Source organism: Corynebacterium sp. TUM25015, assembly GCF_056393505.1.
Genome location: NZ_CM150783.1, coordinates 1,326,443 through 1,384,113, shown reverse-complemented (window position 1 = coordinate 1,384,113; position 57,671 = coordinate 1,326,443). Strand labels below are relative to the sequence as shown.

48 protein-coding genes, 2 tRNA genes, 1 pseudogene and 1 CRISPR repeat array (2 of these 52 running past the window's edge) are annotated in these 57,671 nt (G+C 60.2%); of the genes and pseudogenes, 21 read left to right on the top strand and 30 right to left on the bottom strand.

Translation table 11 applies throughout. The features are described from left to right. The 7 genes in view from casA to cas2e are tightly spaced (at most 36 nt apart) and all read left to right on the top strand, a layout consistent with a single transcriptional unit that may run on beyond the window. Positions 1–381: the end of a type I-E CRISPR-associated protein Cse1/CasA gene (gene casA, locus AC06DS_RS06295; RefSeq protein WP_477100249.1), read on the top strand. It extends 1,290 nt beyond the left edge of the window; 381 of the gene's 1,671 nt are visible here — the last part of the coding sequence; its start codon lies beyond the left edge, outside the window; it ends in the stop codon at positions 379–381. A 9-nt stretch (positions 382–390) separates the two neighbouring features. Then, on the top strand, positions 391–1,026 hold the full coding sequence (gene casB, locus AC06DS_RS06290; RefSeq protein ID WP_477100248.1) for a type I-E CRISPR-associated protein Cse2/CasB: 636 nt from the start codon (positions 391–393) through the stop codon (positions 1,024–1,026). Positions 1,027–1,062: 36 nt separating this feature from the next. Further along, positions 1,063–2,193, top strand: a complete 1,131-nt coding sequence (gene cas7e / locus AC06DS_RS06285) for a type I-E CRISPR-associated protein Cas7/Cse4/CasC (protein WP_477100247.1) — start codon at positions 1,063–1,065, stop codon at positions 2,191–2,193. Next, on the top strand, positions 2,193–2,900 hold the full coding sequence (gene cas5e, locus AC06DS_RS06280) for a type I-E CRISPR-associated protein Cas5/CasD (RefSeq protein WP_477100246.1): 708 nt from the start codon (positions 2,193–2,195) through the stop codon (positions 2,898–2,900). The genes cas7e and cas5e overlap by 1 nt, the downstream gene beginning before the upstream one ends. After that, positions 2,897–3,571 carry a type I-E CRISPR-associated protein Cas6/Cse3/CasE gene (gene cas6e / locus AC06DS_RS06275; RefSeq protein WP_477100245.1) on the top strand — a complete coding sequence of 225 codons (675 nt, stop codon included), beginning with the start codon at positions 2,897–2,899 and terminating at the stop codon, positions 3,569–3,571. Before cas5e ends, cas6e begins: the two co-directional genes overlap by 4 nt. A gap of 15 nt (positions 3,572–3,586) precedes the next feature. Continuing rightward, positions 3,587–4,528, top strand: coding sequence for a type I-E CRISPR-associated endonuclease Cas1e (gene cas1e / locus AC06DS_RS06270; RefSeq protein ID WP_477100244.1), 942 nt, complete (start codon positions 3,587–3,589; stop codon positions 4,526–4,528). Continuing rightward, a complete protein-coding gene (cas2e, locus tag AC06DS_RS06265) occupies positions 4,525–4,848 on the top strand; it encodes a type I-E CRISPR-associated endoribonuclease Cas2e (RefSeq protein WP_477100243.1) in 324 nt (107 codons plus the stop codon). Before cas1e ends, cas2e begins: the two co-directional genes overlap by 4 nt. A gap of 111 nt (positions 4,849–4,959) precedes the next feature. Continuing rightward, a CRISPR array of direct repeats spans positions 4,960–8,100; the repeat unit is 28 nt; unit sequence GTGCTCCCCGCGCCAGCGGGGATGAGCC. A 190-nt stretch (positions 8,101–8,290) separates the two neighbouring features. Here the strand turns inward: cas2e and AC06DS_RS06260 are convergent. Next, positions 8,291–8,364, bottom strand: a tRNA-Ile gene (locus tag AC06DS_RS06260). A gap of 235 nt (positions 8,365–8,599) precedes the next feature. On the opposite strand from AC06DS_RS06260, the gene AC06DS_RS06255 reads away from it, so the two are divergent. After that, positions 8,600–8,675 (top strand) — tRNA-Asn (locus AC06DS_RS06255). Positions 8,676–9,052: 377 nt separating this feature from the next. Here the strand turns inward: AC06DS_RS06255 and AC06DS_RS06250 are convergent. Further along, the gene (locus tag AC06DS_RS06250; RefSeq protein ID WP_477100242.1) at positions 9,053–9,664 is read right to left on the bottom strand and encodes a TetR/AcrR family transcriptional regulator; all 612 of its coding nucleotides are present in this window, start codon (positions 9,662–9,664) and stop codon (positions 9,053–9,055) included. Positions 9,665–9,813: 149 nt separating this feature from the next. Here AC06DS_RS06250 and AC06DS_RS06245 point away from each other — a divergent pair, with 149 nt between their 5' ends. Together AC06DS_RS06245 and AC06DS_RS06240 are read left to right on the top strand one after the other, a co-directional pair. Further along, on the top strand, positions 9,814–10,551 hold the full coding sequence (locus AC06DS_RS06245; RefSeq protein ID WP_477100241.1) for a GAP family protein: 738 nt from the start codon (positions 9,814–9,816) through the stop codon (positions 10,549–10,551). Between the two features lie 136 nt (positions 10,552–10,687). Continuing rightward, a protein-coding gene (locus AC06DS_RS06240) for an IS3 family transposase (protein ID WP_477100240.1) occupies positions 10,688–12,030 on the top strand; the annotation gives its coding sequence in 2 pieces (ribosomal slippage) (positions 10,688–11,129 and positions 11,129–12,030; 1,344 coding nt in all). Positions 12,031–12,111: 81 nt separating this feature from the next. Here AC06DS_RS06240 and AC06DS_RS06235 read toward each other — a convergent pair. Continuing rightward, positions 12,112–12,381: a hypothetical protein gene (locus AC06DS_RS06235; protein ID WP_477100239.1), complete on the bottom strand. Its 270-nt coding sequence runs from the start codon at positions 12,379–12,381 to the stop codon at positions 12,112–12,114. Positions 12,382–12,595: 214 nt separating this feature from the next. Between AC06DS_RS06235 and AC06DS_RS06230 the strand changes: the two genes are divergently transcribed. Next, entirely contained in the window at positions 12,596–13,270 is a 675-nt protein-coding gene (locus tag AC06DS_RS06230) for an Ltp family lipoprotein (RefSeq protein ID WP_477100238.1), read from the top strand. A gap of 47 nt (positions 13,271–13,317) precedes the next feature. Here the strand turns inward: AC06DS_RS06230 and AC06DS_RS06225 are convergent, their stop codons facing one another. The 4 genes from AC06DS_RS06225 to AC06DS_RS06210 are packed head-to-tail and all read right to left on the bottom strand — an operon-like array spanning position 13,318 to position 17,549. Beyond that, positions 13,318–13,596, bottom strand: coding sequence for a metal-sensitive transcriptional regulator (locus AC06DS_RS06225; RefSeq protein WP_034967151.1), 279 nt, complete (start codon positions 13,594–13,596; stop codon positions 13,318–13,320). Beyond that, the gene (locus tag AC06DS_RS06220; RefSeq protein WP_477100237.1) at positions 13,596–15,740 is read right to left on the bottom strand and encodes a heavy metal translocating P-type ATPase; all 2,145 of its coding nucleotides are present in this window, start codon (positions 15,738–15,740) and stop codon (positions 13,596–13,598) included. The genes AC06DS_RS06225 and AC06DS_RS06220 overlap by 1 nt, the downstream gene beginning before the upstream one ends. Positions 15,741–15,765: 25 nt before the next feature. After that, positions 15,766–16,407, bottom strand: coding sequence for an MBL fold metallo-hydrolase (locus AC06DS_RS06215; protein WP_477100236.1), 642 nt, complete (start codon positions 16,405–16,407; stop codon positions 15,766–15,768). A gap of 41 nt (positions 16,408–16,448) precedes the next feature. Next, entirely contained in the window at positions 16,449–17,549 is a 1,101-nt protein-coding gene (locus AC06DS_RS06210; protein ID WP_434814922.1) for an S-(hydroxymethyl)mycothiol dehydrogenase, read from the bottom strand. 94 nt (positions 17,550–17,643) lie between these two features. Between AC06DS_RS06210 and AC06DS_RS06205 the strand changes: the two genes are divergently transcribed. After that, on the top strand, positions 17,644–17,958 hold the full coding sequence (locus tag AC06DS_RS06205; protein ID WP_035011882.1) for a hypothetical protein: 315 nt from the start codon (positions 17,644–17,646) through the stop codon (positions 17,956–17,958). Between the two features lie 124 nt (positions 17,959–18,082). Next, positions 18,083–19,987 (top strand): hypothetical protein, encoded by a 1,905-nt coding sequence (locus tag AC06DS_RS06200; protein ID WP_477100235.1) that lies wholly within the window; start codon positions 18,083–18,085, stop codon positions 19,985–19,987. Positions 19,988–20,267: 280 nt separating this feature from the next. On the opposite strand, the gene dnaG is transcribed toward AC06DS_RS06200, so the two are convergent. Beyond that, positions 20,268–22,241, bottom strand: coding sequence for a DNA primase (gene dnaG, locus AC06DS_RS06195; RefSeq protein ID WP_477100234.1), 1,974 nt, complete (start codon positions 22,239–22,241; stop codon positions 20,268–20,270). A 158-nt stretch (positions 22,242–22,399) separates the two neighbouring features. Here dnaG and AC06DS_RS06190 point away from each other — a divergent pair, with 158 nt between their 5' ends. Then, positions 22,400–24,217 carry a GMC oxidoreductase gene (locus AC06DS_RS06190; protein ID WP_477100233.1) on the top strand — a complete coding sequence of 606 codons (1,818 nt, stop codon included), beginning with the start codon at positions 22,400–22,402 and terminating at the stop codon, positions 24,215–24,217. A gap of 10 nt (positions 24,218–24,227) precedes the next feature. Next, on the top strand, positions 24,228–24,695 hold the full coding sequence (locus tag AC06DS_RS06185) for a guanyl-specific ribonuclease (protein ID WP_477100232.1): 468 nt from the start codon (positions 24,228–24,230) through the stop codon (positions 24,693–24,695). A gap of 33 nt (positions 24,696–24,728) precedes the next feature. On the opposite strand, the gene AC06DS_RS06180 is transcribed toward AC06DS_RS06185, so the two are convergent. Continuing rightward, entirely contained in the window at positions 24,729–26,027 is a 1,299-nt protein-coding gene (locus AC06DS_RS06180) for a deoxyguanosinetriphosphate triphosphohydrolase (RefSeq protein ID WP_477100231.1), read from the bottom strand. 10 nt (positions 26,028–26,037) lie between these two features. Then, on the bottom strand, positions 26,038–26,661 hold the full coding sequence (locus AC06DS_RS06175) for a YdcF family protein (protein ID WP_477100230.1): 624 nt from the start codon (positions 26,659–26,661) through the stop codon (positions 26,038–26,040). Between the two features lie 50 nt (positions 26,662–26,711). Between AC06DS_RS06175 and AC06DS_RS06170 the strand changes: the two genes are divergently transcribed. Further along, complete coding sequence (locus AC06DS_RS06170; protein ID WP_477100229.1) at positions 26,712–28,709, top strand: TPM domain-containing protein; 1,998 nt, start codon at positions 26,712–26,714, stop codon at positions 28,707–28,709. A 426-nt stretch (positions 28,710–29,135) separates the two neighbouring features. Here AC06DS_RS06170 and AC06DS_RS06165 read toward each other — a convergent pair. The 3 genes and pseudogenes from AC06DS_RS06165 to AC06DS_RS06155 form a co-directional block, all read right to left on the bottom strand. Further along, positions 29,136–30,311, bottom strand: a pseudogene (locus tag AC06DS_RS06165) (inorganic phosphate transporter). A gap of 191 nt (positions 30,312–30,502) precedes the next feature. Beyond that, complete coding sequence (locus tag AC06DS_RS06160) at positions 30,503–31,159, bottom strand: hypothetical protein (protein ID WP_476728038.1); 657 nt, start codon at positions 31,157–31,159, stop codon at positions 30,503–30,505. Between the two features lie 2 nt (positions 31,160–31,161). Continuing rightward, on the bottom strand, positions 31,162–32,541 hold the full coding sequence (locus AC06DS_RS06155; protein WP_448307271.1) for a glycine--tRNA ligase: 1,380 nt from the start codon (positions 32,539–32,541) through the stop codon (positions 31,162–31,164). 509 nt (positions 32,542–33,050) lie between these two features. Here AC06DS_RS06155 and AC06DS_RS06150 point away from each other — a divergent pair. Beyond that, on the top strand, positions 33,051–33,488 hold the full coding sequence (locus AC06DS_RS06150; protein ID WP_293791376.1) for a Fur family transcriptional regulator: 438 nt from the start codon (positions 33,051–33,053) through the stop codon (positions 33,486–33,488). Here AC06DS_RS06150 and AC06DS_RS06145 read toward each other — a convergent pair. The 15 genes from AC06DS_RS06145 to AC06DS_RS06075 all read right to left on the bottom strand — a co-directional run bounded on the left by AC06DS_RS06145 (position 33,485) and on the right by AC06DS_RS06075 (position 48,587). Beyond that, on the bottom strand, positions 33,485–34,627 hold the full coding sequence (locus AC06DS_RS06145; RefSeq protein ID WP_477100228.1) for a VIT1/CCC1 transporter family protein: 1,143 nt from the start codon (positions 34,625–34,627) through the stop codon (positions 33,485–33,487). The genes AC06DS_RS06150 and AC06DS_RS06145 overlap by 4 nt on opposite strands. Positions 34,628–34,632: 5 nt before the next feature. Next, positions 34,633–35,391, bottom strand: a complete 759-nt coding sequence (locus AC06DS_RS06140) for an isoprenyl transferase (protein WP_477100227.1) — start codon at positions 35,389–35,391, stop codon at positions 34,633–34,635. Between the two features lie 82 nt (positions 35,392–35,473). Next, positions 35,474–36,223 (bottom strand): DNA repair protein RecO, encoded by a 750-nt coding sequence (gene recO, locus AC06DS_RS06135; RefSeq protein WP_477100226.1) that lies wholly within the window; start codon positions 36,221–36,223, stop codon positions 35,474–35,476. A 17-nt stretch (positions 36,224–36,240) separates the two neighbouring features. Further along, a complete protein-coding gene (locus AC06DS_RS06130) occupies positions 36,241–36,630 on the bottom strand; it encodes a DUF4282 domain-containing protein (protein WP_477100225.1) in 390 nt (129 codons plus the stop codon). Positions 36,631–36,633: 3 nt separating this feature from the next. Continuing rightward, the gene (locus tag AC06DS_RS06125; RefSeq protein WP_477100224.1) at positions 36,634–37,260 is read right to left on the bottom strand and encodes a DUF4282 domain-containing protein; all 627 of its coding nucleotides are present in this window, start codon (positions 37,258–37,260) and stop codon (positions 36,634–36,636) included. A 172-nt stretch (positions 37,261–37,432) separates the two neighbouring features. Continuing rightward, positions 37,433–38,389 (bottom strand): GTPase Era, encoded by a 957-nt coding sequence (gene era, locus AC06DS_RS06120; protein WP_477101189.1) that lies wholly within the window; start codon positions 38,387–38,389, stop codon positions 37,433–37,435. Between the two features lie 64 nt (positions 38,390–38,453). After that, the gene (locus AC06DS_RS06115; RefSeq protein ID WP_477100223.1) at positions 38,454–39,845 is read right to left on the bottom strand and encodes a hemolysin family protein; all 1,392 of its coding nucleotides are present in this window, start codon (positions 39,843–39,845) and stop codon (positions 38,454–38,456) included. 22 nt (positions 39,846–39,867) lie between these two features. Further along, positions 39,868–40,416: an rRNA maturation RNase YbeY gene (gene ybeY, locus AC06DS_RS06110; RefSeq protein WP_293791383.1), complete on the bottom strand. Its 549-nt coding sequence runs from the start codon at positions 40,414–40,416 to the stop codon at positions 39,868–39,870. Between the two features lie 35 nt (positions 40,417–40,451). Beyond that, positions 40,452–41,447 carry a PhoH family protein gene (locus tag AC06DS_RS06105; RefSeq protein ID WP_448307284.1) on the bottom strand — a complete coding sequence of 332 codons (996 nt, stop codon included), beginning with the start codon at positions 41,445–41,447 and terminating at the stop codon, positions 40,452–40,454. 11 nt (positions 41,448–41,458) lie between these two features. Then, positions 41,459–42,271 carry a 16S rRNA (uracil(1498)-N(3))-methyltransferase gene (locus AC06DS_RS06100; protein ID WP_477100222.1) on the bottom strand — a complete coding sequence of 271 codons (813 nt, stop codon included), beginning with the start codon at positions 42,269–42,271 and terminating at the stop codon, positions 41,459–41,461. A 3-nt stretch (positions 42,272–42,274) separates the two neighbouring features. Continuing rightward, complete coding sequence (gene dnaJ, locus AC06DS_RS06095; protein WP_293791386.1) at positions 42,275–43,417, bottom strand: molecular chaperone DnaJ; 1,143 nt, start codon at positions 43,415–43,417, stop codon at positions 42,275–42,277. Positions 43,418–43,486: 69 nt separating this feature from the next. Further along, complete coding sequence (gene hrcA, locus AC06DS_RS06090) at positions 43,487–44,512, bottom strand: heat-inducible transcriptional repressor HrcA (protein WP_476728370.1); 1,026 nt, start codon at positions 44,510–44,512, stop codon at positions 43,487–43,489. Positions 44,513–44,545: 33 nt separating this feature from the next. Next, a complete protein-coding gene (gene hemW / locus AC06DS_RS06085; protein ID WP_476728369.1) occupies positions 44,546–45,769 on the bottom strand; it encodes a radical SAM family heme chaperone HemW in 1,224 nt (407 codons plus the stop codon). A 50-nt stretch (positions 45,770–45,819) separates the two neighbouring features. After that, complete coding sequence (locus AC06DS_RS06080) at positions 45,820–46,626, bottom strand: hypothetical protein (protein ID WP_477100221.1); 807 nt, start codon at positions 46,624–46,626, stop codon at positions 45,820–45,822. A gap of 122 nt (positions 46,627–46,748) precedes the next feature. Continuing rightward, complete coding sequence (locus tag AC06DS_RS06075; protein WP_293791390.1) at positions 46,749–48,587, bottom strand: AMP-dependent synthetase/ligase; 1,839 nt, start codon at positions 48,585–48,587, stop codon at positions 46,749–46,751. 323 nt (positions 48,588–48,910) lie between these two features. Here AC06DS_RS06075 and AC06DS_RS06070 point away from each other — a divergent pair, with 323 nt between their 5' ends. After that, entirely contained in the window at positions 48,911–51,079 is a 2,169-nt protein-coding gene (locus AC06DS_RS06070; protein WP_477100220.1) for a 4-alpha-glucanotransferase, read from the top strand. Positions 51,080–51,168: 89 nt separating this feature from the next. On the opposite strand, the gene AC06DS_RS06065 is transcribed toward AC06DS_RS06070, so the two are convergent. Together AC06DS_RS06065 and AC06DS_RS06060 are read right to left on the bottom strand one after the other, a co-directional pair. Further along, complete coding sequence (locus AC06DS_RS06065) at positions 51,169–51,426, bottom strand: hypothetical protein (RefSeq protein ID WP_477100219.1); 258 nt, start codon at positions 51,424–51,426, stop codon at positions 51,169–51,171. Positions 51,427–51,435: 9 nt separating this feature from the next. Further along, positions 51,436–53,625, bottom strand: a complete 2,190-nt coding sequence (locus tag AC06DS_RS06060; protein ID WP_477100218.1) for a M3 family metallopeptidase — start codon at positions 53,623–53,625, stop codon at positions 51,436–51,438. On the opposite strand from AC06DS_RS06060, the gene AC06DS_RS06055 reads away from it, so the two are divergent. The 3 genes from AC06DS_RS06055 to AC06DS_RS06045 all read left to right on the top strand — a co-directional run. Then, complete coding sequence (locus tag AC06DS_RS06055; RefSeq protein ID WP_476728366.1) at positions 53,624–55,051, top strand: carboxylesterase family protein; 1,428 nt, start codon at positions 53,624–53,626, stop codon at positions 55,049–55,051. The genes AC06DS_RS06060 and AC06DS_RS06055 overlap by 2 nt on opposite strands. A 168-nt stretch (positions 55,052–55,219) precedes the next feature. Next, on the top strand, positions 55,220–56,386 hold the full coding sequence (locus AC06DS_RS06050) for a MalY/PatB family protein (RefSeq protein ID WP_476728377.1): 1,167 nt from the start codon (positions 55,220–55,222) through the stop codon (positions 56,384–56,386). Between the two features lie 11 nt (positions 56,387–56,397). After that, positions 56,398–57,671, top strand: partial view of an ABC transporter ATP-binding protein gene (locus AC06DS_RS06045; RefSeq protein ID WP_477100217.1) — the 5' portion only. 634 nt of this gene lie beyond the right edge of the window; the window shows 1,274 of its 1,908 coding nt (coding positions 1–1,274); its start codon is at positions 56,398–56,400; its stop codon lies beyond the right edge, outside the window.

The following is a 57,671-nucleotide window of genomic DNA, read 5'->3' as shown; positions in this document are numbered from 1 at the left end:
CTAGGCAGCTTTGCCGGTCAGCTTTTCCAAGCTGCAGGCGGCGACTACGAGTTCCAGCCCTCTGCCACCGACACTCTGCTGGCCGAGCTCGAGCCGAAGTTTAGCGAATGGATGGAAACCGTCCACGAGGCAGATCTGGAAACGCGACTTACAGCTTGGGAGTTGATAGTTCGCGACGCTGTACTGCGGCACGCGGATGTACTCCTTGTCGGAGCTGGTCCCAAGGCACTTGTCGGCAGGATTCTTGACCCCAATGGCGACGAGCGCTTTGTATCCGCAGGAACGGTTATGAGCTGGTTAAAGAAGAAACTGCGCGAGATTCTTCCTCGTACCGTTCGGCACGAGGATCGTCCAAAACCCAGTAATACTCACCAAGAATAGGAATTAACCATGGACCAACTCACTGAAGAGCAGCCACGGCTGAGTTCATCAGTCGCTGCAACATGTAGCCAATTGCAGGCCGATTATCTGGGTCGTACGGGCTACCCCAACCAGGCTCAGGCTCGTGGAACACTCGCCGAGCTGCGGAAGTCTGCTGGTCAACCGGCACTTCAGAACCCACTCGTTTTCGAGCGCGTTCTCTCATCGCTAGTCCCGCCGCTGTCCGCACAAGAACTAGGTCGTGGAGACGCTCCCTCACCATCCGAGGAAGCCGCATTCCACGCACTTGCCTTCTTCGCCCTCCACATGCAAGGCGCCACACACGAGGTACACGACAGCTCTCGTTCCTTTGCCACTGCCTGTGGCCAACTCGCGCATGCCAGCGAATCGAAGTCCATCAAGGGCCGCTTCGATGCCCTAGTGCTGGCTCGTACAGCACAGTCCCGACTGATTCAGACGCGCTCGTTGATCTCCCTACTCCGCTCGAAGGGACTTCGGTTCAACTACGGATGGTTCGCAGCGGACCTGCGCAAGCTTTCTAACCCACGCACCCGGAACGGCGTATTGCTGCGATGGGGACGTGACTTCGCCTTTGCCATGTACGCACGCGACGCCGACCGTTCCTCCGCCTCCGAAGAAAACTAAACAGAAAACTAACCCCCACTTTGAAAGGATTTTCCCATGTCCATCACTATTGATTTCCACGCCCTTCAGACCCTTCCTCCGAGCCTCATCAACCGTGATGACACCGGTGCTCCGAAGACCGCAATCTTCGGTGGCGCACCCCGTCAGCGCGTGTCCTCTCAGGCATGGAAGCGAGCCATCCGCAAGGATTTCGGCGAGAAGTTCCCTACCGGCTTCGTGGGATACCGCACTCGCCGCGCAATCGAACTGCTCGCGGACCGTATCCAGGAGCTGGATGGATCCATCGAGGAAGCCGAAGCTACCACGCTGGCAGAAAATATCTTCACCGCTGCTGGCTTCAAGCTGACTAAGCGGAAGTCTGCCAAGTCCGATGCTGAAAATGAAGAGCAGAAGAATGAACTTGGCTACCTGCTCTTCCTGAGCGTCCGCCAGGTCAACAACCTCGCCGAATACGCAATCACACACCGTGAGGAGAAAAAGTTCACCAAGAAGGACGTAAGCGCGCTCTTCGACCAGGAACACGGCGTGGACATCAGCATGTTCGGTCGCATGGTTGCCGATGCTCCTGACTTTAACGTCGACGCATCCGTCCAGGTCGCACACGCTATTGGCGTGCATGAATCCGAGCCGGAGTTCGACTTCTACACCGCGGTCGACGACATGGTGGAGGCTGACGAAGAGGTCGGCGCAGCCATGATGGGCACGGTGCAGATGATGTCCTCCACGCTGTACCGATTCGCCACGATCGATGTCGACTCTCTGACAGAGAATCTTGGCGACACGGCAGTTACGGCCGAGGCTATCAAGACTTTCACCGAAAGCTTCATTACGTCTCTGCCCACGGGTAAGCAAAACACCTTTGCCCACAACAGCGTGCCGGAGCTCGTTTACGTCACCGTACGCGATGATCGCTCCATCTCCCTGGTCAATGCCTTTGAGGAACCTGTCGTGTCCGAAAACAACCAGGGTCGTCGCAAGTCCGCAGCCGACCGCCTAGCGCGTGAAGCGGAGCAGATCCAGAACACCTACGGCTTCTACCCGAAAGCTGCTTTCGTAATGTCTCTCGGCGACCTGGCCGATGCTTTCGTTGAGCAGAACCTGGCCCAAAAGACAACGCTGCCCGAGCTGATCGACGCGGTCGTAGAAGCTGCCACCCAGGAGCACTAATGCCTTCCACCCTTCTACTTAGGCTTTCTGGCCCCATGCAATCGTGGGGCGCCAGCAGCCGATTCAAGCAACGCGCAACCGAGCAAGTGCCCACCAAGTCCGGTGTGCTGGGTCTCCTCGCCGCCGCGCAGGGACGTCAACGCACAGACGATCTACAAGACCTTGCGGCGCTAATGTTCGCCGTTCGCGTGGACCAGCGTGGTTCCCTACTGCGGGATTACCAGACGGCTCAGCCGTGGCAGACAAGGCCGAAGGATAACGCGAGCCTGGTCACGCGCTACTACCTGGAAGATGCCATCTTCGTCGCTGCCGTTGAGTCAAACGATGACTCATTCATCGACGAACTGGCGAAGGCTGTACGGCGACCACGATTCCCGCTTTTCCTCGGACGTCGGTCTTGCCCTGCTCCCCCGAACCTTTTCCTCGGAACGTTTGATGGTTCAGCCCTCGAAGCACTACGTGCAACCGAATGGCAGGCTACCCGCGCACACAGGAAGACAAGAGCGCCGAAGCTCTCGCTGCCCATTTTTCGTGACGCCACCAGGGGTGAAACCGGCATTGCCACACGAGACGTGCCGATTTCCTTTTCTCAAGAACGTCGAGAGTACGGATGGCGAGAAGTCGTCCAAGACAAGGCCGGGGTGCCCGTTGAAAACGACCTCGGTTCAACCAACGATCCATTCATGGAGGCGGTGATGCAGGCATGACGACGTTTACTCGTCTTCACCTAGGTCCCAAAGGCCGACAAGCTCGAAAGCTTTTGGGAAATCCGCAGGCCATGCACGCCGCGGTTCTAAGTTGCTTTCCCAAAGAGGTCGGCGACAAGGAACGCATTCTCTGGCGCCATGATGGAAAGCTTCGGGGGTCTGACGAACATGCTGTGTACATCGTCGGTCCTGATAGCTGTGACCCCAGCAAGATCGCAGAGCAGACTGGTTCCGAGAACGTACCGCAGAAGGCGAGCTACGATCGCCTACTCGATGCACTGGCGAACGGGCAGCAATGGCATTTCGAGGTAGTTCTTAACCCCGTCGCGGCCAAGAAGACCCCCGGAGCGCCGCGGGGAACTCGCGGTAAGCTCACGGCGCTGGTGGGTGAGGAAGCTCAGTTGGAATGGTTTAGTACCAAGGCCAAGAGCTGCGGTTTCACACCACTGGAAACACTGATCGTCGAGCGTAAGACACTGCGTTTCTCTAAATTGGCGACCAACCCCAAGGGACGACAGGTGGTCATTGGAACCGTGCGTTACCGTGGCACTTTGCAGATCGACGATGTTGAGGTGTTCAAGAAAGCCCTCGTTGAGGGCATTGGCCGTGGCAAGGCCTACGGTTGTGGCCTGCTAACACTGGCCAAGCCCAAAGCCAGCACGTCGGCCTAAGTAGGGGATTGAGCCATGGCACAACATCCTTCGAAGTCTCCCATGGATCGTCCCATTCTGCCTCGGGTACAGGACAGAATCTCTTTCCTGTACGCCGAGCGCTGCGTTGTAAACCGCGATAACAATGCAGTCACACTGGCGGACGAGCGCGGAATCACCCACGTACCGGCGACTGGGATCGCAGCTTTGCTCCTTGGTCCGGGTACGAAGGTAACTTATGCCGCCATGGCACTGTTGGGGGATTCCGGGGTCTCCGTTGTGTGGGTTGGGGAGAAAGGAGTGCGCTATTACGCATCCGGCCGTTCGCTATCGAATTCTTCGGCAGCGGCGGAAGCGCAGGCGTCAATAGTAAGTAACCAGCGCCGCCGGCTATTCTGCGCGCGACAGATGTACGCCATGCGCTTCCCCGGCGAAGATGTATCGAATGCGACGATGGCGCAGCTGCGCGGACGCGAGGGATCCAGGATGAAGAAGGTCTACTTGGCGGAGGCCGAACGGACCGGAGTCGAGTGGAAGAAGCGGATGTACGATCCGCAGAATTTTTCGAGTGGCGACCCCATCAACCGAACGCTAACTGCAGCTAATGCAGCGCTGTACGGCGTGGCACATGCGGTCATCGCGTCGCTGGGGTTCATTCCTTCCTTAGGCGTAATTCACCAAGGCACGGAACGCGCTTTTGTCTACGACCTTGCGGATCTGTACAAGGCAGAAGTTTCGATTCCAGCGGCGTTTGACGCAGTGGCGGAAAACGAACTGACCGCTGACGTGAATATTCGGCGGGTGATCCGCGATTACGTGGTCAAGAAGAACCTAATCCCGACCATGATCCGGGACGTAATGTTCCTGATGGAGATGAGTTCGGAGGCACAGAACATTGACTCTGAACTGGTGCTGTGGTCGAATCTGGACGTCGTTTCCTCAGGACGAAACTGGGCAGACGAAAGGCCATTCGAATGATGGTTTTGGTTGTTTCTGCTTGTCCAGCTGGTCTGCGGGGTGACCTCACGCGCTGGTTGTTGGAGATCTCCCCTGGGGTGTTTGTAGGACGGCCCAGCGCCAGGGTGCGTGAGCAGGTGTGGGAGCGCACGTGCGACCTGGTGAAGGATGGCCGCGCGATTATGGTCTTCCAAGCTGCCAACGAGCAGGGATTTGATTTCAAGACCCACCGGCACAACTGGGTTCCAACTGATTTTGACGGCGTGAACTTAATTACGCGGCCAAATAATAGGGCGGCTTCGCCACGGCGACGTGGTTGGAGCAAGGCACGACGACGATAAAAGGTCTTCCGGTTGCTCGGTTCCGATGGCTCCGATGGCTCCGATGATCTAGAGGAAAACAAGTTGAACTAGAATCGGCTTTACGGCTCAAAGAACCACAGCTCAGCGAGTGTGCTCCCCGCGCCAGCGGGGATGAGCCGTGCCGTGGCGTCAAGCGTGCCAAATTTAGTTTGTGCTCCCCGCGCCAGCGGGGATGAGCCTGCACCGCATTGAGACCATGCCCCGCCTTGTAAGTGCTCCCCGCGCCAGCGGGGATGAGCCTGAGCTGTGCATTGAGCTCACCAATAGCACGCCGTGCTCCCCGCGCCAGCGGGGATGAGCCCAGTGGGCCGAGGCAACGCCGTGGCATGAGGTGGTGCTCCCCGCGCCAGCGGGGATGAGCCGCCGGTGGCCATACGTGCCAGCGTGTCAAAGACGTGCTCCCCGCGCCAGCGGGGATGAGCCCGACAGCGTAGGAGGATACAGCCCGATGGGATAGTGCTCCCCGCGCCAGCGGGGATGAGCCCAGACCAAGTCCTAGCGCCCGGCGTGACATCACGTGCTCCCCGCGCCAGCGGGGATGAGCCCAACATCGTCAACCGTGATTTCGAACATTACGCGTGCTCCCCGCGCCAGCGGGGATGAGCCCTCGACCCGCATTCCCGTCCAGTCCATCACTCCGTGCTCCCCGCGCCAGCGGGGATGAGCCTTCCTGCCCGCGAGACACGACGGCTGGCAGCACGTGCTCCCCGCGCCAGCGGGGATGAGCCCGGATCACCCAAAGTAATCCTCATCTGCGAATCGTGCTCCCCGCGCCAGCGGGGATGAGCCCTTCGAGAAATCAGCTTCGATGGTAACTTTTGCGTGCTCCCCGCGCCAGCGGGGATGAGCCGCACAGTGTAGGCATGGTGATCCGGAGCAGTTCGTGCTCCCCGCGCCAGCGGGGATGAGCCGGCGTGGCGGGCTCATATCGGGTTGGCGGTGGACGTGCTCCCCGCGCCAGCGGGGATGAGCCCCGAGCTAGGTATGCGCCGTATTGCCGCCTTGAGTGCTCCCCGCGCCAGCGGGGATGAGCCCGGTCATACCATCGGGCAACTTAAACCACCAATGTGCTCCCCGCGCCAGCGGGGATGAGCCGTGTCTTGAGGCGGCCGGTTTTGAGGTGGTTGAGTGCTCCCCGCGCCAGCGGGGATGAGCCCCACCCAAGTGCAATTCCTGGGCAGGGCACAAGGTGCTCCCCGCGCCAGCGGGGATGAGCCCGTTGGGAATTGCTGACTCTCTCGATTGAAACGGTGCTCCGCGCGCCAGCGGGGATGAGCCACGGTCGCTAGGCACACCTGCGCCCAAGCCGCTAGTGCTCCCCGCGCCAGCGGGGATGAGCCCCCCAGGCGCAGAAGATCGATCTCCAAATCCTCGTGCTCCCCGCGCCAGCGGGGATGAGCCCCGTTGGCTGCTGTTGTCGGCACTCTGGCTGCCGTGCTCCCCGCGCCAGCGGGGATGAGCCTGATTCGATTAAGGCGTTGGCGAATATTTCCGCGTGCTCCCCGCGCCAGCGGGGATGAGCCCCAGCCTTAAACATCGCCGCCGGACCAGCAATCGTGCTCCCCGCGCCAGCGGGGATGAGCCCGCGGTAACAGCCCTGACAGGTGTGCTGAAGGGGTGCTCCCCGCGCCAGCGGGGATGAGCCCATGGCGCAGAACAGCGGTACCCGGGATCAGGTGTGCTCCCCGCGCCAGCGGGGATGAGCCCGCGGTGAAGGTGGCCGCTGCGTGGTTGGTGGCGTGCTCCCCGCGCCAGCGGGGATGAGCCCTCATCCCCCACATCCTTCACAGACTTCTTCGCGTGCTCCCCGCGCCAGCGGGGATGAGCCCATAATATCCGCCTTCTGCAACGTCACCAGCCGGTGCTCCCCGCGCCAGCGGGGATGAGCCCCTTGGTGAGGTAGCCCGAGACCTTGGCCAACTGTGCTCCCCGCGCCAGCGGGGATGAGCCCATGTGCAGGTTGTCGCCCTCGGATTGGCTGGAGTGCTCCCCGCGCCAGCGGGGATGAGCCGAATCCCCACCGCGTGAACTTTCACCTGCGACGGTGCTCCCCGCGCCAGCGGGGATGAGCCCTGTCATGGGTAACAGCGCTCGCGTCATACCCAGTGCTCCCCGCGCCAGCGGGGATGAGCCGCACAAAATGGCCGACATTACAGACCTGCCAGAGTGCTCCCCGCGCCAGCGGGGATGAGCCCTAGAAAAGTTCGCTAAGGCTTCCGAGGCTGCTGTGCTCCCCGCGCCAGCGGGGATGAGCCGCGCGTCAGAGGCGCTTGCACCGCCAAGCGCACGTGCTCCCCGCGCCAGCGGGGATGAGCCTTCGAGGTACCGCGCGGGCTATGGACGCACAGGGTGCTCCCCGCGCCAGCGGGGATGAGCCTGACGGAGTGGCACAACGAAATTGACGCCAACGGTGCTCCCCGCGCCAGCGGGGATGAGCCTCTGCAGCCCATGATCTAGCCAATACCATCGGCGTGCTCCCCGCGCCAGCGGGGATGAGCCGCGGCGAGATGAGGCTGCTAAACGCGCGCGCATGTGCTCCCCGCGCCAGCGGGGATGAGCCCTGGACACCCGGATAAGTGCCCACGCCCTGTGGGTGCTCCCCGCGCCAGCGGGGATGAGCCCACCCTTGCCAGATGCCGCACAGCCTTAAACGAGTGCTCCCCGCGCCAGCGGGGATGAGCCGGTGGGGTGTTGTGGCCTGTGCTGCACGGTCTGGTGCTCCCCGCGCCAGCGGGGATGAGCCCAGCTAACGCACCCAACTAGAGCGCCCAGCGTAGTGCTCCCCGCGCCAGCGGGGATGAGCCCGGCACCCTGTTCGCTTCGATCATGGGCGTGTGGTGCTCCCCGCGCCAGCGGGGATGAGCCTGCTGCTAAGGCTTCTGCTGACGCTGCAAAGGTGTGCTCCCCGCGCCAGCGGGGATGAGCCCTCGATCCATGCCCCCGGCGAATCATCCAGAACGTGCTCCCCGCGCCAGCGGGGATGAGCCCACGACGGGGTGGCTATTCCCAGGGGCCATCGAGTGCTCCCCGCGCCAGCGGGGATGAGCCTCCTCGCCGAGGACGCGGGTGGCCTCCGGGCGGGTGCTCCCCGCGCCAGCGGGGATGAGCCCGACGATGGTGTGTGGGTGGCGCAGTCTGTTCCGTGCTCCCCGCGCCAGTGGGGATGAGCCGAACGGCCAGGCGGGTTTCGTGATCCGCAGGCTGTGCTCCCCGCGCCAGCGGGGATGAGTCGCACCGTGAACGTTGCCGCCCTCGCAAATATGAACCGTTGCGCGCCGAACCTTGCCAGCTACTTTGAGGGCGACATCTGTTGGAGTGACGGCGTTATTAGCCATCCCCTGGAAAAGCGCCAGACTGGAAGCATTCCTGTCAGGCGGCGAACAGAGCACCCCTTTCGGCATGCCCTTTTTATGCGATCTTGTGGGGCCAGCGGGGCTCGAACCCGCGACCAGCGGATTATGAGTCCGCGGCTCTAACCGACTGAGCTATAGCCCCTAGCAAAGCCAAACCACTCTAACCGAGTGGCTTGCTCACAAACGATTCAACCACACCGCCTGGCGCGGGCACTCATATACCCCGCTTTCGACACATCGAATCCCTACCGCACCCCTATCTATCCCCCAGAAATGCTCCTTTGAACTGCCGATTTGTCTGTTTGCACCACTGGCATATAGAGTATGTTCTCGTTGCACAGGGCAAGGGCTTTCGCCCCGAAGCTCACACAACTTAATCCCCTATAGCTCAGTTGGCAGAGCATTCGACTGTTAATCGAAAGGTCACTGGTTCGAGCCCAGTTGGGGGAGCCACTTATGAGCCCCGATCGGCTGCACTATGCAGACGGTCGGGACTTGTCGCATTGACGCTACACCCACAGCCCCTCAAGCACGTCCACTACCCCGTTGGCCCCGCGGTGGCGGAAGCGCGCCAACACCTTCGTTCCTTACTTTTCTCCTGGCTTGAGCAGTACGGCACCGGCAATCGTTCCCGCACGAAGACCATGCGCAACAAGGCGAAGGCGACGACTGATTCCGAGCGAATCCGCCAGCTAGAAAGTGGACACGCAAAGCTGCGCGAAGAACGCGACATCCTGCGCAAGGCTGCGGAATATTTTGCCGAAGAGACACGCTGGTTATCCGCTTCCAGTTTGTCTATGACCACCGAATCTTCCAGCCCAAGTACCGTCCTAGTCTTTAGGAGAACCGGGTTCTACAATCAGCGCGAGTCCCGAAGCAAGGTCGGCCAGCAACTGCTTCGCCGAGTCCACAGGAGCATTGAGGTAGTCGATCGTCAGCCCGTTGACCAGTGCAGTGACAAGACGAGCACCTTGCTCAGGCGACAGCCCTCGGGCCAACTTTCCGAAACGTTGCGCTACTTCGAGACCTTCAGACACGCGCGCCCGAAACTTCGTGACCTCGGCGTCGTATAAGCCAGCCAGCCATTCGCGCGTCGAGGCTGCAGCTCCCACAATGACCCACACAGCGGAATCCTCGCGCTGGACAGGGCCAATTGGCAAAAGTTCAGCCAGGCGACCGTGTAAGACCGTGTGAAAATCCGTCGCATCGGTCTGAGTAAGGGCCCGCGACTCCTGGCGCTGCAACGACCTGACAAAAGCTTTCGCGATGATGTCGTCCCGTTTACCCATCTGGTACTGGACAGTCCCAGGTGCGACGCCTGCCTCAGTGGCGACATTGCGCACGCTCAGGGCATCGAGGCCCTGACTGACCATTACCCGAATGGCAGCATCAGCGATCACTGCGGCGGTGCCCGTGATAGGTGTGTTGCGATCAACAGACATGGAACTCCAATCTTCCGTAGCTCAGACGCGATGAGCCATTCATGAGTGCAGTTGCACTCGCATAATGCGTCTCATACAATCGTATCAACCGCGCGATTAATACGAACGTATGACGCGGGATTGAGGCCTTTTGTGAAGCTGAGGCCCCGATGAACACCCGACTACCGGAGAATTCCATGTCAGACTTCCTCCCCCTTGCCGGCCTTGCACTCGTAGATAGTTTGAGTGCAGGAACCCTTGTCATTCCTATTGCTCTGATTGTTATCTGGCGACGAGTGCATTTAGGCCTGTTGGGCACCTATCTCGCTACGATCGCCACGGCCTACTGCGCCCTCGGTATTGCGCTTCTATTAGGGTTCGATACGGCAGTATCGAGGCTTTCTGGTGTAAGCGAGACTGATTGGTTCCGGTGGGTGACGCTTGTTCTAGGCGCGGGGCTTTTCATCTTCGGTGTGTTCTCGCCAAACCCCAAAAAGCCCGCGGCCACGCAGACCGCCGGCGCCGAAGTACCGAAGAGTCGGGCTTCTCGCCTTGCACGGGGCGCGTCACTGAGCGCGACTGGCATGGTGGGGCTTGCGCTAGGTGCTGCTGTTGTCGAGGCTGCGACGATGTTGCCCTACCTAGGCGCAATGGGAATTATCCAGTCTATGTCTTTCGGGTTTAGCGGCAAGGCCGCGCTTATTGCGGGGTACTGCATCATCATGGTCCTACCGGCAACTCTTATGGCTGTCATTGCAGGCGCAGCGGGGCCGGCTATTTTTCATCGTTTGGAGCGCGCCATCCGCCGACTGGAGTACGAAGCGAAAGTGACGTTGCTGTGGATCGCGGCAATTGTGGGAGGCTACATGGCGGCATCGAGTGCAGTAAGGCTCGGATTGATCGGTTGAGTGCCAGGTTGAACCTTGAGCGATGGCGTCGATTGAAAAGCCCCCTTCCTACAGAGCTAACCCCGGCCCGTCATTGAGCTGCTCCCCATTAGTTGGACTGAGAAATCAGTTACCGACTAGTGGGGAGTAGTTTTCATTGAGAGCACGAAGTTCGCTAAGTGAGCATCAGCGCGAGCAGTTGGTTGAACTATTTGAGCAAGGCATGGGTTATACAGCCGCTGCCAATGCCCTTGGTGTCTCCAAGTATGCCGCCCGTATGCTCTGTCGTCGGTTTAAGCTGCATGGCAGGCTATGTCTTGTGGAGAAACCGATTAAGCAGCAGTACTCGTTCGAGGTCAAGAAGGAAGTTGTCCAACGCTATCTTGCCGGCGAGACAAAGATGGATCTTGCGCGTGAGTTTGGCCTGTCGTCAGATCAGCTGGTCAGTTATTGGTCGCGGCAATGGCGTAACGGTGGCGATGAGGCGTTAAAACCGAAGCCGAAGGGCAGACCCAAAGGCTCGGCTGTGCCAAAGCCGCTGACCGAAGAGGAGAAGCTACGGCGCCGGATCGCGCGATTGGAAGCGGAAAACGCTTATCTAAAAAAATTGCGGGACTTGAGGAATCAGGGACGCGCCTGAAAGTCCAGGCGATTGTCATCCTCAAGTCGCACCACCGCTTGGAGTACCTCCTAGAGGCAGCAGGTATCCCACGGTCGACGTTCTTCTACCACCAGAAACGCCTCGGCCAGCCAGATAAGCACGCCGAGCTCAAAGACGCGATCCGGGCAAGTTTTGAACGTAACAAGCATCGCTACGGCTATCGACGAGTGCTACTTGACCTGCGTAACCAGGGGTGGGTGGTCAACCACAAACTCGTCTACAAACTCATGCGTGAGATGGGCATTCGAGCCAAGATCCGCCAACGTAGACCTTATGTTTCCTACACCGGGACGATCAGCCACATCGCTGACAACAAACTTGACCGCAAGTTCACCCCGGATCAGCCAAACACCGTCTTTGTCAGCGACGTCACCGAGTTCAGGGTCCAAGGCCGCAAAGTGTATTTGTCGCCGGTGATGGACCTGTTCGACCGCTCAATCGTCGCCCACACCGTGGCTACATCACCGTCGACAGCGTTGACCACCGATTCTTTGTCCAAGGCGATCGCGGCGAGTGCGCCTGAACCCGGGTGGATGATGCACACTGACCAAGGCTTCCAGTACCAGCACGCCTCCTGGCGCGATCTGATCGGTGACAACGGCGGTGTTCAGTCGATGTCGCGTAAAGCCAACTGTTACGACAACGCGGTCATGGAGAACTTCTTCGGGCACTTGAAAACCGAGATGTACCACGGTGAAGTCTTCGACACGGTCGCAGAGTTCAACCAAGCGATCGACGAGTACATCGGGTGGTACAACACCGAACGCGTCCAACAACGACTCAAGGGCCTGACCCCGATGCAATATCGGAATCAGACCCTTGAAGCCCTAACCGCCTAGAATTAAACCAGTCCAACTTTCGGGGGCCAGTTCACATAACGGCGGCTGAGGGCTAAGTCTTCTTTATCCCCTAGCCTATACCTACCAAGGCGGCAACAGTTGGGATGCGCCGAAGGTAGCGGCCATCGCCGGGATGACGGGGTCTAATCTCGCAGCCATGGCGAGTGGAACAACAATCGACATAGTGACAGCCGCTGCCGCGGTATTACTTGTGCTCTCAGAGGTGAGGATGGCCAGCAGCACCGCCATGGCAGTGATGACCAGGGCACTAGATACCCCCAACATATTGTTGAGTCCGGAACCGATGGTTTCCGCTAGACCGGGGCTGCCCAGCATGGCACCGAAGATCATGTCGCAACCAAACAAGGAGAGTCGGATAGCTAACAGTCAACCACCAAACAGCTGCCAGTTGTTGATGAAAAGCCCGCCCACGGAAACAAAATATCTCCCCGCCGCATCTACTACTACGACCGGGCTTTGTGCCTCGCCTTCCACACAGGCGCCGTGCAAGTCACCCGCAAGTACCCAACACGCACCCAGCAACGAGTACCAGGACTTTAGTTAGATGCCTTCCTCCGCCAGCACGCCGCAGAGAGACTCCCACGCAGATCCTCAGAAAGACGCCCTCCAAGCCCCCATCAACGGCCGCCTCGCGCTGATCTTCATCGGCGCCATCGTCCTGGTCGGCATCCTCGTCGCAGCGATTTGGTACGTTGCCAACAACAAGGACTACGGTCGCGGAATCAACCCACAGCCCGCCGCAGCCTCCGCGCACCAGCGCCCAGCCAGCTCTTCGACTACGCCGCCGGCCACGGAGCCAGCCAACGCCCCCGCGAAGGCATCCAACGCTCCTCAAAGTGAGCTCAACCAATACCCCACGGACGAAGGCGCGGTCATCGGCAGCACCGCCATGGATGCCGCAGAGAGCACGGCCATCGCGCAGCCAACCGACGCTCCCAAGACCCAGCGGCAAGCTAACGATGCCGCCATGACCGCCCTCAAATTCAATCTCTCCGAGAAGGGTCTGCACGAGAACCTGCAGCTGCAGGGCTACTCCGACAATCAGATCACCACGGCCATCAACAAGCTTGATCCTGACTGGAACCAGCAGGCCCTCAACTGCGCGCGCAAGCTCAACGAAACAGGCTCTCCCCTGCCCGAGGAAGAGCTGCTCGAGATGCTAAAGACTAACTCCGGTTTCACTGAGGAGCAGGCCCAGTACGCCATCGACCACCTGTAACGCAGCCCTGCTCCCCTGCCCCTGCTAACCCCTACCTACCCAGCAACCTAACGAACCAACCGCTTCACAGCCTGGGATACCTCCGCCAACTTCTCCTCGGCCTCTTCTCCCCCAGCCTCCGCGGCGTGCCGCACACAGTGGTTCATGTGGTCGTCCAGCAACCCCAGCGCCACGCCCTTCAACGCAGACTGCAAGGCGCTGACCTGCGTGAGGATGTCGATGCAATACTGCTCCTCATCCACCATCCGCTGCAGCCCGCGCACCTGACCTTCGATCCGCTTCAGCCGCGCCAGGTAGCGCTCCTTGTCGCTCAAGTACCCGTGCATTATTTGAATCCTTTCAACCGCAGACTGTTGCTCACCACAAACACACTAGATAGCGCCATCGCCGCCCCGGCCAGCATCGGGTTCAGCAACCCGAATGCGGCCAGCGGGATCGCCGCCACGTTGTAGGCAAACGCCCAGAACAGGTTCATCTTGATCGTCCGCAGCGTCTTGCGTGCCAGTCGCAGCGCAGCAGCCACAGCCAGCAGATCGTCGCGCATCACCGTAATGTCCGCCGCCTCAATCGCCGCATCCGTCCCCGAGCCCATCGCGATGCCCAGGTCGGCAGTTGCCAATGCCGCAGCGTCGTTCACACCATCGCCCACCATCGCCACATTCTCCAGCGAACGGATGTGCGCCACCTTGTCCTCCGGCATCACCCCGGCGATCACCTCGTCAATGCCCACCTCGCGCGCCACGGCGTCCGCCACCTGCTGATTATCACCGGTCAGCAGCACAGTCTTCAGCCCCATCTGGTGCATCTTCCGTACCGCTTCGGCACTGGTGGGGCGCACCGTATCTGCCACGCTGATGGTGCCGATCGCTCGCCCATCCGCGCTCACGCTGACTGTGGTCGCCTTATGTGTGGACGCCCCCTCGTCTCCACGGCCCACCCGTATCACCTGGCCGTCGACGATTCCCTCTACGCCATGCCCAGGCAGATTCCTAAAGCCGGTGACCTCCGGCAGGCCACCAAATTCTTCCCGGCCGGCTTCTGCAATGGCACGGCCGATGGGGTGCTCGGAGTACGCCTCCACCGCCGCCGCGGCGCGCAGAACCTCCTCGCGATTGCCGCCTGCCGGCTCCACGTCGACTACCCGCATTGTGCCCGTCGTCACCGTGCCGGTCTTATCCATTACAACGGTGGTGATGGCATGCGCGCCCTCCAAAACCTCGGGTCCGCGAATCAGAATGCCCTGCTCGGCCCCGCGGCCTGTGCCAACCAGCAAGGCTGTGGGCGTCGCTAAACCAAGGGCGCAAGGGCACGCGATAATCAGCACCGCGACCGCATTGCTGAAGCCCGCGAACAGCAGCGTTAACAGCGCAATCACGATGACGACCGGAACGAAAATGCCGGAGACCTTATCGGCCAGGCGCTGCACGTCGGCCTTACCAGACTGGGCTTCGTCGATCAGCTTGGCCATCTGCGCGAGTTTCGTCTGCTCGCCCACATGGGTGGCCTCCACAACTAGGCGACCGGAGGTGTTGATGGTGGCACCCGTGACCTCATCGCCGGGGCCAACGTCAACTGGTACGGACTCGCCGGTGAGCATGGACTCGTCCACTGCAGAGAGGCCGTCGAGGATACGCCCATCCGTGGCGATCTTCTCCCCCGGGCAAGCCAGGAAGTGGTCGCCGACCTGCAGCTGCTCGATGGGAATCAGCTGCTCCTGCGCACCGGCACCACCAGCGCCATCCGCACCATCCCGCAGCACGGTGACCTGCTTGGCGCCCATGTCCGTCAGCGCGCGGATGGCATCCCCGGCGCGCTGTTTAGCACGTTTCTCAAAGTACCGGCCTGCCAGCACGAAGGTCACCACACCTGCAGCGACCTCGAAGTAGATGTCCCCCAGCGGGTCGCCCGCGTGGTTCAGAATGGACCAGCCGTGGCGCATGCCGGGATCGCCCGCATGGCCGAAGAACAGCGCATACAGCGACCACAGGTAAGCCGCCGAGGTGCCGACGGTGATGAGCGTATCCATCGTCGCCGCACCGTGCTTCAGGTTCACCCACGTGGCCTTGTGGAAAGGCCAGCCCGCCCACAGGATCACCGGGGTGGCCAGGGCGAAGCTGACCCACTGCCAGTAGTCGAACTGCAGCGGCGGGACCATCGCCAGCAGGATAACCGGGGTGGCCAACGCGATGGCGACCACTAGGCGGCGCTTCAGGCCGCGCAGCTCCTTGGCGGCCGGGTCGTCGGCGGGTGCTACCGGCGCGGGCACGCTACCGCCGTAGCCGAGCTTCTCCACAATGGCGATGTAGGCGTTCGCGTCAGTGGCCGCCCCCTCCCCCGTTTCAATGTGCGCCTTCTCGGTGGCGTAGTTGACGGTGGCAATCACGCCCTCCTGCTTGTTCAGCTTCTTCTCAATGCGATTAGCACAAGAAGCGCAGGTCATACCTGTGATGTCAAGATCTATTACAGCCATGCCCCCAGTATACCCCTAGGGGGTATCAGTATCCACGTTCGATGTACTCCTCGATACGCGCTGCTTCGGCACCCACCGTGGTGGTGTCACCATGACCGGGGTACACCTTCATATCGTGCGGCAGCTTAAACACCGTCGACTGCAGCGATTCGATGATCGTCGGGAAGCTGGAGTATTTGCGTCCCGTTGCTCCCGGCCCACCGTTGAACAGCGTGTCGCCGGATAGCAGCGCGTTGCGCCCCGGAACTTCTACGACAATGCAGCCCGGCGAATGCCCCGGGGTGTGGAACAGGCGCACGCCCCAATTCGCCCAGCGCGGGTCCGCTACGTCGATTGGGGTGAAGGGGGCATCACCATTGGATTCCTCCCACAGCATCTGGTCGTTCGGGTGCAGGTAGACCTCTACGCCCCACTTCTGCGCCAGCTCCGGGGCCAGCTCGCAGTGGTCGTTGTGCGCATGGGTCAGCAGAATCGCTTCCACGGTGCGGTCGCCTACGTGGTCGATCACTGCCTGCGCGTCGTGTGCCGGATCCACCACGATGCAACGGTCGCCCTCGACCAGCAGGTACACGTTGTTATCCACGTCCCACTCGCCGCCGTCTAGCCGGAACTTCCCGGAGGTCACAAACTGCTCGATCTGCGGGTTTTCAAACTTCTGCTCGCTCATGTCTTACCTCTCTTGGTCTCTGACTCTGTGTCGTGCGCGGCTTACTTGAACTCCACTACGGAACGCAGAACCTCGCCCTGCTTCATCTTCTCGAAGGCCTCTTCCACCCCTTCAATGCCAATGCGCTCATCCACGAAGCGATCCAGCGGGAAGCGACCCTCCTGGTACAGGTCCACATACATAGGGAAGTCGCGTTCCGGCAGGCAGTCGCCATACCAAGAGGACTTCAGCGCACCACCGTGGCTGAACACGTCCAGGAACGGCAGCTCCAGAGTCATCTCCGGAGTCGGCACGCCCACCAGCACCACACGGCCAGCCAGGTCTCGCAGGTAGAACGCCTGCTTAAACGTCTGCGGCACGCCCACGGCGTCCACCACCACGTCCACGCCGAATCCCCCGTTGATCTCCTGGATCTTCTCCACCAGCTCTTCGTCCGAAAGCTCCGAGCTGTTGATCGTGTGGGTTGCACCGAACTCCTCAACGGCACGGGCGAGTTTGGCGTCCGAAATATCGATAGCAATGATCTTCGTCGCACCTGCAACGGCTGCACCGGCGATCGCGGCCATGCCCACGCCACCTACACCGATGACGGCGATGGATTCGCCGCGCTTGACCTCACCGGTGTTCACGGCGGCACCGAGGCCGGCCATGACGCCACATCCCAGCAGACCCGCAACGGCAGGATCGGCATCCGGGTTCACCTTGGTGCACTGTCCTTCGTGAACCAGCGTCTTTTCAGCGAAAGCTCCAATACCCAGGGCGGCCTCTAGCTCCGTGCCATCGGCCAGGGTCATCTTCTTCGAGGCATTGTGGGTATCGAAGCAGTACTTCGGCTCGCCCTTCTTGCAGGCGCGACACTGGCCGCACACTGCGCGCCAGTTCAGCACCACATAGTCGCCGACCTCCACGTGGGTCACGCGGTCACCGACCTGCTCAACCACGCCGGCGGCCTCATGCCCCAGCAAGAATGGGTAGTCGTCGGTGATGCCGCCATCGCGGTAGGCCAGGTCGGTGTGGCACACGCCGCAGGCCTGGATGCGCACGATCACGTCGTTATCGCCCGGGTCGGGAATCACAATGTCAGTCAGTTCGACGGGTTCGTTTTTCGCGCGGGAAATTACCGCTTTAACAGTTGTAGTCATGTCACCCACTGTACGAGCTTCTGTGCCTTCGGTGGGTTCGCGTAAACTTGAGCTATTAGCTAACGCAACCAACGCAAACCTCCAAGGAGCCAACATGATCCAGCTCGTCGTCGGCGCCGCCGCGGGTTACCTGATGGGCACGAAGGCCGGTCGCCGTCGCTACGAACAGATCCGCCGTGGCTATCAGACCGCAGTGAACTCGGATATCACCAAGGCAGTTGTGCGTTCCGGCCGTAAGGCACTGGCCAACCGGCTGGATCCGGAACCGCGCATGCACGAGGTGCGCGATCTGAACCGCTCTACCCGCGATTCCCTGGGTGAGGGTCACACCATCGTCGAGGCGGATGATGTGCACCCAAATGACCGCATTGAATCACCCAAGAGGGTGCCAAAGAACCCCTTTAAGTGAACATCGGAACACTCGCTCTCGCGACGTGAGTGAAGCGTCCTGGGTTTAGTCCCCTTCCTTACCTGAGGTAGGAACTAAACCCAGGGCGCTTCACCACTGCAAACCAAAAGGTTAAACTGGCGAAATGACCATGTCCATTGACTATGTGCGCTGGATTGGAATTGCAGCGTGGACCAGTGGTTTAGCCATCCCACGAAACTGCCAGGCGTTGGCTGTTCTTCCGGGGGATTCTCCCGGAAGAATCTTGATCCAGAGCGCCGGGGGACGCGCCACAACATTCGAAGACATCGAGCGTGAGTACACACATATCCAGTGGTTGCTAGCCGGAGCTCCTAGTGATGAATCTGTGCTGGATTATGTGTACCACCAGCAGCTCTGTTTAACGCATCATGAGCTCATCGACCATGACTTCGCCATCCTGGATGTCAGCGATGTCGCGTGCGAGAGCAAAAACTACGCCTTCAGGCAGTCGTCTGCCGCTGATCGCCGCCCCGACTACAGTCCCAAGGCAGCATTAGCTGCAGCTCAGCGCCTCAGCAACTCCGCAATAGGATCGGCTTTTTCAGAACATATTCCTGCCTGGAATATGGCCGAGTCATTAGGGCTGCTAGCTCTTGCTGTTCGTGAATACTTCACGGGCGCGGTAGTACGGGAACTTACTCGGAAGTATGTAAAGGATCTTCGTTCGGATTCTCTAAACACCCAGGAAGTTCTCGGTTGTGGCCGCCTCGCCTATAGCGTGGCGTTTAGAGTTAATGATGACTCTGCAACCACCGCTCCGGTGATCACCCTGCACGTTCAGAAAGATGATCCTCTTTTCACAGAATCTGTGTTGAGGCACATCGTTGACCGGGCACAGGCCTTCGCTAGCGCATGTGGAAGTGACATTCATTGTGGGTCGGTATTCCAGAACATCATTTTCCACCAGACGTTCCCTAGCACCGTCCATGAACCGGATGCTGAAGAAACGCCAATCATTCTGTACCGGATCCCGCTCAGCACTGATCTTCTCCCTGTCCAATCCTTAACGCAGGTGTTGGGTGACAGCGCCGCCCGCACAGCCGATGACGCACTGAGAGAACCTCCCCAACGGACTTCGCTAAGTATTCGTCGGCTCCCAGATAGCGGCATCATCCGGGTACGCAGCTTCATCCCAGGAACAAGCATCGTCGATCGTGCAATTCACCGCGGCGGCTATCTCGCATCCTCGGAACTTGTTTCTAAGTTACAACGGGAAAAGGCGATAGCTGATCCTGATTGTCTCGCCGCAGCTGTAACACCGGCACTGATCTGGGAATCTCTCAGCACTTGGGGTCTCGCGTCCGGCAGCACCGCAAGTTCAGTGTGTTCCGTGCTTAGTGTGCGTGTCAATAGCATCTCCGCTATGGAAGGTTCCATTCATCAACCACTGTTGACAGTTGAGATCGATGCGCAGGCGCCACTCGGCACTGTGGCACATGACGTGTGTGATGTTCTCGGTGACCTGGGCATCGATTCCTTTACGGACTTCCCGATTGAGTTACTGTGGTTCGATCCGCAGAAAGAGGCCGGCGCCAGCACCTCCTCTCCCAACGCTTCACCCGCAACACAGGCCACGTCGCTGGAACTCCCCGTCTTATGGCCCCGTGCGTTAGGGGCACGATCAATAGCTGCCACAAATCAGGCGGTCGCGCTCGCCGCCGTTCGCCGAGCTCTGCGCCACTGTTGCACTAAAGGCCTGTCATGGATCGGGGTTGCTCATGCTAGAAAAACCTCTGCCTGTGGGAGGCATCTGATTAGGGTGGCGGTCGCGTTCGAGTCTGAATACGCAGACAGAGTGGCTGTCAATCAGGAATTGTCCCTCGCAGTGAATGCGGTTCTTGCCGAAAACTTTATCGGTTCACATGTCACGTGCGAGGTTATCGATGCTAACCAAATAACCGACGTTTCAGCGTGGGTCACGGCGACTGGGTATCATCCCGTTACTGGTTTCCTGCCTGCATATATTCAGCTCGAACACCTCAACACCGGCTATGCACCAGTTTCTTGATCGCTATCACCCGAGGGTTGATACCCATGCTGGGGTGGTCTGAGAATTAGGGGCAGTAGGCTTAAGCGACTGCCTGCTGTTCCTTCTTCCAATTCTCCGTATACCTGCCCGGGCTGAGATAGTCCAACGCCGAGTGCGGATGTTCAGTATTGTACCGGCGGGATAAATGCCATGATCGGCAACATCAATCATCCAGGTGCGGATGGAACCGCGATCGAGTGGCGCTACAGGGTTTGAATTAAGAAGAAGCGTTAGCGCATAAGTTTTCCTAGCAGTTTTACTAGCGCGTAAAGTCGCCGAAATCCGCCGCGCGCTCATGCAGCGAGCGCCGGTATTTCTCCAGCGCAATCACATCCGCAAACAGCGCGTTGTACTCCTCTTTCTGCAGGTCGGGGCGCATACGCTGCATTCTGGACTTCATATCCGCGATCTCGCTGCCCACCCAGCGTTCCTGCATCCGCGCCATGATCGCATCGGCGTAATAGGGCAGCCGATCCGGCGGGCAATGCAGATCCTCCACCGCCAGCTCCGAAACCACAGCCGCCCCCATCGGATCCTGCATCTGGGTTGCGACCTTTTCAATCCAACCTGGCCCACCGTCGTTGTTCGCCGCCCCTCCGAGCGACGCCACCGCCTCCGCCATTGCCACGTATGTCGGATGCACGAAGCTCTCCGGGGGCATGAGGTCGAAAATGGTGGAAGCCAGCTGCGGCTCCTGCAAAGCTAGCTTCATCACCTCGCGCGGACCTTCCAAAAAGTCATCGTTCGGATTGGGGCGTTCCATGCCCTTGACCACGTGCAAGTTGGGCCCGGTTGCATTTCCTGCGCCGCCAGCGCCAGCACCACCCTGGACTGCCACGCCATTAGCCTGGCCGGCACCCTTCTTCAGCTTTAGGTTTGGCCGATGCCCGCCGGACTTTCGCGCTTCCTTGCGCACCTCGTCTAGAACATCATTGGGGTTATCCCAGCCCACCCAGCCCGCGGCCTGGCGCGCATATTCATCGCGCAGTGCCTCATCTTTAATTCCCGCGAGCACCGGCACCATGCGCCGCAATGCGTGCACTCGGCCATCAATGCTGGCCGTATCGTAATCCGCGATAAGCGTGCGGATCACGAACTCGAACATCGGGATACGGGAGGCCACCAGCTCGCGCACTGCCGCATCCCCGCGCTTAATGCGCACATCACATGGATCCTGCCCGCCCGGGGCGACCGTCACATAGCTCCGGCCTGCGAATTGCTGGTCCCCCTCGAAGGCACGCATCGCTGCCTTTTGTCCGGCCTCATCACCGTCGAAGGTGTAAATGATCTCCCCGCGGAAGAACTGGTCGTCCAGCATAAACCTCCGCAGGGCTGCCAAGTGCTCCCCGCCGAACGCGGTACCACAGGCAGCTACTGCGGTATCCACCCCGGCGGCGTGCATGGCCATGACATCCGTGTAGCCCTCCACCACTACGGCCTGGTGCTTGGCCACGATATTTCGCTTCGCCTGGTCGATACCAAACAGCACCTTCGACTTCTTGTACAGCATCGTCTCTGGTGTATTCAGGTATTTGCCCAGCTTGTCATCGTCGAAAAGCTTGCGGGCGCCGAAGCCAATCACATCGCCACTGACCGAGCGAATAGGCCACAGCAGGCGACGGTGGAAGCGGTCGATCGGGCCACGCTTGCCCATGCGGCCCAGGCCCGCCGCTTCGATCTCCTTGAAAGAAAAACCCTTCTGCTGCAAATGCTTGGTCAGCCGATCCCACCCGGCTGGTGCATACCCGCAGCCAAACTGCTCGGCGTGTTCCAGGGTGAAACCTCGCTCCAAAAGGAAGTTACGGGCGACATCCGCGCCTTCGGCGTCACAGTGAAATTCCTTGCGGTAGAAGTCAAAGGCCGCCTTGTTCGCGGCGACCAACCTGCGCCGCGTACCGGGCTCCTCCCGGTTGCCCGGCCCGCCGCCTTCGTAGTTGATGCGGTAGCCGATGCGCTCGGCGCACGCCTCCACGGCCTCTGGGAAGGACATGTGTTCCATCAGCATAAGGAACTTGAAGACGTCGCCGCCCTGGTCGGTGGAGAAGCAGTGGAAGTAGCCGTGGTTCGGGCGGACGTGGAACGAGGGAGTTTTTTCATCTTTGAAGGGGCTCAAGCCCTTCATGGAATCGACGCCACCCGGTTTGAGCTGCACATACTCCCCCACTACCTCTTCGATGGGGGTCTGCTCTCGAATTGCTTCGATATCCCGCTCCGGAATCCTGCCCTTAGCCATAGCCACATGCTAGTACAACCCCCGGACAGCCTGGATCGGGCAGCATTCTGGCGCCGGAAAGCTATTTTTCTTAAACAACACATCACGGCTATTCGTGGCGCTAACGTGATCAAAATAGGATCTACATCACACAAATGGAAGAGGGATGGTTGACTACCATGTCTAGCTCGACGACTAATACAACGCCGAACCCAGCACCCAACTCACTCAACTCCACCGGCGCAGCCAACTCTGCTGAAACAAACGGCGGTGCCTCCCCTGCCAACCACTACGATGTGCTGATCATCGGCTCCGGCTTCGGCGGCTCCACCACCGCCCTGCGGTTGGTGGAGAAAGGCTACACGGTCGGCATCCTAGAGGCTGGCCGCCGTTTCAAAGACGAGGAGTTCGCCAAGAACTCCTGGCACTTAAAGGATTTCCTGTGGATGCCGCACCTCGGCCTGTACGGCATCCAGCGCATCCACCTACTCAAAGACGTCATGATCCTGGCCGGCGCGGGTGTGGGCGGCGGCTCGCTGAACTACGCGAACACGCTCTACCAGCCGGGCGAGGCCTACTTCAACGACAAGCAGTGGAACACCATTACCGACTGGGAAGACGAGCTCACTCCCTACTACAAGCAGGCGCAGAAGATGCTCGGCGTGGTGGAAAACCCCACCATGACCCCCGCCGATGTGCACTCCAAAAAGGTAGCCGAGGAGATGGGCGTGGGCCACACATTCCGCATGGCTCCCGTCGGAGTCTTCTTTGGAGAAAAGGTCGGGTTGAAAGGTAAGCCGCGGGAGACTGTGGCCGACCCCTACTTTGGTGGCGTCGGCCCCGATAGAACCGCCTGCCACGAGTGCGGCGAGTGCATGACCGGCTGCCGTCATGGCGCAAAAAACACCCTGCTGAAGAACTACCTCTACCTGGCCGAAAAAGGTGGGGCGAAGGTGCACGACCGCACCACCGTCACGGACATTACCTTCGACGGAACCACGTGGACCGTGCAGGCCAAGCAGACCGGGCCGATCACCAAACGCAACCCCCAAACCAGCACGTTTACCGCCGATAATCTTGTGGTAGCCGCAGGCACTTGGGGTACCCAGAACCTGCTGCACCGCCAGAAGGCCAATGGCAACCTGCCGAAGCTATCGGACAAACTGGGGCACCTCACACGCACAAACTCCGAAGCACTGCTGGGTGCGAATCGCTCCGACTACTCCCCCGACACGGATTTCTCGGAGGGCGTGGCCATCACCTCTTCCTACTTCCCCGCCCCGGATACGCACATCGAGCCGGTTCGCTACGGCAAGGGCTCCAACGCCATGGGCTTGCTGCAGACCCTGATGACCGACGGCGATAAGCTGCAGCCGCGCATCCTGGAGTTCATCAAGCAGATCTTCCTGCAGTACAAAGCCATTCCGCGCCTGATTAACCTCAACAGGTGGTCGCAGCGTACCGTCATCAACCTGGTGATGCAGACCCGAGATAACTCGCTGCGCACGTTCCTGCGCAAGGTCGGCCCGTTCAACATGCTGAGCTCCGAACAAGGCACCGGCGAGCCCAATCCCTCATGGATTCCAGAGGGCAACGCCGCAACCCGCATCCTCGCGAAGATGCTGCCGAAGGGCGTGGCCGGTGGCGTGTGGTCGGAGGTCTTTAATATTCCTCTGACCGCGCACTTCCTGGGCGGCTGCGTTATCGGCTCTTCTCCTGAGCACGGCGTGGTGGACCCGTATCACCGTGCGTGGGGCTACCCGAGTTTGTTCATTACCGACGGTTCGGCGATTACCGCGAACCCGGGCGTGAACCCCTCCCTTTCCATTACCGCCAATGCCGAACGCGCCGCCGCCATGTGGCCAAACAAGGGCGAGGCTGACCCACGTCCGCCGCAGTCCGAGGGCTACCGTCGTATCGACCCAGTACAGCCGAAGAATCCGATGGTTCCAGACGACGCTCCAGCCGCTCTCCGCCTACCTCTGCGCGTGCTCTAAATTCTTCCCTATGTCTCAGGGAAGTTTGCAGCAGCTGTTGCCCAAAAAGTGGGCCAAGTACGCCACCCCGGTCGTCGGCGCGGCCATCGTCGCGGCTGGTTGGTTCGGCATTCAAGGTGGGGACGACAACGGCGGTTCTAGCGGTTCACAAAATGCTGGTGCTTCTAGTAGCGACGCCGACACCTGCGCCGTCGATGCCCTCCCACCGGAGGCTAAGAAGCAGATTGACGATATCTTGCAGGATGCTCCACCAGACGACGGGGAGGCCGACGGCAAGCACTTCGGCAACTACGAGGGCCTGCTGCCGAAGAAGAAGAACAGCTACTACCGCGAATACACGGTGAAGACCCCGGGGATTAACCACCGCGGCGAGCGCCGCATCGTCGTCGGCGGGGGCACCAAGACTGATCCGGAGGTGTGGTACTACACCTCCGACCACTTCGAGAGCTTCTGCACCATCCCCGACGCAGAGGACTAGCGGGAGCGCTCAACCCACGCTAGCCTTCCTGCCTTAGGCCCAGGCCGCACTCATCCCGCTGGCGTGCTTATCCAGCCGCTCAAGTCGGGATTCCGTCAGCGACGCAACCTGGTCAATGACTACGCGTAGAGCTTCGCGATCGGAGGAGGCGGCGTCAAACCACGAAGAGAACATCGGATCCAACGCGCCCGAACCGCCGCGCCACAGGTAGTCCGTGACGCGGAAGATGCGCTCGCGCTGGCGCTGCTGGTTAGCCAGATGCTGGGTTTCGTCCATCACGTAAAGCACCGCGACGGACTTCAACAGCGTGACCTCGGCCTGGACGGGCTGCGGGATCACCAGATCAGCAGCGTAGCGGCCCAGCGCACCCTCTCCGAACTGCTGGCGCGTACCCGTCACCGCAGCAGTGACGAAGCGGGAAACCAACTCAGAGGTCATGGCCTTCAACGCCGCTAGGTCCTGCAACGAACCGCCGAAATCGGCAGCGCGGGAGACGAGGGTCATGGCTCGCAAGCGATCCGCTGCCTCCAACAGCTCCTCCGGGGTGCCGCCGAAAACACGGGCACCCTTTTCGGCCAGAGCCGCCAGCTCTACCAGGTCCCACAGCACATTTAGGTTGATGCGCCGGGAAAGAATGCCATCTTCCACGTCGTGCACCGAATACGCCACATCGTCGGACCAATCCATGATCTGCGCTTCCAGGCACTTCCGGCTCTCCGGGGCGCCTTCGCGGATCCACGCTAGGGTCTCCACATCCTCCACATAGGCGGAGTACTTAGTGCGCTTGTTGCCCTGCTCGTCGACCGGCCCCCAAGGGTATTTGCAGGCGGCATCCAGGCTCGCGCGGGTGAGGTTCAGGCCATAGGACACGGGCGCGCCTCCCGCGGAATCATCAGTGCCCTCCAGCACCTTCGGCTCCAGCCGAGCCAGAATGCGCAACGTCTGCGCATTGCCCTCAAAGCCTCCGCACTCGGCGGCAGCCTCATCCAGCGCACGTTCGCCATTGTGGCCATACGGCGGATGCCCGATGTCATGGCTCAAGCCCGCCAGCTCCGTCAGATCCGGGTCTGCGCCAAGGGTCTTACCGATCCCCCGGGCAATCTGCGCCACCTCCAGCGAGTGCGTCAGCCTCGTACGTGGTGTATCCCCCGACCCCGGCCCCACCACCTGGGTCTTATCCGCCAGTCGCCGCAGCGCTGCGGAGTGCAGCACACGCGCCCGGTCGCGGTCGAAGCTATCGCGCCCGTCCACCACCGCTCCGGGCAGCCCCAGAGTCTTCGGCCGATCGGGCAGCCGCCGCTGGCGGTCGTGATCGCTGTAGGAGTAACGCATAACTTCTTTCTTATTTCTCAAAGGCCTCGTAATACAGCATGCCTAAGGTCTCGTGCAGGATCGAGTTGAACTGCGAACTGCGGGTAAACACCGACGGCCCCTGGCGCGTCGGGCTCGCCCATGCATTCACTCCCTGGTCGCGCACCATACGGGTGGCGCGCAGCGAGTGCGCCGGATCTGTCACCACTACAGATGACTGCCAACCATTTTCCTTCGCCACGTCGGCGAAAGCCTTCGCGGAGGCCAGCGTATCGGCACCTTCTGCCACCGAAACCACCGCCGATTCCGGGATATCGAAGTTCTCCACCAAGTAGTTCTTACCCGACTCGGCCTCGGTGAATTCGTCGCCCTCGGCCTTGCCGCCGACGGTGACGATCGTCGGAGCCACTCCCTCCTCATACAGCTTCGCTGCGTGGTTTAGCCTTGAGGCGAACCAGTTCGATGGATTGCCGTCGTACTGCGCCGCACCGAGCACAAAGATCGTATCCGCAGGTCGCCGGTCATCCGACCGGGCGAAGTGCCACACTTGAAAGGCCGTCACTCCACACACTCCCGCCGCGATCAGGATGATGCTCAGCAGCGTGATGAAGAAATACTTCACCGCGCGCCTCGCCGGATGCCGTGCTTTTGCCATGCGCAAAACCATACGCGGTTTCCCCTGTCTTTTTGGTTAAGGTGGGCTGTATGAAACCGACTTTTTCCCCTACCCGTTTCCTGGCGATCCTAGCCGCCGGCGCCGTGCTCGGATTTGGCTCCTTTCTTATTGACGCCCCCTCGGCCTCAGCAGCCACCGCCACCAGCGAGGTAGAGCTCTCATCCCAGCTAGTTGACAAGTCCGGGGTGTTGTCTGAAAAGGAAAAATCGGACATTTCGGCGTCATTAAAAGAAGCGACCAAGGAATCCGGCAAGAAGCTCTACATAGTCTTCGTCCCCAGCGCATCAGGTGACATTACGAAAATGGCCGAACAGCTGCGCGCACAGGACGGCACCGGCAACGTGATTGTGCTGGCCATAGCGACGGAATCGCGACAGATCGGCTACGCCGCAGGAAACGACGTGAAGACTAGCGACGCGGAGAAGATTCAAAGCGCGGCGCGGGAGCACATTGCCGACGACGACTGGGCCGGTGGCGCGCAAGCAGCAGTTGACAAGCTGACAGGCAAAACGTCCACGGCAACGAAGGTATGGATCGGCGCCGGAGCAGCCGGTGTAGTTGGCGCGGGCGCCGGTGCCGCACTGTGGACCCGCCGCAATCGAAAGAAAACGCACACCCAGCAGCTGGAGACAGCTCGTGAGATCGATCCAGGCAACATCGACGACCTGTACAAACAGCCCACGGAAGTACTGCGCGAACTGGCGGACGAGGAGCTGACCAGCACCGATGAGTCCATCCGCAAGGGTGAAGAGGAGCTTTCCGTGGCCCGTGGCGAGTTCGGTGAAGAACGAACCCGCGAGCTGGAGAAAGCTCTGAAGCACAGCCGCTCGACACTGAACAAGGCGTATAGCATTCACCAGCGGCTGGGCTCCGGGCTGGTGTCGACGGAGCCAGAGGAACGCGATCTGCTGATCGAGATTGTCTCTAGCTGCGGGCAGGCCGACGACAATCTGGATGCGCAGGCCACCAAGTATGCCGAACTGCGCCAGAAGCTGATGAACGCGCCGGAGCTCGTGGATAAGCTAACCCAGACCAGCATTAGCCTGCACAATCGCATTCCCAATGCCCGACAGATTCTCACTGACGTTGAGACGCGGGTGGATCCGGAGCTGCTGGAATCCGTGCGCCACAACCCGGACATTGCCGAGGACGAAGTCGCGGAAGCCGAAAAGGCGATCGACACTGCACGGGGTTTGCTGGATAAGCCCGCTGGCCAGCAAGGCGGTCTGATCGACGCGCTGGGAGCGGCGCGGATGGCTTTGCAGCAGGCGGATTCGCAGCTGCTGGCGGTAGAGCGTGCGGAAGAGCACCTGCGGTCGGCACAATCTAACCTGCCGGCACTGATTTCCGAGGTGGAAGGCGAGATTGATGAGGCCCGCCAGCTGGAGAAGTCCGGTGCGGAGATAGACCGAGCAGGATTGCAGTCGGCTGTGGGACAGGCACGTGCGGCTCTGGAGAAGGCGCGATCTTATGGGTCGACTGATCCGCTGGGGTGCTACTCCGAGCTGTTGGAAGCTGATGGTGCGCTGGATATTCAACTGGACGAAGCGCGCGGCAAGGCCGATGACTTTAACCGGACTGTGGATCTGGTGGACCGGACGATCATGGATGCATCACAGCGGTTGGAGGGTGTGGAGGATTTGATCCGCAACCGCCGGCGAATTATTGGCGTGGATACGCGCACGTCCGCGCAGGCAGCGCGAACTGCCTTGGATGAGGCGACGCGGTTGCGTGCGGAGGATCCGAAGCATGCACTGCGTGAAGCCCAGCGGGCAAGCCAGCTGGCACAACAGGCAACTCGCCAGGCGCGGAAGGACGTGAATGACTTCAATAGGCGCAATGGTGGGGGCTTCGGCGGCTATGGCAGCGGAGGCAGCGGCAACTTTGTGACCGGTATGGTTCTGGGCTCGCTGCTGAGCGGAAACGGTGGTTTCGGCGGCGGTTTCGGTGGCGGCTTTGGTGGCGGTTTCGGCGGGGGCGGCTTCGGCGGCGGTGATTTCGGAGGCAGCGGCTCTTCCAGCTTCTAACTGGATGGGGCTGGCGCCTCCTGCCCAAGGTCCCCGCTCGCGCCAGGTCACTCAGATAAATTTTCGTCCCATTAACCCCTTCAGGAACAGGCGTGGCGGAATGCTACCGGGTCAATATTCCCAAATGTCGCTAGATCGGGAATCTGTTATCGCTAATCATTTTCACCCAAAGAAAACAGCAGGTCAGCGAGTTGTTCGAAAAATAGAACCTGGATTCAAATTTTCAGATTCCCGATCTAGCGACATTTCCCCTCACACAGCCCCCTGCCCTCCACGCCGCGCAGACTGCACACCCTACCGAACAGCCCTCAGCCACACAGCACAGCCTTCCGCCGCACCACGCAGACCGAACAACCTTCAGCCACACAGCACAAAGGCGCGCCCCGCAGGACGCGCCCCTGAAAACTAATCCCAAACAGTAGCTCGCTAGAACACCACGCGCAGCACGGAAACAGTACCGCTGGCGATAATTGCAGCAGCCGGAAGGGTAATTACCCAAGCCAGAGCGATGGGCTTCATCAGACCCCAGTTGGCGTCCTTGTTGACCAGGCCAACACCCAGGACAGCACCGATCAGAATGTGAGTGGAGGAAACCGGCAGACCCAGGACGGATGCGCCCATCACCACGGCAGCTGCAGACAGCTCTGCAGCAAAACCAGAGGCCGGGTGCATCTTGGTCAGTCCGGAACCAACAGTGCGGATAACGAAACGCCCAATGAACCACAGTCCGACAATCAAGGCGACACCCATGGCAACCATGACTGGCAGAGCCACGCCGGATTCCTCAGAAATAGTGTTCGTCTTCAGCACATCCAGCACTGCAACAAACGGCCCAAGCGCATTAGCAATGTCGTTGGATCCGTGGCTGAAAGCAAAGGCAGATGCGGTGAACACCTGCATCCAGCTGAACAGAAGGAATGTAGAACGGCTCAGAGCATGCTTCTTGAGAGTGCGCGAGAAGATGTAGACAGCCATCCAAACAACAGCTGCAACCATGCCCATGATCAGGAAGTTGCCCAAGCTGGACAGCTCCAGGTTCATGTTCTTCAGGCCCTTAAACAGCAGCATCGCGGAAATAATGATGGAACCGCCAGCGGCAAGCAGTGGCACCCAAGTGTCCAAGGCGTGGTGCGCCTCGACTTCTTCCGCAGACTTATTGATGCGGTGCAGCTTCTTGTAGTAGTCGGACTCCAGATCCTCCTCTGTATAGCCCTGCTCGCGCATCGTAGTCGAGTCGCGGATCATCGCATCGGTCAGAGCCAGTCGCTCATCCTCGCTCAGCTGTCCGAAGGCCAGCTTATGCTTAATGTTCAGCTCCTTCTTTTCCTTCTTGATCTCATCGAGGCGCTGATCAGCCAGCTCGTTGTAAACAAGAATGCCGCGCTTAATTGCGCCGTAGAGAAGATGCAACGATGCCACCAAGCGCCGGACCCCTCGAAGATAGCGGCCACGACAAGAGCCTGTTTCATGCTCAAGGTGCCCGCCCCCCACGGAAGTACCGAAGGAGTTCGCCACGTCGTTACCACCAATGTTGAACGCCATAAAGACGCCGAAGAATAGGTGCCACCAAGTATTATTCTCATCTTCCGGCACTGGGGTGATGCCGTCGGGCGACGCGGCCACAGCTTTTTGGGTTGTCGTCGACAAGATTCCTCCAAAACGTCAAGGTAAAAGACCATATCCACCTGACTGATGGAGGTAAAAAGGACGAGTTCTGATAGTTAACTGCGGGCTGACATTAATTGAACTCTTACTATCCTTTTTGCAAACATTAATCTCTTACGATCAGCACTTTAGACAAACCCAATCCAGTAGAGCACCACAATCGGAATGCACAGCAGCAGCGCAATCGTAACCGCCCACGAGGAGCTAATCATCCGCGTTTCCATGCACAACCGAGCCGCCCAGGAAACGAACACTCGCACGTCAATCGGCAACTTCTCCCCCAGCCCTTCGAACTCCACGTGAAGGTTCCGCAGGCCGCGGTTTTCGCTGGAAAACTGCCCTGCCTTCTCACCATCAATATCGAGCACGAAGTTCTTCTTCGTCTCCGCGATAATGGCAATGCGGTGGCGATCCGCCTGCACCTCATAGCGCTCCGACTTGCCGAAGCTCTTGCCGTCACCGGTCACTGTCCAGGTGCCAGTCTGGGTCGTTGCAGAGGCAGTCGCTGCCTTCTTGACGCCACCTTCTGCAACCTTGCCGGCGCCTCCACTGTCGTGGCTGGCATCATTGGCGGCATAGCCATCCCGACCCTTCGCATCGTGGCCGTCTTTGCCACCGCGATCATCCGGGCCGTGCAGCTGCCACGTGTCACCGCCGAAACGGATGTTCGCAACTCCACGCTCGTCGGCGTACTCCGCCACCTTCACCAGGTCGTTGCTAGGACCTTCATAGATGGGGAATGTATGCCCGTCGCTCGGCAGGCCCCAGCGAATATCACTCGACATATCTAGCAGCCCGCCAGGCGCTCAGCGAAGTAGCTCTGCAGGTCTTCGATCTTGATGCGCTCCTGCTCCATTGTGTCGCGCTCGCGAACGGTCACCGCATTGTCCTCCAAGGTGTCGAAGTCGACGGTGACGCAGAACGGGGTGCCGATCTCATCCTGGCGGCGGTAGCGACGGCCAATTGCGCCGGAGGTGTCGTAGTCGACATTCCAGAAGCCGCGCAGCTGATCAGCCAGCTTCTCAGCAGTCGGCGTCAGCGTCTCCTTCTTGGACAGAGGCAGAACGGCAATCTTCACGGGAGACAGACGACGATCCAGCTTCAGTACCGTGCGGGTGTCGGTCCCGCCCTTCGCATTCGGTACTTCTTCCTCCGTGTAGGCGTCAACAAGGAAGGCCATCATCGCACGACCCAGGCCGGCGGCAGGCTCGATGGTGTACGGGATCCAACGCTCTTCTGCATTCTGGTCGTAGAAGCTGAGGTCCTCGCCCGAGCCTTCGGAGTGAACACGCAGATCGTAGTCGGTGCGGTTGGCCACGCCTTCGAGCTCGCCCCACTTGGAGCCGTTGAAATGGAATGCGTACTCCACGTCGACGGTGCGCTTGGAGTAGTGGGAGAGCTTTTCCTTCGGGTGCTCATATAGGCGCAGGTTGTCGGGGTTGATCCCCAAGTCGATGTACCACTGGTGGCGGTCATCGATCCAGTACTGGTGCCACTCTTCGTCCTCGCCCGGCTTGACGAAGAACTCCATCTCCATCTGCTCGAACTCGCGGGTGCGGAAGATGAAGTTACCTGGGGTGATCTCGTTACGGAAAGACTTTCCGACCTGGGCGATGCCGAAAGGTGGCTTCTGACGAGAGGTTGTCATCACGTTCTTGAAGTTCGTGAAGATACCTTGTGCGGTCTCCGGGCGCAGGTAGTGCAGGCCTTCCTCGTCGTCCACCGGCCCCAGGAAGGTCTTCAGCAGACCAGAGAACGCCTTCGGCTCGGTCCACGCACCAGGCTGGCCGGTCTCCGGGTCGTTAATGTCGGCCAGGCCGTTCTCCGGTGGGTGGCCGTGCTTCTCCTCATAGGCCTCCAGCAGGTGGTCAGCACGGTAGCGCTTGTGGGTGTGCAACGACTCGACCAGCGGATCTGTAAATACTTCAACGTGCCCGGATACTTCCCACACACGCTTAGGCAAGATCACGGAAGAATCCAGGCCGACAACGTCGCGACGGGAGGTGACCATGTGGCGCCACCACTGACGCTTGATGTTCTCCTTCAGCTCCACGCCAAGCGGGCCATAATCCCAGGCGGAGCGGGTTCCGCCGTAGATCTCACCGCAGGGATACACCAGACCCCTGCGCTTGGCTAGGTTGACGACGGAATCAATGGTGCTTGCCATGGTTGGCGTGTCTCCTTAGTCGGGATGGGCTTCGGAATGTGAAGGTTCAGCTTTGCAGCTGTCGTACCCCACATCTTAGCCTGTCCCAGGCGAAAGCCAACGCTCGGGGTAGCACGCCTCAAGCTGTATTCGGGAGGTGTTTCAGAAAATAAAAAAGAACCCGCGGTTTAGGGGGGGGTAATGACCGCGGGTTCCGGCCACGCTGTCCTCATAAAGAGAATGGGGCCTGGTTCCCATTAGCAGGGAGCTGCGAGGGGGGGGGATTACGCGCTCCCAAGGGAACTGCCTCAAATCTAGCCCTTGGGTTTACCGAAAGTCAAGCGTCTGAAAGACATTGCTTAGACATTATTTTAGGGCGCGTTTCCCCCTTTCCCATCAAATATACGCTCACACGAAAACCACTTATCGAAAACTTATTGAAAACTGCACTCAAAGTACCTAGTCTGGATAGATATCGCAGAGCAGTTCCCGTACCTAAAACTCACTCCCACCTAAGGAGCCAGCTCATCGTGAGCACGCCAGTGACCAATAAGCTTCCCAAAATCGGCCAGCGCAACACCCGCCAGCGACGGGCAGTCGCGGAGATCCTCGAAGGGCTCACAACCTTCAGCAGCGCCCAGGATATCCACCAAAAACTGGTCGACCAGGAACACAAAGTTGGTCTGACCACCGTCTACCGCACGCTGCAGCAAATGGCAGATGCGGGTGCCATCGACACATTGCACGATGATTCCGGTGAGACCCTATACCGCGCCTGCGCCACTGACGATCACCACCATCACCTGGTGTGCACCTCGTGCCGCCGCACCGTGGAAATCGACGGCGGTCCCGTCGAAGAGTGGGCTGCGGAAACCGCCAGGAAGTTCGGCTACGAAAAGTCCGGCCACACCGCTGAGATCTTCGGCCTGTGCGGCGACTGCCAGAAGAAAGCCGCCCAGAAGAACTAGACGTTAAAAAGCGAGCCGAGCAGGTAGGTCGCCCCGGCAGCGCCGAAACCGATCAGCAGCTGACGCAGCGCGCGCCGCCCCGGCTCCACGCCAGATAGCAAGCCCACCAAAGACCCTGTGAACATCAGGGCAAGCCCCACCACCACGCAAGCTACGATCGCCGCAGCCGAGCCAGACATGCCGAAGATATACGGCAGCACTGGGATCAAGGCGCCGACTGCGAAACACAGGAAGCTGGATATCGCGGCGGATAAGCCCGACCCGCCTTCCTCATGATCGCCGTACACGACGCTAACCTTCTCGGCGTCGAACGGCTGCTCACCGACTGGCTTATTCGTCTCCAAGATTGAATCAAAAACCCGGCGCGCACGGGTGGCGGCTTCTTCCTCACTCATGCCGCGCGCCCGGTATACCAGCGCCAGTTCGTTCTGGTTCACGTCCAAATTCGGCAGTGAACGGCTGGCATTGGGGTCCGGAGCATTGGCGCCCAGCAGCTCCTTTTGGGAAGTCACCGAAACGTACTCACCGGCTGCCATCGACAAGGCACCGGCCAACAGACCCGCGATACCTGTGACCAACACCAGGTGAGACGATCCACCTGTACCGACCATGCCCAGCACCAGGGCCAAGTTCGAGACCAGGCCGTCATTGGCACCAAAAATCGCCGCGCGGAAATCACCTGACATGCGGGCGCGACCGCGCGCCGCCAGGCCCCGGACGACCTCCGCGTGAATCGCTTCATCAGCAGCCAACTGGTCGGAAGCATCTTTATCGGACACGTACTCATTACGCTGTTCGGACGACTGCATCAGCGCCAACACGAACACAGAGCCGAAGCGCCTGGCCATCCACGCCTTCATGCGTGTATCCAAGCTGGCTTTACGCGGCAGCCCCACGTACTCGCCCAGGCGATTCTTCCAATATGCCTCGTGGCGGGCCTCTGCTTCTGCCAGGCCGAGCAGAATCTCGCGTTCCTCGCCGGTTCGTTTGCGCGCCAATTCGCGGTACACAGCACCCTCGGCGCGCTCGTTGGCTAGGTATTGCTGCCAGCGCGCGATCTGCCGCTTCGTCGGTTGCGGCTGCTCCGCCATATCTTCACCTGTACTGTTCGCCTCACCAGTACCGTTGGCCTCGTTCATGGCGTTCACTTCACTCCCCCGAAGCGTCGGTCGCGCTTGGCGAACTCCAACACCGCCGCACGCAAATGGTTGGGCGTGTAATCGGGGAATAGCACATCCTGGTACACCATCTCTGCGTAGGTGGACTGCCAGGGTAGAAAGTTCGAGGTACGCATCTCCCCCGACGGGCGCAGAAACAGATCCACATCCGGCATGTCGGGTTCGTCCAGATACCGTGTGAATGTCTTCTCGTTAATCTGGCGGGGCTTTAGTTTCCCCGACTTCACGTCTTCGGCGATCAGCCGGGCGGCATCCGCAATCTCCGCACGGCCGCCGTAGTTCACGCACATTCCCAGGGTCATGGTCGTGTTATTCTTCGTCAGCTCCTCGGCCTGTTCCAACTCCGAAATCACCGTGCGCCACAGGCGTGGGCGTCGCCCCACCCAGCGAATCCGCACACCCAGGCTGTTGAGGTAGTCACGCTGCCTCCGCAGCACATCACGGTTGAACCCCATCAAGAAACGAACCTCATCGGCCGACCGGCGCCAGTTCTCCGTAGAGAAAGCATAGGCAGACAAATAGTCCACACCCAGCTCAATGCACTCCTCCACCAGAGACATTAAAACGCCTTCGCCTCGACGATGCCCCTCGGTGCGGGGCATGCCACGCTCCTGTGCCCAGCGCCCATTGCCGTCCATCACCAATGCGATGTGCTTCGGGCGGAGCTCCTGTGGAATCTCGGCGCGATCGACATGCGGATACTCGGTGCTACTCACCTGTACCATTTTGCCACACAGCTTTCCCCTGCCCTAGCCCCGCAAATCCAATGCGAGCCCAACCCTAGCCGCCCATCTGAGGCGAGCGTTTCTATAGCGCTGCAAATGCCGGGCAGCTGACCTCGAGTTGTTGGCGGACATGGGCCAGCAGCAAACGATGCGATTGTGCGGCGATGTCCTGCGCCTGCTGGTTGCGGATTTCTTGGGCTGCTTGGTCGTGACGCCCCTTTTTCAGTAACCACAGCAGGTGTACCGCCGCCGACGGAGGTGTGAACGCGCCTGGAGGTCTGCAGGTCACGCACACCGCGCCTCCTGCCGCAGGATGGAATGCCCGGTGGGGTCCACGCTTCCCGCACTGCGCACAGTCGACCAAGCTGGGTTCCCAACCGGCGATCTCAAGCCCGTGCAAAACGAACTCGTCGGCTACACAGATTGGAGGTAGATCGGAGGTGGTGAGCTGCTGGAGTGCGGCGTCCAAAAGCACAAAGATCGAGTCTGACGAAGAGGGTTCAGCGGAGAAGACCTGAGCCATCTCCAGCATCGCCGCGCCCGCGTAAAAGCGATCAACATCTGCGACGATCGGCGAAGCATAGGTGGCGACTGTCGCGGCGTCGGTGATGTTTGCCAGCGTACGGCCGGGGTAAATTTGCACATCAACGCAGGAAAAGCGATCCAGCCGGGCACCGAAACGGGAGCGAGTTTTACGGATTCCCTTCGCTACAGCGCGTACCAGGCCGTGTTCCTTTGTCAGCAGAACAAGGATCAGGTCGGCCTCACCCAATTTGTATGTGCGAAGCACAAAGGCCTCGTCCCGAAAGCTGGGACGAGACCTTCTACTCATAAAGAGCAAGTATAGCGTTAGGCCGGCAGACCCCGCTGCTTGATGCGACCCCAAGCGGCAGCCGTGTTGACCAGTGCGACGACAATCTCCAGCGTCATGCGGATAACCGCAAGGTTGATCAGCGCTTGGACGAAAATGATTGCGGTTCTGACGAGATTCTGGACTACGAGAAGCCCGCCGGAATTCTCGGAATCCGTGTCGCCATTCGTGCCAGTATCCTCAAAGTTCATTCCCTGCCCCGCAGTCGAAGAGGGGACAATGTCTGTCCACGTGGTCAGCAGTGCCAACACCACCCACAATACGACAATGACGATTGCGATGATGTACAGAACTCGGATGAACGACTTGGATGCGTATTTAGTAAACCCCAGGTCGAAGAGTGCGGAAAAGAAGGATTCGTTCTTCATCTGCTAGCTCCCGATGGTGGAGTTACGCGCCTGCCGCTCGTCGATGGACTGCACCGACTGTGCAGTACGGATGATGGAAACGGCGACCTCCAGTCCGACGCGGTAGAACGCCAGCCAGGCAATGGCACCAAGGATAACCAGCGGCAGTGCAATGATCACGAGGAGGATCGACGAGGAATCCTGGGCCATAGCGGCCAGGAGACCAATGATGGCCAGCACCACGAACAGGCCGACGACGATCATCAGCAGGGTGTACAGCACCTTCACGACGGATGGGGTGACATAGCGAGTAAAGCTGAAATCAAATAGTGCGGAGAAGAATCCGTCCTTGTCGGCACCTGTCGAGTTCGCGATGGTCTGGTTCGGGTAAGCGGCCCAGTTATTAGCATTCGAGTCCTGGCCGAATCCACCCTGCGGATTCTGCTGACCGTACTGGTCATAGGCGCCCGGTGCGCTCTGCTCGTAGGAACCCTGTGGATATGCCTGGGTGGAATCCTGCCCAAATGGCTGGCCGTAGTCCTGAGTCTGGTCTTGTCCAGCCGCATTGTAGCCAGCGCCGTTGTTTGCGGCACCGTCCGCGGAGTGCTTGCCGGAGCCTTCAGAGCCGTAGGGGTTAGACGGAGTCGTCACGAGTAGCCTTTCCTCTTAGCGTGCGAACTGTGTTGGGTAATAGCTCGCAGCGCAAGTCATTCGAAATAGTTTTAAGTCGAGCCCAAAAAATAGATTTCAGCGCTCGGTGGCTTTCACGCTATCGCAAATTTGCTTCTGCCGCTGAGGAACAAGTTGAGGATCGAGCGGGACGCTAGAAGCCCATCCGTCCCAGTTGCTTCGGGTCAGACTGCCAGTTCTTCGCAACCTTGATATGCACGTCCAAGTAGATGTTCTGGTCCAGCATCTTCACGATCTCCAGTCGTGAACGGTGGACGATGCGAGACAGGCGCCGCCCGTCCTTGCCACGCAGGATCGACTTCTGCCCCTCGCGCTCCACGTAAATTACAGCGTGCACATCCAGCACACCTTCACGCTGGGGATTAGGCACGACCTCCTCAATCTGCACCGCCACAGAGTGCGGCAATTCGTCATGCAGCCCTTCCAACGCCGCCTCGCGGATCAGCTCCGCCATGCGAGTATCCCGGTCATCGTCGGTCACGTGATCGTCCGGGTAGAACTTCGGCCCCTCGGGGAGCTTGTCACGCAGCACATCGAGAAGCACGTCTAGCTGCACCTGCTTGGTGGAGGAAACCGGCACTACGTCCGCCCCATCCAAAAGCTCGTGCAATGCCAACAGTTGGGCACCGACCTGATCCTTGGAGGCCTTGTCCAGCTTGGTGACCACACCGATCAGCGGGGTTTTCGGCGCGACATTGCGTACGGCGTCCACAATCCAGCGATCCCCGGGGCCGATCTTCTCGTCCGCGGGTACGCACATCGCAATCACATCGACATCCGAGTACGTCTCCTTAACCACCTCATTCAACCGCTCACCAAGCAGCGTGCGCGGGCGGTGCAAACCGGGGGTGTCCACCAGGATGATCTGTGCGTCGTCGCGGTGCACAATGCCACGGATGGGGTGGCGGGTGGTCTCCGGTTGGTTCGCAGTGATGGCGATCTTCTCCCCCACCAGCGCATTTGTCAGTGTAGACTTGCCAGTATTCGGGCGGCCTACAAAGCTCACAAACCCGGAGCGGAAGCCCTCCGGCGCGCGGTATTCCTCCGGTACCTGCATCTCCTCCGGCGCCACGCCAGCGCCTTCCGGCATGCCCGCAGCCGGGTCGAAGGGGTCTTCGGGGATATAAGGATCGTTCATGGTCATCAAGTATCCCTTATCCCTGGTCTTTATCGCTAACGCTGTCGACATGGGACGCGTTGAGGTGCGACGCCGCCACGGCCATTCCCTCCCCAGCTTCACCAACGCGGCCCTCCGCTCCATCCGGCTGTTCGCGGTAAACCACTGCAGAGCGGATCTTCACACGTCCTCTGCGATTGCGCCCACCCTCATAGCGGAAATGCAGACCCGCGGTGGAAATTTCCGCCCCGGGAATCGGCACCCTGCCCAGCTCAAATGCCCCGAGTCCGTAGACCGTTTCCACTTCTTCGTGCTGTTCCTCGCTGAACTCCACATCCTCGAAGAGTTCCTCCAGCTCCTCTAAGGAAAGGCGCGCCTGTACCCGGTAGCTGCCGTCCTCCAACGGTTCGATGGGGGCTTGCTCCGTCAGGTCGTACTCGTCGGTGATTTCGCCGACGATCTCTTCCAAAATGTCCTCAATAGAAATCAACCCGGCTACCGCACCGTACTCGTCGATCAGCATGGCGATATGCACCTGATCGCGCTGCATGTCCTCTAGCAGATCATCCAACTTCTTGGAATCGGGCACGAATACTGCCGGTCGCATGCAGTCCTTCACTAGCTTGGAATTACCGCCATCGGACATGTGATAGGTCTCTGCGATGAGGTCTTTGAGGTAAATGACGCCCACAATGTCATCCACGTCCTCGCCCACCACCGGCAGACGGGAAAGCCCGGTGCGCACGCACAAACTAGTGGCCTGGCCAGCCGTTTTATCCGCTTCGATCCAGACCATCTCCGGTCGCGGCACCATCACGGAACGCGCCGAGGTGTCGGCGAGATCAAAGACGGATTGGATCATGCGCCGTTCGTCGAGCTCCACCACGCCGCGTTCCGACGCAATGTCCACCATCTCGCGCAGCTCGATTTCCGAGACGAAGGGGCCATCGCGGAAGCCCCGACCGGGCGTCAGCACATTACCGGTCCGCACCAGCAGCTTGGCGATGGGCCCTAGCAGCTTGGATACGCCCAACAAGATCGGAGCGGTGGCCAGGCTGATGGTATACGGGTTCTGACGGCCAAGGGTGCGGGAAAGCACGCCGATCAGGATGAATGTCAGCAGCGTGACAATCAGAATGGCCGTGGCGAAAGCCCAGTTGCGCGATCCCATGAGCGTCACACACGCCGAGGCTGCCAGCACCGCACCAGATACCTCACAGATGGTGCGCAACAGTACGAGCAGGTTGATATGCCCGGCACGCCCCTCCAACACTCGCTCCAGCCTGGGCGCCCCCGCGCGATCCTCCTTCACCAGGTTTTCCACCCGTGCGGGGGAAATAGAAGAAACAGCGGTTTCCACCAGCGACAGCACACCGCCGAGGAAAAGCGCGAGGATTGCGAAGGGGATGGATAAGGGGATGTCGATCATCACTAAAAGTTTCTAAAACTTCCTATTTCTGTGTATCGTCGCGGTCCGCTGCGCTGGGGAACGCCCCAGCACCCGTCGGTTTCGGAGCGAAATGCACCCCACGTTCTTCCTGGGAGTCGTACCAATTCGCCAGGATCTCGTTCTGGAGCGCGAACATTTTCTGTTCCTCGTCGGGAGTGACGTGATCGAAGCCCAGCAGGTGCAGCACGCCGTGGACGGTAAGGAGGTCCAGCTCGTGAGCCAAGGAGTGACCCGCGCGGGTGGCTTGTCCCTCAGCGAAGTCGGGGCACAGCATGATGTCCCCCAGCATCGCCGGGGAGGGTTCCGCGGCATCTTTGCGACCCCAACCTGGCGTCAATTCGTCCATAGGAAAGCTCATCACATCAGTAGGACCGGGCAGGTCCATCCAACGAACGTGCAGGTCCTCGATGGTTTCAAGATCCACTATGTGGATGGATAGCTCGGCGGCCGGGTGGACGTCGAGGGTCCACAGTGCGTAGCGAGCAACGTCGATCAGCTCTTCCTCGTTGACCTCGCCCCGACCGGATTCATTAAAAACTTCGATGCTCATGGATACTTGCCTCTCGGTGGTTGTGTGTCCCGCTGCTAGATTTCATTTTCCATCTCGTAGGTGCCGTAAGCCTCCACGATCTTGGAAACCAACCGGTGGCGCACCACGTCATCGGAATCCAGGTTAATGATCGATACGCCATCCACCCCGGTGAGCACCTGGCGGGCAACCTTCAAACCAGACTCCTGGCGATTCGGCAGATCCACCTGGCTGAGGTCGCCGGTGATAACCATCTTGGAGCCAAAGCCCAAGCGGGTGAGAAACATCTTCATCTGCGCCGGGGTGGTGTTCTGAGCTTCGTCCAAGACCACGAAGGAATCATTGAGGGTGCGACCACGCATGTAGGCCAGTGGTGCCACCTCAATCACGCCTGTTTCCATCAACCGCGGGATCGTCTCGGGATCCACCATCTCCCGCAGAGCATCGTGCAGTGGGCGCAAGTATGGGTCGATTTTGTCGCTCAGCGTACCGGGCAGAAAACCTAGCTTCTCCCCTGCCTCCACGGCCGGGCGGGTCAAGATAATGCGATTAACGTCCTTAGCCTGCAGGGCCTGCACCGCCTTGGCCATCGCCAGATACGTCTTACCGGTACCGGCCGGGCCGATGCCGAAAACGATGGAGTCCTCATCAATGGCTTCCACATACTCCCGCTGTCCGGGAGTCTTCGGACGCACCGCCTTGCCACGGTAGGAGACGATGGGAGCCATGTCACCGCTGGAAACCAGCGCCGGGGCCTGTTTTTCCACCAGCGTGATCGCGCGCTTGGTGGCCGCAGGGTCCACAACGTGGCCGCGTTCCACCAGGTTGATCATCTCCTGCAGCACTCGGCGGGCTTGGGAGACCTCGGAGGCCTCGCCCCGGATGGTCACGCGATTGCCGCGGGTGAGGATGTCTGCTTCAAAGGCGTGCTCCAGCACCCGCAGATTCTCATCTGCCGGGCCAGCGACGCCTACGACAGAATCCGGGTCTAGCTCCACTGTGGAGCTGGCTACGCGGGGGCGTGGCGACCTCACGGAGTTTGTAGGAGTCATGTGTATAGATCCTACCGCCAACGCTCAGTGACAGCGCCGATAGCGCCCAGGGCTACGGCTGCGGCTGTTGCGGTGCGCAGAACCTCGGGCCCCAGGCGAACCGGCACCGCACCCAAGTCTGCAAACTCTGTAAGCTCCTCCGGGCTAATACCGCCTTCCGGACCGACAACCAGAGCCAGCTCTGTTAATGCTCCGGTTTCTGTGACGCCAGTTCCAGCGGCACCGGTTTCAGACATCGCTGCCTGCACCACAGCCGGCAGCGGTTCGGTGGCCTCTTCATGCAGCACCAACACCCGAGTCGTGGCTGCAGAATCTACGGCAGAGCCCACGGAAGACTCAGCCAATCCCAGCAGTTGTGCCAGCTCCTGCGGGCTGCGCACCAGGCCGGTGACCTCTGGAATCTGCAAGCGACGGGACTGCTTCGCCGCTGCGCGCGCTGCATTCTCCCACTTTGCGTGCGCCTTGGCCTCCTTGCCGTCCCACTTGGCAATCGCCCGCCGGGCTGCCCACGGCACAATTCGATCCGCGCCCGCCTGCACCATCAAATCCACCGCCAACTCCGCCCGGTCGGATTTGGGAATTGCCTGCACCACCGTCACCCGCGGATGTGGGGCGGGAAGGTCGAGAATGCCGGTGACCTCCACGGTGGCGTCACCAAGAAAAGAACCCTGAACTGCACGGGTGGTGCCATCGGTGACGACCAACCCCTCGCCCACCTCCAGGCGTTTAACGGAGGCGTGCTTTGCCTCCGCACCAGTCAGGCGAAAGCGATCGCCCGTGGCGACGGGCTCCGGGATGGGGTGGATAAACACCGGGTCCGTCATGGGTTAGCGGCCAAACTTCGAGCGCAGGCGGGAGAAGAACCCGCTGTCTGATGCGTCCTTGGTGGTCACACCGGCGTGCTGGTTGCTCGCTTCGCGCAGCTTTTCCAGCAGGTCGCGCTGCTTGTGGTTCAGGTCGGTGGGGATCATGACCTCCACGTGGGCGATCAGCGACCCGTGGCCCTCGCGGCGCAGGTGGGGCATGCCCTTGTCCGATAGGCGGATGGTGGCATCCGGTTGGGTGCCGGCTGCGATATCAACGGTGGTAATGGAGTCATCCAGCAGCTTGACCTCTACCGACGTACCCAGTGCAGCTTCCACAGCTGGCACCTGCAGGTTGACGTGCAGGTCATCGGACTCGCGGATGAAGTACGGGTGCTCAGAAGTGTGCACCTCCACGTAGAGATCGCCAGCAGGGCCGCCGCCCGGTCCTACTTCGCCCTTGCCGCTCATGCGAAGGCGCATGCCGTCGGAAATACCAGCGGGAATGGAAACCTTGAGGGTCTGGCGGTCGCGCACGCGGCCGTCCCCCGCACAGTTTTCGCACGGATCCTTGATGATTTCGCCTGTGCCGGCGCAACGGTGGCACGCGCGACGAACCTGCACGCGCCCCAGCATAGAGTTCTGTAGTTCCATCACCTCGCCTGCGCCCTGGCAGGTGGGGCAAGTCACCGGCGCGGACTTGGAGGCCGAACCAGTGCCATCGCAGACATCGCACAGCACAGCGGTCTCCACAGTGATGTCGCGATCAATGCCAGAGTAGATTTCCTCCAACGTGGCCTCGATACGCACCAAAGCGTCGTTGCCGCGGCGTACGCGGGACTCGCGTGGCCCGCGCTGGCCACCCCCGCCGAAGAATGCGTCGAAGATGTCTCCCAGGCCACCGCCCCCGAAACCGCCGAATCCGCCGGCACCTGGCTGGCCAAAGCCCTGCTCCTCCGGGTCACCGCCCGCATCCACGATCTGACGCTTCTGCGGGTCCGTCAATACCTCCTGGGCAAGGGAGATCTCACGGAACTTCTCCGCGGCCTCCTCCGAAGGGTTAACGTCCGGGTGGTACTTTCGCGCCAGGCGACGGTACGCCTTTTTAATTTCGGCGTCCGTAGCGTCGCGATCCACACCGAGGATTCCGTAATAATCTCGAGCCACGTTGAGCGGGTCCTTTTCGCGTGTTTACTGAGTCTTTTGTTCTAAACCAACTGCACCAGTCTACTATTCCTACTCCTCGCTCAAAATCCGCGAGACGTAGTGCGCCACTGCTGTCACCGAGGAAATCGTGCCCGAGTAGTCCAAATGTGTCGGCCCCACCACGCCCATGCCACCGAGCACCGCGTTGGCGTTGCCATACCCGGCGGAAATGACCGAAGCGCCACGCAGTTCTTCATCTTCGTTTTCCTCACCGATACTCACCTGAACCTGGAGGTCGCGCACACTGTTCAGCAGTTTAAGCACCACGACCTGCTCCTCCAGAGCCTCCACCACGGGGCTCAGTTCGGACGTGCGCATAAGGTTCGGGGTACCCGCCAAAATCAGCCGGTCGTTCGGACGCTCCAGCAGCGTCTCCACCAGCACGGTCGTCACCACGAGCGCCACGTCCCGCAGCTCTTCCGGCATACTGTTGCCCTTGGCTTCGCTGGCTAGGGCGGCAATGTTTGTGCATGCATCGTCGAGGGTGCGCCCCACCATCGCGGAGTTCACCAGATCGCGTAAGCGTGGCAGGTCGTCATCGCTTATCGGTTGGCCCAGGTCGACATTGCGCTGATCCACGCGGCCCGTGTCGGTAATCAGCACCAGCAGAATGCGGTGGCTACCCAATTTCACCAACTCGCAGTGCTTTACCCGCCCGCGCCGTAGATCCGGCATCTGCACCACCGCCACCTGGCGGGTGAGCTGCGAAAGTAGCTGCACACTGCGGCGCAGCACATCCTCCAGGTCCACACCGTGTTCCAAGAAATCCAGGATCGCCCGCCTCTCGGGCGTGCTCAACGGCTTTACCTCATGGATGCCGTCGACGAAACGACGGTACCCCTTCACAGTGGGGATGCGCCCGGAGGAGGCATGCTGTTGCGTGATATACCCCTCAGCTTCCAGCACCGCCATATCGTTGCGGATCGTGGCGGAGGAAACCCCCAACTGGTGCCTATCCACCAGCATCTTCGAACCCACCGGCTCGTGCGAGGCGATGAAGTCGCTAACAATCGCCCGCAGCACCTGGTTTCTTCTGTGTTCCGTTCCGCTGGACATGTTCTTCACCCCTTCTGTGAGCTTGTGTGGCGTTTATAGCCCGAGCGCCAGCACGATATCCGTGACGATTCCATCGGCTAGGTAGCGCCCTTTATCCGTCAATATTAGGCGCTCACCGCGTTTATCTAGCAGGCCCAGGCCCGTATAGCGCTCGATTACCTGTTCCAGCTCGGCGTTTCCCTGGCTCCCCGCCAGTTCGGTCAGCGCCAGTCCCTCGGCCAGGCGGAGCCGCAGCATCACCTGTTCGGTACGCAGATCTGCGTTGCTTAGGCGCTCGGTGGTCACTACCGACCCGGGCACGGGCAGGCCGTCCTTTGTTGTTGACGCCCCCTCGTTCTCAGCCAGCAACCCTTCCCAATAGGTCGCCGGACGTTTCGCATTCACTAGCCTCACCAAGCCAGATTCGCTGTGCTTCTCCCCGCGCAGCTGCACACATCCGTGGGCGCCGGGGCCTGCACCCCACCACTGTCCGGAACGCCAATAGATCAGGTTGTGCTGGCACTCCCCGCCTGGCTTCGCCCAGTTCGAAACCTCGTACCAGGAAAAGCCGGCCTGCCGCAGACGGGAATCGATGGCGTCATAACGATCCGCAAGGGTGTCCTCGCCCGGGGCGGGCAACTCACCACGGCGCACCTTCCGGGCCATGGCCGTGCCGTCTTCGACAATGAGGGAATAGGCAGAAACGTGGTCAACATCAGCCTCCAGCACCGCGTCGAGGGTACGGCTTAAGTCCTCATCCGTCTCCGTGGGAGTGCCATAGATAACGTCCAGGTTGATGTGCTCAAAGCCCGCCTGTTTAGCCTCCCGTGTGGCCACAATAGGCCGCCCTGGGGTGTGTTGGCGTTCCAGCACTTTCAGTACATGTCCTACGGCGGACTGCATGCCTAAGGAAATGCGGTTGAAGCCAGCCTCCCGCAGCTGCACGAAGAACTCCGGACTGGTGGATTCCGGGTTGGCTTCTGTAGTGACCTCAGCATCCGCCGCCAATCCGATCGTGCGACGAGCCGCGTCCAGTGCGCGGGTCAGACCCTCGTGCCCCAGCATGGATGGCGTGCCACCACCGAAGAATACGGTCTGTACCTCGCCGGGATAATCCCACACTTCAGCGGCGATCTCTAGCTCGCGTTCCAACGCATTCAAATAGCCGGGGATGGTATTGCCATCAGCCGCGCCGAGTTCCTGTGGCGTGTAGGTATTGAAGTCGCAGTAGCCACAGCGGGTGGAGCAAAAAGGAACGTGAATATAAAGGCCGTGCATGTTGTGCGAGTCTACTTGGCTCGCACCAGTGGTCACGTGGTCAGGTAAAATTACACAGCAGTGCCGCGCTTGCGGCGCTGTAGACGGCCAACGATCTCCTCGATTCGCGCGCGTTCTTCCAAAAACTCCGGCGGAGCTTCACCGCGCATCCCCGCAGCCAACTCCGGTTGGCGAGCAATCACTTCACGCCACTTGGCTGCCAGTTCGATCGTGCGCTGTTCCGCCTTTACATACACCTGAGGAAGCAAAACGGACTGCGATTCCAAAGCACACTGGGTCTGGTTGATCACCCACTCTTCCACCTCACGCAGATCCGCGCGGATGTGCTCGGCTCGTTCGCGCAGCCACATGCGCCAGGAAGCGGTAGAGGCCATCGTCGCTGGAGCCTGGTCGGCAGATACCTCGGCATCCTCCGTCCCAAAGGAACGTTGCGCGGCACTGGAGTGGGAGGCGGCGGAGGTGGTGGCGTCATCAAAAGAACGACGAGCCGACGCAGCAGACGTACCGGGCTTTTTGTGCATGAAGCTCAGTGTGCGCCCGGGGTGCGGATAGTCTCCGCTGCTTGTACTGGCGAGGGCACGCGGAGTGCGGGAGCGCGTGATGCCCGACATGCTGCCCGCCCGCACGCCAGAGACGAAAGCCTGACGCAGACCGTTGAGTTCGGAGAGACCAGGGCGGACTTCGGCGCGCCCTTCCGCGACGATCTCTTCCAATTCAAGGAGACAATCCTCGACCAGGTCGGCATCCCAATCGGCTATGGCCTGGGAGACATGGTTGATGTGGTCGGCGATCTCGTCACCGATGTCATAGATATTTTGGGTGAGCTCGCGAACGCGCAGGGCAGCATCGTAGTGCACGCGTTCTCCTCTCCCCGAGCCCGTCAAAGCCCATGTTTCGGTTAATACCGCAGACAACTTTAAAACACGAACACCGACCGCGCGCGGAGGCGTGGCCGGTGTCTTAGGGCGGATTTCTTAACTTATTTTGAGTTGTAGATCCATGCGATATCGTCGGCGAAGTTCTTGGCAACTACGAAACGCTTTAGCTTCAGCGACGGGGTCACTTCGTCCTTGTCCTCGGTGAAGTCACGGTGGACGATGCGGAACTTCTTAATGCCTTCTGCGTGGGAGACAGTGGAGTTAGCCTCGTTGATCGCGTCCTGGATTTCGGAGCGCAGGACCGGGTTCTTTGCCAGCTCGCGGATTGAAACGTTTTCGGCAATGCCGTTGTTTTCCTTCCACTTCTTGACGGCTTCCTCGTCCAAGGAAATCAAGGCGCCAACGAACTTCTGGTCGTCGCCGACAACCATGGCCTGGGAGATCAGCGGAGCGGAGCGCAGGATATCCTCCATCGGGCCGGGCGAGACATTCTTGCCGCCGGCGGTGACGATGATCTCCTTCTTGCGACCCGTGATCTTTAGGTGGCCGGTGGGCAGCAGCTTGCCGAGGTCACCGGTGCGGTAGAAGCCATCCTCGTCGAAGGACTCGGCGGTGGCCTCCTCGTTTTCCCAGTAACCGGCGAAGACCATGTCACCCTTCAGCAAAACCTCGCCATCCTCGGCAATCTTCACTGTGATGCCACCGAGCGGGCGGCCGACGGTGCCGATGATGTTGTCCGGGGCGAAGTTGGTGCAGGCAGCGGCAGTGCACTCGGTCAGGCCGTAGCCCTCGTAAACGTTCAGGCCTACGCCACGGAAGAAGTGCATGAGTTCCGGGTTGAGCGCAGAACCGCCGGAAATGGCGTAGTCCAGCTCGCCGCCCATGGCCTCGCGAACCTTGGAGTAGACCAGCTTGTCGCCAATTGCGCGGTTGATCTTCTGCTTTAGCGTCGGCCCCTCGTCGGTGTCGAGAGCATGCGAGTAGTCGACTGCGGCGCGTTCTGCGAAGTTGAAGATCTTGGCCTTGACGCCACCACCTTCAGTGGCCTTGGACTTCACTCCCGCGTGCACCTTTTCAAAGATGCGCGGCACAGAGCAGATCAGGTTCGGCTTGGTGCGCTGGAACTCCGCAACGAGGGTGCTCATGTCGCTCCAGTGCGTCTGGGTTGCCCCACCGACGGTGGCAGCGTGTGCCATAGCGCGAGAGAACACGTGAGCCAGCGGCAGGAAGGTCAGCTTGCGGTAACCGAATGCGGCGGCACGACCCACCGGGTGGGTCAGGATAGCGCGGGCTTCTGCCAGCCAATTGTGGTGGGTCAGCTTGCAGCCTTTTGGGCGACCCGTGGTGCCGGAGGTGTAAACGATAGAGGCGACATCCGAATCGCGAGTGTTGGCAATGCGCTCCTCCAACACGTCCTGTTGGATGCCGGCTTCCTTACCGTCGTTCACGAGGATGTCGATGGCACCGCTGTTGATCTCCAGCACGCGGTTAAGGTGCGCGGAGGTATCGCCTTCTGGACGGTCGCCATCCTTGACGAAAGTGGACAGGCGAGTGAAGTGGCCGGACTTTTCTGCAATGGCGAACTTGGCGCCGGAGTTCCCTACAATCCACTCACACTGGGAGGTGGAAGACGAGGGGTAGATCGGCACGGTGATCGCACCGGCGGCCCAGATGGCGTAGTCCAAAACGGTCCACTCATAGCGGGTGTCGGACATGATGACCACGCGATCGCCAACTTCTACGCCGTTGGCAACCAGACCCTTGGCTACGGAGTAAACATCATCCAGGAAGTCGGCAACGGTAACGTCTACCCATTCGAAGTTCAGCGGACGCTTGAAGAGCACCCCATCTGGGGACTGTGTTCCAAGATCACGCACTGCCGAGAGGCAGGTCTCGTGCTCGTCGATCGTATATAGGGCCTCAGAGGTGTACTCCGTCATGCTGCTCCCTTTGCTCATATCCTGACAGTTGCCTGACCTGGGTTTTTACGCGAAACGCGGGCATAATCTCGAGGTGGAGAACCCACGCGCTCTACGTGATTAATACTTCTACAACCATATATGAGTGGTGTGTATCACGCTGAACCTTTATAAAAATACCCCGTCACACTACAGGCACAACGACGGGTTTACCTACAGGCGCAGTTAGGGGCGCATATAAGCGAACGCGCTTGTTTCCCCTTTAGTGCCTCCAGTTGGTGCCTCCAGGTGCCTCTAGGTGTTCTTACGAAAAAGAGTGGAAGAAGCGCCTCTTACCCTGCACAATGGCAGATGTGACTAGCTCTGTGGAACCCGGCGGAACAAACGCCTCCGACGTCAATGCAATTCTCAACGAATTGGCCGCCGAATGCGGCGTAGCCACCTGGTACATCGGCCAAAACGGCCAGCGAGTGGAGGTGGCTAGCAGCACGGTTCTCTTCGCTCTGCGCGAACTAGGTCTGAATCTGCCCGAGAATGCCTCGGATCTCACCGAAAGTGCAGTTCAAGCCGCCACTGAGGATCTACTGCGCTCCCGCTATAGCCGCATGATCGCCCCCACCATCACCGCCATTGCAGACCGACCCCGCACCCTGCATGTCCACTGCATCGACGGCGAATCCCTACAGGTCCAAATCCATACCGAAGAGGGCGAGACCATTGACCTCGAACAGCTCAACGAGTGGGTAGATCCCATCACAGTGGGCAGTGAGGCCAGCGCGACAACTTTCGGCACCGCCACCTTCCAGATGCCTGCCCTCCCCGCAGGCTGGCACGAAATCACCGCCCAGGCTGAATCCACTCAGGCACGCTCCACCTTGCTGGTTTCGCCTCAATCCCTGGAACTGCCTGACGCGCCGCGAACAGGTGTCATGGCACAGCTATATTCTCTGCGCGACAAGGATGCGTGGGGCGTCGGCGACTACGGCACTCTGGAAGCTTTGGGGGAATCCCTGCAGAAACTCGGCGGAGCGGACTTTGTGCTGGTGAACCCCATGCACGCGGCGGAGGCTGCTCCCCCGGTGGAGGATTCCCCTTACCTGCCTACCACTCGCCGCTACACCAACCCGATCTACATCCGGGTAGAAAACACGCCGGAGTACGCTGCACACCCCGAGCTGCACGCAACAATTGCGGAGCTTGCCGCCCCGCTGAAGAAGCGCAACCACTCCGCTGATCTGTTGGAGCGAGACCCCGTAGTGGCGTCCAAAATCAAGGCCCTGCACCTGCTGTACACCGCAGGCATCGGCGACGACCGTGCTGAACAACTACGCAGCTTCATCGAACGAGAAGGTGAAGGAATAGTCGGCTTTGCGAACTGGTGCGAGCGCGCTGCTAATGATCCAGCCCTAACCAGCGAGTTCTTCGCCTGGATGCAGATGCTTTGCCAGGAGCAGGAGCTGCACGCGCAAAATGCCCTCACCGAAAATATGAGCATTGGCCTGATGGCCGATCTGGCCGTGGGCGTGCACCCCGGTGGCGCGGACGCTCAGATTCTGGCGGATGTGCTGGCGCCGGGCGCTAGCGTGGGTGCGCCGCCGGATGGCTACAACCAACAAGGCCAGGACTGGTCCCAGCCACCGTGGCATCCGTGGAAGCTGGCGGAGGAAGGCTACCGCCCCTGGCGCGACATGCTGCGCACCATCCTGCGCACTGCCGGCGGTATCCGCATCGACCACGTTCTGGGGCTTTTCCGCCTGTGGTGGATCCCACGGATGGAATCGCCCACCCTGGGTACCTACGTCACCTACGACCATGAGGCGCTGGTCGGAGCGCTGGTTTTGGAAGCCCACCGCGCCGGTGCTGTAGTCGTGGGTGAGGATCTGGGAACTTTTGAGCCATGGGTACAGGACTACCTGGCCAGCCGTGGCGTGATGGGCACTTCGATCGTGTGGTTTGAAGGCGACGCCAACGGGGCGAAGTCACCTGACGCTTACCGCCGTACCTGCCTAACCTCCGTGACTACACACGACCTGCCGCCCACCGCCAGCTATCTGCGCGGCGGACACATCAACCTGCGCGAGGAATTAGGTGTGCTAACCCGCAGCTCGGACGACGAGTTTGCGGAGGATGCGGCATGGCAGGTCGACGTACTGGGCACCATCGCCCGCCACGGTGCCTTCCATGGCATGGAGTGCGAGGAATACTTCCTGAACGAGCTGCGCCAGGAGTTGGACGATCCCCGGCACGGTCGGGAACGCCGCCCGGATGTGTCCTATATCCTGCGCGCCATGCACCGCTATATTGCACAGACGCCTTCGCTGTTGCGTTGCGCGGCCTTGGTGGACTTGGTCGGCGATGTGCGTGCACAAAACCAGCCGGGCACTACGCAGGATCTTTACCCGAATTGGCGTGTGCCGCTATGTGATGGGCAGGGCAATCCGGTGCTGGTGGAGGATCTGGCGGACATGCCGCTGGCGCGCGAGGTGCTGGCCGCTACGCGCGGTGAAGACTAAAAGAAGCTGGTTGCTAGCCAGGCTACGAGCAGTAGAACCAGCAGCAATGCCAGAGCCTGGCGCACCTTGGAGTGGTGTTTCATAGCTGGTTAATCCTCCTGCCCGCGAGTGTGCTCTTCGTCTGTCGTGCTACCTGCCTCGGTCGGCAGTGGCGCGCTACTGCGGCTTGCCCACAATTCGCGGGGGGAAAGCGCACCGTGCACGCGATCTTCCTCCGCGTTGGAGGGGAAAATCCGCAGCGCAATCATCTGCCATATTAAGGCCAGCACCGCGCAAACAACGAATAGCGCCAGGAAAACCAGCGGCGTCTGTATCCATACCGGCGCGTTGATCAGCCATTCCATCATTTGTGACGCCTACCCCTGGCTCAGTCCGCGGCGCTGCAGAAGCGGCTGCACACTTCGCTGCTGGCCACGGAACATCCAGAATGCATCCTCGAAGTCGATGCTGGCACCGCGCGAAAGAATGATGCGACGGAAGCGTTCGCCCGCGAAGCGGACATCGTCTGCATCGAGGTCGGTGGTGGCGTCGGCATCCCCAGCGCCGTGATCCCCAGCGTTGGACTCCCCGACCGCGGCGCCGGTGTCGATGAACGCTTGGAAACCATCCGCGTCCAGCACCTCAGCCCAGAGGTAGCTCCAATAGTCTGCCGAGTAGCCACCAGCGAAAATGTGGTTGAAGTAGGTGGAACGATAGCGCGGGGCAAGGGCTCCGTTGACATCCACCCCAGCATTTTCCAACGCTTCGGCCTCGAAGGATTCAACCTGTGCAGATGCATCATCGGTGGCGGCAAGCTTTTCCGCCTCCGCTGCGGAGAGCTTGTGCCAAGCCAGATCCAGCCAGCAGGCAGCCAGGAACTCGGTCGTGGCCATGCCCTGCCCCCACTTGGCCTGTGCGCGGATGGCAGCGACGAACTCGTCGCTGATGACCTCCCCGGTGTCCACGTGGCGGGCGTAGTTGCGCAGCACGGCAGGCTCCAGAGCCCAGTTCTCGTTGATCTGGCTGGGAAATTCCACAAAGTCGCGGGGCACGTTCGTGCCAGAGAGGGTGGGGTAACGCACGTCGGACAGCAACCCGTGCAGGGCGTGGCCGAACTCGTGGAACACGGTTTGCACCTCGTCCAGAGTCAGCAGTGCTTGCTCGCCTTCGGCGGGCTCGGCAATGTTCATAACATTGACCACCACCGGAGCCTGGCCAAGCAGGTTGGACTGCTCAACAAAAGAGTTCATCCACGCGCCGCCGCGTTTCGTGGGACGGGCGTACATGTCGGTGAGTAGCAAGCCGATGCCGACAGGCGCTTCTGTGCCTTCTGTGTCCGTTGTGTCTTCTGTGCCCTCTGTAACCTCCCACACCTGCACACCCGGCGCGTAACCGGCCAGGTCGGGGCGTTCGCGCACGTCGATGCCGTAGAGACGCTTGGCTGCGAAGAAGGCACCGTCCACCAGCACCTGCTCCAGCGGGAAGTACTTCTTCAGCTCCGCGTCGTCCACGGCGAGTTCCTCGGCGCGCAGCTTGGCATCCCAATACGGCCAGTCGGCTCCGCCGAGCCCCGTTGTGTTCGCGTTGTGTGCCGCGCCTTCCGCTTCGCTGATGGCCATGGTGTCTACAGCCATCTTGTCTGCGGCTCGCTTGAACTCACCCTGAGCATTCGCCACAGCAGCGGGCGTCACTTGGTTGAGCAACTCCTCGACCGCGGCCAGGCTTCCTGCGGTTTCTGCTGCGGCGACGAACTCTGCGTGGTTGGCGAACCCCAATAGTTCGGCACGCTGGGCGCGCAGGCGAACAATCTGCAGTAGCGTCTCTTCGTTACCGCCACCGGCTGCGCGATTCAGTGATGCTTCGTGCACCTTTGCGCGCGCTGCTGGGTTATCGAGAGATTCCAGCACTGGCTGGACACTCGGCAGCCCCAGGCGAATTAGCCAGCCCTCTTCCCCGCGTTCGGCAGCAGCCTTGGCAAAGTACTCCTTATCCGCCGCGCTGAGTCCCGCAACTTCGGCCTCATCTGTCAGCAGCACCGCCGCTGACTCAGTGGCGGTCTGGAGCTGCGCGCCAAAGGAAGTGGTCAGCTCGGCCAGCTTTGTATCAATGTCCCGCAGAGTTGCGCGCTGTTCGTCGTCTAGTTCTGCGCCGCCGCGGATAAAGCGCTTTTTCAACTCGCGCAGCAGAGCCTCTTCTTCGCTACCTTCTGGCTGCGTCGGCAAAGCGCACATACGCTCCCATAGCTTCCGGTTCAGCCAGATTTCGCTGAAGTGCCGTGCCAACTCGGGGCTTATCGTCGCTTCGATCTCGCGCACTTCGTCGGTGGCATTCGTACCAGCGTAGTTAAATGCGATGGCCAGCACGCGCTGCAGCATCTGACCAGATGCCTCCCATGCCTCCGCGGTGTTTTCCCACGTGGGTTCCTCGGGGTTATCCGCTATAGCTGCGATTTCCGCCGCATGGTCGTCCAGCGCGGTTCGGAAGGCAGGCACCAGCTCGGCGAGGTTGATGGCTGCAAAGTCCGGCAATTCATATGGCAGTTCGGAAGCGTTTTGGAGGTAATCCATGGTCTCCCACTCTAACCTGGAGGCCATGGATTACGTTGATGTGGCCATCAATCAAGGCACCGTGCGCGGCTATGCCATTGACTCCGGGGTCGGTTCCGTCTTGCGCTTCCAAGCCATCCCCTATGCAGCAAGCGATCGTTTCGCCCCACCGGGTACTGCCCCTTCTTTTTCTTTTTTAGACGCCCATTCCTCCACCACCTCAACCCGCCAATCCCTATCTATCTCCTGTCCGGCTAGCGCCCCTGGTTCCACCGCGAACATGCCCGTCATCGTGTTTATCCACGGTGGTCGCTATGAGCAAGGGCACGCTGATGACCCGTGGTACCAGGGAATTCGCTTTGCCGAGGATGGTTGTGTTTTCGTCAGCGTGAACTACCGCTACCGGCTGGAGGGCTTTTTGCCACTACTGGACGAGGATCACCCGGCCGACGTGGATGGTTTTGCGGACCCGAATACCGAACCGGAGTACTACCGCGGGGCAGAGGACATCGTCGCCGCCTTGCAGTGGGTGCGTAGCAACATCTCTGCATTCGGGGGTGATCCAAATCAAGTGACCTTGATGGGACAGTCCGCCGGCGGAGCACTGGCAGCGTGGACCTTATGCAACTCCCGCACGACCAACCTAGTGCATCGAGCCGTGATCCTAAGCCCAGGCTTTCCACGGGTAGGTTGGCCACGCCGCGAACATGTGGCGCGAGCGGTTCTCGGGGGCCCGCTGACCAGGAAACACCTCGGCGGGCTTTCCTCTGCCCAATTGCAGCGTGCATACCGTAGATATGCCCGGATCTACGGCACGGACTGCGCTGTGGGACCATACCCCTTCCGCCCCGAGGCGATGCGCGATATCCCCCTTTTGATCGGCACCTTGCGCGAGGAGTTTGTGCAAATGCCCACTGCCCGTACGGTCGACAGAAGGTTGCGTTCCAAGAACCCGCTGGTGCGGCAAGCTGCCAAGCTCGTGGCTCTTTATTTTGAGCGAGCGTTGCAGGCACGGGCGCGATGGGCGTCACCGCATCCGATGGGCATGGCCATCGGGGATTCGATGATTAAGCGCTGGGCCGTAGCGATCATGGAGGCGAAGCGCGACACGACCTGGGCCTATGAGTTTCACGGGAGCCAATCGGCATGGCATTGCGCGGATCTGCCTTTGGTTTTTGACGCCCTCAACGTCTCCCCGAAAGCCGTGAAGCATTTCTGCGGCGAATCCGCGCCCGAGCGCTTGCAACCGCTGGCAACGGAGTTTCACGGGATCGTCGCGCGCTTCGCCCGCGGAGAGGATCCGGAGTGGGAGACCTATGGGAAGAAGCGAAACGTGCGGCGCTTCGATACGGATGCGTCTGCTCGCGGTGAGGTGACCTGTGAGGTAGCCGAAGATGCTTACCGGGATATCCGTGAGGATTATCCGGAGCTCTACCCGAACAATTAGCTAGCAAAACAAGAACCATACTAGACAGCTCGGTCTAGAGTGCTAGGGTGGATAGCCATGAACGCTTCCTCCTCAAACACCGATCCCCAGAATGGCTCTCAGGGCTCCCCACACTCCCCCAACGACGTCACCTTCCACGACGTCGACACTCTCCGCGCCCGCGGCACAATGAAGTGGACCGTCTACGACGAGGACGTACTGCCCCTGTGGGTCGCCGAAACCGATTTCGACACCTGTCCCGCCGTCAAGCAGACCATCCAGGCGGGCGTGGATCGCGAGTACTTCGGCTACGAGCGCCGCAATGGTTCGGTACAGAAGGCTCTAGCGGGCTTCCTGGATCGCCGCTTCGGTTGGCAGATCGCCCCGGCATGGGTGCGACTAGTACCCGATGTCGTTAAAGGCGTGGCAGCGGCCATTGACGAATTGACGCCACAGGGCTCCGATGTAATCGTCCCCGTGCCGAGTTATCACCCGTTCTTCGACGTGCCAAGTGCCGTAAACCGACCGAAGGTCGAGGTCGCGATGACCAAGGTAGAGAAACAGGGAACTGAAGAGTGGGCATTTGACCTCGCCGCACTGGAAAAGGCCTTTGCCAGCACCGCGAACCCTGCGGGCGTGGGCGCGCTGATCGTGTGCAATCCGTATAACCCGCTGGGGCGCGCATGGCGCCCCGAAGAGTTGGAGAAGCTGGTGGAACTGGCGGACAAATACGACGTGAGGCTGATCTCCGACGAAATCCATGCACCGGTTGTTTATGCACCGCACAAACACACTCCCCTCGCGTCGCTGAGTGATACCGCCGCACGGGTAACGGTGACGGTACTGGCAACGTCGAAAGGCTGGAATACCGCGGGCCTGCACTGCGCCCAGATGATCTTTACAAACCCGGACGACCGCGAAGTGATGGCTAAGGTCAGCCCGCTGCGTACTGGCTCTGCTTCCACCCTGGGGCAGGTGGCCGCCGAGGCTGCTTACACAGACGGCGAGGCTTGGCTGGCCAGCGAACTGGAGTATCTGCAGGGCAACCTCGATCTGCTTGAGCGCCGACTGCCAGAGGTACTTCCCGGCGCGAAGTTCATCCGCCCCGAGGCCAGCTTCCTCCTCTGGGTAGACCTCCGCGATGTTCCAGGACTGAATGAAAAACCAGGCAAGAAGCTGCTGGAAGGGGCGCGGGTGGCCTTCAACGAGGGCTCCATGTTCGGCACGCAAGGTGCAGGCCATGTGCGCATCAATTTCGGTACTTCCCGGGAAATCCTGAACGAGGCTCTAGACCGCATCGGGAATTTCGCTGAGACCGAATTAGCTGAATTAGCTAAAGCCAACGTGAACAATTAACTTGGCAAGGTGTGATTAAAGCTTTTAGCCGCATCCTGCGCTCAACGAAGGAACTCTGGCCTTTCTACATCGTGGTGATGATCACCAGCATCGTCACCGCAGGTCTGGCCTTGGCTACACCTTTCTTGGTGAAGCTTGCCACCGACACCATCGTCGATACCGTCGGGGGCGGCGGGGCTTCCGACGCTGCCATTGAGAATGCGACAAAAACCGTCATCTGGTTGGCCGTCGGTCTGCTGGCTGTAGAGCTGGCCAACACCATCATCCACAACATCGGCGGCTGGTTCGGTGATGTTATGGCGATGCGAATGCGGCAGATCCTTTCCAACCGTTATTACGCCAAGCTGCTGGCCTTACCTCAGGGCTACTACGACAAGCAGGTGACGGGCACAATCATCTCCCGGCTGGATCGCTCCATCCTGGGTCTGACGGATTTCATTAAATCCTTCGCCAACAACTTCTTTTCCATGCTGATCACCGTCAGCATGATCCTGGTAATCACCGCACTCTATTACTGGCCACTGGCCTTGCTGCTGGCGTTTATTTTCCCCCTTTATCTGTATCTGACGATGCTGACCTCCAAGAAGTGGATGGTGTGGGAAAAGGAAAAGAACGAGCACATCGACGTCGCCCAAGGGCGCTTCGCCGAGGTCATCGGCCAGGTGAAGGTGGTGAAGTCCTTCGTCTCCGAGCTGCGCGAGCTGCGGCTATTCCAAAAACACTTCGCCGATACGATCCAGCTCACCCGCGAACAATCACGCTGGTGGCACTTTATGGACATTCTGCGCATGGGCGGGATGAACATCATCTTCTTCGCCATCTATCTGATGCTGTTCTGGCGCACTCTCCACGGCAACTTCAGCCTCGGCGACATGGTGCTGCTGCTGCAATACGTAGTGATGGCTCGCCAGCCTGCCGGAATGATGAGCTGGATGGTCGATACTGCCCAGCGCGCTGCCGCCGGTTCTCGCGAGTACTTCAAAACAATGGAGGAGCTGGAGGAGCCCTCGGCTACTGCTCCCCTGCTGGAAGCCGCCCGCCCAGGTGGACCAATGCTGGTCTCCCAGGAGGACGTGGATCATGCGGTGCATCCGCAGCTTTCCGCTCCAGCAGATGGCCCGGTAATCGACTTCGATCACGTCAGCTTCGAATACATCAAGGGCGAGCCTGTCATCCACCAGGTCAGCTTCCAGGCAAACAAGGGTGATCAGGTCGCACTTGTCGGTGAATCCGGCGGAGGCAAATCCACCCTCGTTAACCTCCTACTAGGCCTCTACCGCCCCAC

Excerpts from the sequence above, each read along its gene's own strand:
- dnaG (WP_477100234.1), bottom strand. The coding sequence starts at position 22,241 with ATGGCTAAGGGCAGGATTCCGGAGCGGGATATCGAAGCAATTCGAGAG.
- hrcA (WP_476728370.1), bottom strand. The coding sequence starts at position 44,512 with ATGTCCAGCGGAACGGAACACAGAAGAAACCAGGTGCTGCGGGCGATT.
- AC06DS_RS06215 (WP_477100236.1), bottom strand. The coding sequence starts at position 16,407 with ATGAGCGAGCAGAAGTTTGAAAACCCGCAGATCGAGCAGTTTGTGACC.
- hemW (WP_476728369.1), bottom strand. The coding sequence starts at position 45,769 with ATGCACGGCCTTTATATTCACGTTCCTTTTTGCTCCACCCGCTGTGGC.
- AC06DS_RS06105 (WP_448307284.1), bottom strand. The coding sequence starts at position 41,447 with ATGACTCCTACAAACTCCGTGAGGTCGCCACGCCCCCGCGTAGCCAGC.
- recO (WP_477100226.1), bottom strand. The coding sequence starts at position 36,223 with ATGAGTAGAAGGTCTCGTCCCAGCTTTCGGGACGAGGCCTTTGTGCTT.
- cas1e (WP_477100244.1), top strand. The coding sequence starts at position 3,587 with ATGGCACAACATCCTTCGAAGTCTCCCATGGATCGTCCCATTCTGCCT.
- AC06DS_RS06155 (WP_448307271.1), bottom strand. The coding sequence starts at position 32,541 with ATGGCAAGCACCATTGATTCCGTCGTCAACCTAGCCAAGCGCAGGGGT.
- AC06DS_RS06180 (WP_477100231.1), bottom strand. The coding sequence starts at position 26,027 with ATGCGTTACTCCTACAGCGATCACGACCGCCAGCGGCGGCTGCCCGAT.
- cas5e (WP_477100246.1), top strand. The coding sequence starts at position 2,193 with ATGCCTTCCACCCTTCTACTTAGGCTTTCTGGCCCCATGCAATCGTGG.
- casB (WP_477100248.1), top strand. The coding sequence starts at position 391 with ATGGACCAACTCACTGAAGAGCAGCCACGGCTGAGTTCATCAGTCGCT.
- cas7e (WP_477100247.1), top strand. The coding sequence starts at position 1,063 with ATGTCCATCACTATTGATTTCCACGCCCTTCAGACCCTTCCTCCGAGC.
- era (WP_477101189.1), bottom strand. The coding sequence starts at position 38,389 with ATGCCGGAAGGCGCTGGCGTGGCGCCGGAGGAGATGCAGGTACCGGAG.
- AC06DS_RS06235 (WP_477100239.1), bottom strand. The coding sequence starts at position 12,381 with ATGATCTTCGGTGCCATGCTGGGCAGCCCCGGTCTAGCGGAAACCATC.
- AC06DS_RS06160 (WP_476728038.1), bottom strand. The coding sequence starts at position 31,159 with ATGTCGAGTGATATTCGCTGGGGCCTGCCGAGCGACGGGCATACATTC.
- AC06DS_RS06230 (WP_477100238.1), top strand. The coding sequence starts at position 12,596 with ATGCCTTCCTCCGCCAGCACGCCGCAGAGAGACTCCCACGCAGATCCT.
- AC06DS_RS06075 (WP_293791390.1), bottom strand. The coding sequence starts at position 48,587 with ATGACGGAGTACACCTCTGAGGCCCTATATACGATCGACGAGCACGAG.
- AC06DS_RS06175 (WP_477100230.1), bottom strand. The coding sequence starts at position 26,661 with ATGGCAAAAGCACGGCATCCGGCGAGGCGCGCGGTGAAGTATTTCTTC.
- cas6e (WP_477100245.1), top strand. The coding sequence starts at position 2,897 with ATGACGACGTTTACTCGTCTTCACCTAGGTCCCAAAGGCCGACAAGCT.
- AC06DS_RS06200 (WP_477100235.1), top strand. The coding sequence starts at position 18,083 with ATGACCATGTCCATTGACTATGTGCGCTGGATTGGAATTGCAGCGTGG.
- AC06DS_RS06070 (WP_477100220.1), top strand. The coding sequence starts at position 48,911 with ATGGCAGATGTGACTAGCTCTGTGGAACCCGGCGGAACAAACGCCTCC.
- ybeY (WP_293791383.1), bottom strand. The coding sequence starts at position 40,416 with ATGAGCATCGAAGTTTTTAATGAATCCGGTCGGGGCGAGGTCAACGAG.
- AC06DS_RS06220 (WP_477100237.1), bottom strand. The coding sequence starts at position 15,740 with ATGGCTGTAATAGATCTTGACATCACAGGTATGACCTGCGCTTCTTGT.
- AC06DS_RS06170 (WP_477100229.1), top strand. The coding sequence starts at position 26,712 with ATGAAACCGACTTTTTCCCCTACCCGTTTCCTGGCGATCCTAGCCGCC.
- AC06DS_RS06100 (WP_477100222.1), bottom strand. The coding sequence starts at position 42,271 with ATGACGGACCCGGTGTTTATCCACCCCATCCCGGAGCCCGTCGCCACG.
- AC06DS_RS06145 (WP_477100228.1), bottom strand. The coding sequence starts at position 34,627 with ATGAACGAGGCCAACGGTACTGGTGAGGCGAACAGTACAGGTGAAGAT.
- AC06DS_RS06140 (WP_477100227.1), bottom strand. The coding sequence starts at position 35,391 with ATGGTACAGGTGAGTAGCACCGAGTATCCGCATGTCGATCGCGCCGAG.
- AC06DS_RS06190 (WP_477100233.1), top strand. The coding sequence starts at position 22,400 with ATGTCTAGCTCGACGACTAATACAACGCCGAACCCAGCACCCAACTCA.
- cas2e (WP_477100243.1), top strand. The coding sequence starts at position 4,525 with ATGATGGTTTTGGTTGTTTCTGCTTGTCCAGCTGGTCTGCGGGGTGAC.
- AC06DS_RS06185 (WP_477100232.1), top strand. The coding sequence starts at position 24,228 with ATGTCTCAGGGAAGTTTGCAGCAGCTGTTGCCCAAAAAGTGGGCCAAG.
- AC06DS_RS06065 (WP_477100219.1), bottom strand. The coding sequence starts at position 51,426 with ATGATGGAATGGCTGATCAACGCGCCGGTATGGATACAGACGCCGCTG.
- AC06DS_RS06130 (WP_477100225.1), bottom strand. The coding sequence starts at position 36,630 with ATGAAGAACGAATCCTTCTTTTCCGCACTCTTCGACCTGGGGTTTACT.
- AC06DS_RS06060 (WP_477100218.1), bottom strand. The coding sequence starts at position 53,625 with ATGGATTACCTCCAAAACGCTTCCGAACTGCCATATGAATTGCCGGAC.
- AC06DS_RS06205 (WP_035011882.1), top strand. The coding sequence starts at position 17,644 with ATGATCCAGCTCGTCGTCGGCGCCGCCGCGGGTTACCTGATGGGCACG.
- AC06DS_RS06250 (WP_477100242.1), bottom strand. The coding sequence starts at position 9,664 with ATGTCTGTTGATCGCAACACACCTATCACGGGCACCGCCGCAGTGATC.
- AC06DS_RS06055 (WP_476728366.1), top strand. The coding sequence starts at position 53,624 with ATGGTCTCCCACTCTAACCTGGAGGCCATGGATTACGTTGATGTGGCC.
- AC06DS_RS06210 (WP_434814922.1), bottom strand. The coding sequence starts at position 17,549 with ATGACTACAACTGTTAAAGCGGTAATTTCCCGCGCGAAAAACGAACCC.
- AC06DS_RS06245 (WP_477100241.1), top strand. The coding sequence starts at position 9,814 with ATGAACACCCGACTACCGGAGAATTCCATGTCAGACTTCCTCCCCCTT.
- AC06DS_RS06050 (WP_476728377.1), top strand. The coding sequence starts at position 55,220 with ATGAAGTGGACCGTCTACGACGAGGACGTACTGCCCCTGTGGGTCGCC.
- AC06DS_RS06115 (WP_477100223.1), bottom strand. The coding sequence starts at position 39,845 with ATGATCGACATCCCCTTATCCATCCCCTTCGCAATCCTCGCGCTTTTC.
- AC06DS_RS06225 (WP_034967151.1), bottom strand. The coding sequence starts at position 13,596 with ATGCACGGGTACTTGAGCGACAAGGAGCGCTACCTGGCGCGGCTGAAG.